Raw genomic sequence first — 56569 nt, 5'->3', positions numbered from 1 at the left:
ACAGCGTTAGGGTCGTGCAGGTAGAGCTCATAAAGCTCTTCCACATAGGCAGCGTTACCACCTGAAAGATAGCCGCTGTTCCACATGCGCTGCATCACGCTTTCTTGCATGCTTGGTCACCCTCGATTTGGGGACACCACCGGCGGAAACACCGAGTTTGCTTGCAAAAGGCCAAGTGCAGCGACCAAAACAAGCCACTTAGGATCACGCTGATAGTTCGGGTACCAACCCGAATGCCCCTGCTTGTCTCATTTCTTCAAAATAAGAGCCGCGGCTTTGTAAGTCGCTGCTCAAGTTAAAACTACGGCGCCGGTTGAAGCCTGCGCCGCAGCATTTACGGGCACAACGGTCCTGCTTTGTTACAACGTCAGTTACACGCCGCTTTGGAGCAGCATGTTACGGATGTGACCAATGGCCTTAGTCGGGTTCAGGCCTTTGGGACATACGTTGACGCAGTTCATGATCCCGCGGCAGCGGAATACGCTGAACGGGTCATCCAGCGAAGCCAGACGCTCGGATGTCTTGGTGTCACGGCTGTCTGCCAGGAAGCGATACGCTTGCAGCAGGGCAGCTGGACCCAGGAACTTGTCCGGGTTCCACCAGAAGGACGGGCACGAGGTCGAGCAGCAAGCGCACAGGATGCACTCGTACAGACCGTCGAGCTTTTCACGCTCTTCAGGGGACTGCAGACGCTCGATGGCCGGAGCCGGCGTGTCGTTCTGCAGGAACGGCTTAACTTTCTCGTATTGCTTGTAGAAGATGCTCATATCGACGACCAGGTCACGGATAACCGGCAAACCTGGTAGAGGACGAACGATCAGCTTGTTGCCTTTAACAACGGCGGACAGCGGCGTGATGCACGCTAGGCCATTTTTGCCGTTGATGTTCATGCCGTCGGAACCGCAAACACCTTCACGGCAAGAGCGACGATAGGAGAAACCCTCGTCCTGCTCTTTGATCAGTGCCAATACATCCAGCACCATCAGGTCTTTACCACCGGTATCGACCTGGAACTCCTGCATGAACGGCGCAGCGTCCTGATCAGGGTTGTAGCGATAAACACTGACTTTCAACATGGCAGCCACCCTTAGTAAGTCCGAATCTTCGGTTCAAACGTCGGAACCGTCTTCGGCGAGAAGTTCACGGCACGCTTGGTTACGCGCTTGTCACCCGGGAAGTACAGGGTGTGGCACAACCAGTTTTCGTCATCGCGGTCTTCAAAGTCTTCACGAGCGTGAGCACCACGGGATTCTTTACGAACCTCGGCGGCGATCGCAGTCGCTTCAGCCACTTCCAGCAGGTTTTGCAGTTCAAGGGCTTCGATACGAGCGGTGTTGAACGCCTGGCTCTTATCGTTGATCTTGACGTTGGCGATGCGCTTGCGCAGATCGGCCAGCTGGGCAATACCCTTCTGCATGTATTCGCCGGTACGGAATACGCCGAAGTAGTTCTGCATGCAGCTTTGCAGCTCACGACGCAGAGTTGCCACGTCTTCGCCATCAGTGCGCTCGTTCAGAGCGTTCAGGCGGGCCAAGGCAGCCTCGATGTTAGCGTCGGTAGCGTCATCGTATTCGATGCCGTCGGTCAGCGCTTTTTCCAGGTGCAGGCCGGCCGCGCGACCGAATACCACCAGGTCGAGCAGCGAGTTGCCGCCCAGACGGTTGGCACCGTGTACCGATACGCAAGCCACTTCGCCTACTGCGAACAGACCGTGGATGATCTCGTCAACGCCGTCGGCGTTCTGGGTGATCGCCTGGCCATGAATGTTGGTCGGAACACCGCCCATCATGTAGTGGCAGGTTGGAACAACCGGAACCGGAGCAACCACTGGGTCAACGTGGGCAAAGGTCTTGGACAGTTCACAGATACCTGGCAGGCGGCTGTGCAGTACTTCTTCACCCAGGTGATCGAGCTTCAGCAGAACGTGGTCGCCATTCGGACCACAGCCGTTACCGGCGATGATCTCTTTAACCATGGAGCGAGCTACAACGTCACGACCCGCGAGGTCTTTCGCGTTCGGAGCATAACGCTCCATGAAACGCTCGCCGTGCTTGTTGATCAGGTAACCACCTTCACCACGGCAACCTTCAGTCACCAGTACACCGGCGCCGGCGATGCCGGTCGGGTGGAACTGCCACATTTCGATGTCTTGCACCGGCACGCCAGCACGCAGTGCCATGCCAACGCCGTCACCGGTGTTGATCAGGGCATTAGTGGTCGACGCGTAGATACGGCCTGCACCGCCAGTTGCCAGAACAGTAGCCTTGGCACGGATGTAGGTGGTTTCACCGGTCTCGATGCAGATGGCGATAACACCAACAAATGCACCGTCGGCGTTCTTCACCAGATCAACCGCGTAGTACTCGTTCAGGAACGTGGTGCCAGCTTTCAGGTTGCCCTGATAAAGGGTGTGCAGCAGCGCATGACCGGTACGGTCGGACGCAGCGCAGGTACGGGCAGCTTGGCCACCTTTACCGTAATCCTTCGACTGACCGCCGAATGGACGTTGGTAGATACGACCTTGCTCGGTACGGGAGAACGGCAGGCCCATGTGGTCCAGCTCGAACACCGCAGCCGGACCTTCCTGACACATGTATTCGATAGCGTCCTGGTCACCGATGTAGTCGGAACCCTTGACGGTATCGTACATGTGCCAGCGCCAGTCATCGTTTGGATCGGCGGAAGCGATGGCGCAGGTGATGCCACCCTGGGCCGATACGGTGTGGGAGCGGGTCGGGAACACCTTGGTGATCACGGCAGTCTTGTGACCACCCTGGGCCAGCTGCAGCGCTGCGCGCATGCCAGCACCGCCGCCACCAATAATGATGGCGTCGAAGGAAATAGTTGGAATGTTAGCCATGAATCAGATACCCCAAAGAATCTGCACACCCCAGACGAAGTAAGCGAACATCGCAATGCCGCATACTGCCTGGAAGAGGAAACGGACTGCGGTTGCGGACTTGCCCAGCGCCATAGGCGTCAAGTAGTCAGTCGCAATGGTCCACATGCCAACCCAGGCGTGAGCGCCCAGGGCTACAAGGGCCAGCAGGCTGAAGATTCGCATCGCATTGTGGGAAAACAGGCCGTGCCATTGCTCATAGCCGATGCCCGGATTTGCGACGAGGTATCCGATCAGGAAAATGAAATAAGCCGCGAGAACGACCGCAGACACACGCTGTGCCATCCAGTCATAGAGGCCTGAACGCGAAAGGTTCGTAACGCTGGTTACCATATCCAAACTCCTGCCAGAACGATCAGCACCACGGAAATGGCGATGATGATTTTCGAGCCCAGGCGGCCGCCTTCCAGCGTCTCACCGATACCCGCATCCATGATCAAGTGGCGCACACCGGCTACCAGGTGATAAAGCAGAGCGGACAGGAGGCCCCATGCTACGAACTTGGCCAGCGGGCTGGTCAAGCATGCCTTCACCTCGGCGTAACCTTCCTCGGAACCCAGGGATTTGCTCAATGCATAAAGCATGATGCCCAAGCCCAGGAACAGGATGATGCCGGAAACACGGTGCAGGAACGACGTAACGCCGGTGATGGGGAGTTTGATGGTCCTTAGGTCTAGGTTTACAGGTCGTTGGCTATTCACGGCTTTTTTTCACACTGAAGAGCCCCTAACAATCAGGGCAAAGTTGTTGGGGAGTGCACTGGTCAGGTAAGCACCACCCAGGGAGTGCGACCCCCAATGAAAGCAAGCCCAAAAGCCCTTGGCGGTCGGTGGCCGAGTATAGACAGTTAGGTTACTAATGACAACGCGCGCTCCTCACCCTAATAGCGGATTGCGCTGGCGAGATAAAAGGCGTAAATGGCAGTCAATTTCGAGGAAAAAGTACGGTTAAAGCCTTCTGGAGCAAGACTTTAGGCAAATTGACATCTGAATTTATCTCACTATAGTGGTGCGGGCCCTGCGTGGGGGGTCTGTCTGATGATTTGAAGCATAAATAGGAGGCCACATGGCTGACAAAAAAGCGCAGTTGATCATCGAGGGCGCAGCCCCCGTCGAGCTGCCCATTTTAACCGGCACCGTTGGTCCCGATGTTATCGACGTACGGGGCCTGACGGCCACGGGCCGTTTCACTTTCGACCCAGGCTTCATGTCGACCGCCTCTTGCGAGTCGAAGATCACCTATATCGACGGCGACAATGGCATTCTGCTGCATCGGGGCTACCCGATCGAGCAACTGGCTGAAAAGTCGGACTACCTGGAAACCTGCTACCTGCTGCTAAATGGCGAACTGCCAACAGCCGAGCAAAAAGCCCAGTTCGTCAGCACTGTAAAGAACCACACCATGGTTCACGAGCAGTTGAAGACCTTCTTCAACGGCTTCCGTCGCGACGCCCATCCGATGGCCGTCATGTGCGGTGTGGTTGGCGCCCTGTCAGCCTTCTATCACGACTCCCTCGACATCAATAACCCGCAGCATCGCGAAATCTCCGCGATCCGCCTGGTTGCCAAGATGCCGACTCTGGCCGCAATGGTTTACAAGTACTCCATGGGTCAACCCATGATGTACCCGCGCAACGACCTGACGTACGCGGAAAACTTCCTGCACATGATGTTCAACACCCCGTGCGAGATCAAACCGATCAGCCCGGTACTCGCCAAGGCCATGGACCGGATCTTCATCCTCCACGCCGACCACGAGCAAAACGCCTCGACGTCCACCGTACGCCTGGCAGGCTCTTCGGGTGCCAACCCGTTCGCCTGTATCGCCGCCGGTATCGCCGCACTGTGGGGCCCTGCCCACGGCGGTGCGAACGAAGCCGTATTGACCATGCTCGATGAAATCGGCGATGTGTCCAACATCGACAAGTTCATCGCCAAGGCCAAAGACAAGAACGATCCGTTCAAGTTGATGGGCTTCGGTCACCGGGTCTACAAGAACCGCGACCCGCGCGCGACCGTGATGAAGCAGACCTGCGACGAAGTATTGAAGGAACTGGGCATCAAGAACGATCCGCAACTCGAACTGGCCATGCGCCTGGAAGAGATCGCCCTGACCGACCCATACTTCATCGAACGCTCGCTGTACCCGAACGTCGACTTCTACTCGGGGATCATCCTCAAGGCGATCGGCATTCCAACCAGCATGTTCACCGTAATCTTCGCCCTGGCCCGCACCGTGGGCTGGATCTCCCACTGGAAAGAAATGCTCTCCAGCCCGTACAAGATTGGCCGTCCGCGCCAGCTGTACACCGGCTACGAGTCGCGTGACATCTCCAAGCTGGAAGATCGCAAGTAAGCACCTTTTAGCAGCACCGAAAACGGCCTCCCTCAGTGGAGGCCGTTTTTATTTGTGTCGACTGATCTACCACCATCAGGGGCAAGCCACCTCCCACATTGAAGTGCATTCCAAATGATGCACTCGGTTAACTGCAGGAGGGGACTTGCCCCCGATGGCATTGGCACAAGCCCCTCATAAGCTTCAGGCAAAAAAAATGCCCCGGCCTTTCGACCGGGGCATTTCCTTATCCAGCTTCAACCTTAGTGGTTAACCGCCCCACTCGCCCCCAGGCCAGTCTGCGAACGCACAAACTGCGGGAAGTACAGCGCACGCTCTTTCTCTGCCGCCGCCGACTTGTCGGTGATGGAGAAGAACCAGATACCCACAAACGCGATGATCATCGAGAACAGCGCTGGGTATTCGTACGGGAAGATGGCTTTTTCATGATGCAGGATCGAGACCCAGATGGTCGGACCCAGCACCATCAGGCCAACGGCGCTGACCAAGCCCAACCAGCCACCGATCATGGCGCCACGGGTGGTGAGGTTTTTCCAGTACATGGAAAGCAGCAACACCGGGAAGTTACAGCTGGCCGCAATCGAGAACGCCAGGCCGACCATGAACGCAATGTTCTGGCTTTCGAACAGGATGCCCAGGCCGATCGCCAACACTGCGAGGGCGATGGTGGTGATCTTCGACACGCGAATCTCATCCTTTTCGTTGGCCTTGCCTTTCTTGATCACGCTGGCGTACAGGTCATGGGAAACCGCCGAAGCACCGGCCAGGGTCAAGCCGGCCACTACCGCGAGGATGGTGGCGAAGGCCACGGCCGAGATAAAGCCCAGGAAGATACTGCCGCCCACCGCGTTAGCCAGGTGCACCGCCGCCATGTTGTTACCGCCCAACAGAGCGCCTGCAGCATCCTTGAATGCCGGGTTAGTGCTGACCAGCAGGATCGCGCCGAAGCCGATGATAAAGGTCAGGATATAGAAGTAGCCGATGAAGCCAGTGGCATACAGCACGCTCTTACGCGCTTCCTTGGCGTCGCTTACGGTGAAGAAGCGCATCAGGATGTGTGGCAGGCCGGCGGTACCGAACATCAGTGCCAAGCCAAGGGAGAACGCGGAGATCGGGTCCTTCACTAGGCCGCCGGGGCTCATGATCGCTTCACCTTTAGGGTGAACCTTGATTGCCTCGGAGAACAGCATGTTGAAGTCGAAGTTGACGTGCTTCATCACCATCAGCGCCATGAACGAGGCACCGGACAGCAGCAGCACTGCCTTGATGATCTGTACCCAAGTCGTCGCCAACATACCGCCGAACAGTACGTACATGCACATCAGGATGCCGACCAGGATCACCGCGACGTGGTAGTCCAGACCGAACAGCAGTTGGATCAGCTTGCCCGCACCCACCATCTGAGCGATCAGGTAAAACGCCACCACCACCAGGGAGCCACAGGCCGACAGGCTGCGGATCTGGGTTTGGCCGAGGCGGTAGGACGCTACGTCAGCAAAGGTGTACTTGCCCAGGTTACGCAGGCGCTCGGCGATCAGGAACAGAATGATCGGCCAGCCCACCAGGAAGCCGATCGAGTAGATCAGGCCATCGTAGCCAGAGGTGAACACCAGCGCGGAAATACCCAGGAAGGACGCGGCCGACATATAGTCGCCGGCAATCGCCAAGCCATTCTGGAAACCGGTGATCTTGCCGCCGGCCGCGTAATAGTCGGCCGCCGAGTTGTTACGCTTGGACGCCCAGTAGGTGATGCACAACGTCGCGCCGACAAAGGCCACGAACATCAGGATCGCTGCGATATTCAGCGGTTGTTTGTGCACTTCACCAGTCAATGCATCCGCCGCCCACACAGCGGGCGCGAAGACCGAAGCGCCGAATACAGCCAATAGACGACGGATCATTGCGCAGCCTCCTTGAGAATCGCATTGTTCAGGTCGTCGAATTCGCCGTTGGCGCGTCGTACGTAGATGCCGGTGAGGACAAAGGCCGAGACAATCAGCCCGACCCCAATGGGGATACCCCACGTAATAGATGAACCAGGGCTCAGTTTGGCCCCTAGCACTTGTGGCCCGTAGGCGATCAACAGGATGAATCCGGAGTAAAGCCCTAGCATGATCGCCGAGAGAATCCAGGCGAACCTTTCCCTTTTTCTCACCAGCTCCTTGAAACGAGGGCTGTTTTGAATCGAGAGGTAAATGCTGTCGTTCATTGTTTTTATCCTCGCAGCACAGCTTTTTTATTATTGGAACATAGCCACTGTATGCGGCTGCGGAACAGGTTCCAGACGACCTTAGTATTAGAGGAAGTGTAGCGAGGGATTGGGAGGGCAAAGAAACATTTGCGGATGACGAAAATAATGTGGGAGAGGGCTCGCTCCCGATCGCGGTGAGCCAGTCAGATCATTGACGACTGACACACCGCAATCGGGAGCAAGCCCCCTCCCACAGGGGTTGTATCAAGGCATTGGGGGGGGGGTTATTTACCGGTCCACTCGGCTACACGCTCAGGGTGCTTGGCGACCCAGTCCTTGGCCGCTGCATCAGGCTTGGCACCTTCTTGGATAGCTAACATGACTTCGCCGATTTCGTCCTTGGAGGCCCACTGGAATTTCTTCAGGAAGGCCGCGACTTCCGGCGCTTTCTTCTCCAGGCCCTTGCTGCCGATGCTGTTGACGGTTTCAGCAGCACCATAAATCCCTTTTGGATCTTCCAGGAAACGCAGTTTCCACTTGGCGAACATCCAGTGTGGCACCCAACCGGTGACCGCAATGGATTCCTGTTTGTCTTCGGCACGGGTCAGTTCGGCGATCATTGCTGCGCCCGAGCTGGCCTGCAGTTTGTAGTCCAGACCGTAGGCCTTGATCGCTTCGTCGGTCTTGAGCATCACGCCTGAACCGGCGTCGATACCAACGATTTTGTTCTTGAAGGTGGTGTCGGTCTTGAGGTCTTCGATGGACTTGGCCTTGACGTACTCCGGCACGATCAGGCCGATTTTCGCATCCTTGAAGTTGGGGCCGTAATCGACCACCTTGTCCTTGTTCTTGGTCCAGTATTCACCGTGAGTCACGGGCAGCCAGGCGGAAAGCATGGCATCGAGTTTGCCGGTCGCCACGCCCTGCCACATGATGCCGGTGGCAACCGCCTGCAGTTTCACGTCATAACCGAGCTTTTGTTTGATCACTTCTGCCGCCACGTGGGTGGTGGCAACGCTGTCCGACCAACCATCAACGTAGCCGATGCTCAGGGTTTTGCTGTCGGCGCTGGCCAGTGTGGAGCTCATCGCAACTACCAGAGTGGCAGCTGCGCCCAAGAGTCGTCGCATCTTCATCGTACTTCCCCGAAAGTGCTGCGCCCGACGGATGCCGAGCGACGTCAACCTGTTGTTATGTAGTGCACCGCGCCCCGTTCACGCGCATCGATCCGGTGGCTGCGACATCAGTTGAGTACTGACACCCTGATCATCAACCCGCAGAAGCCGTCGACCTGCTCTGTCAGCGACCTTATGCAAGCAAGAAACGACATCACATCGCCAGCAGGACGTTTCCTGGAACATGGCGTCAATATTCCGCCCGAACTTTGCATGTCAAAATTATGCAGCCCCACTGGGAGAGGGCAAATCCGGGTAAGATGCGCGCCTTTGCTCCCCCAGATAAGCCGACCATGCCCGCGACCGCCCGCTTCCCTGCCCTGCCCTATTTATTCGCCCTGATCCTCGGCCTGCTGGCCCTGGTAGGCTATTGGTATGGCCTCGGCCGTCCGGTGGTGTTGCCGGATGTCGCCAGTGCCAGCCATAAACTGCAATGCGCGTCCTACACGCCGTTCGACAAAGACCAATCCCCGTTCGACCAGCCGTTCAAACTACGCCCCGAGCGGATGGACGCTGACCTGGCCCTACTGGCCACCCGATTCGAATGCATCCGCACTTACTCCATGACCGGCCTGGAAGCCCTGCCAGGCATGGCGCGCAAACATGGCCTCAAGGTGATGGCCGGCGCTTGGGTCAGCAGTGATCCGGTGGCCACCGAAAAAGAAATCGACGAGTTGATCGCAGCGGCAAACGCCAACCCGGACGTGGTGACCTCGGTAATCGTCGGCAACGAAGCGCTGTTGCGCAAGGAAGTCACCGCCGCGCAGTTGGTGAAGCTGATCCAGACAGTCAAAAGCCAGATCAAACAACCGGTGACTTACGCCGATGTCTGGGAGTTCTGGCTGCAACACCCGGAAATCGCCCCGGCGGTGGATTTCCTGACCATTCACCTACTGCCCTACTGGGAAGATGATCCTTCGAGCATCGACCAGGCCCTCAAGCACGTGGGCGATGTGCGTCAGACCTTCGGCAACAAGTTCGCGCCCAAGGACGTGCTGATCGGCGAAACCGGCTGGCCCAGCGAGGGTCGCCAGCGTGAAACAGCCGTGCCGAGCCGAGTCAATGAAGCCAAGTTCATGCGTGGTTTTGTGGCGATGGCCGAAGCCAATGGCTGGCGCTACAACCTGATCGAAGCGTTTGACCAGCCGTGGAAACGTGCCAGCGAAGGTGCGGTAGGCGGCTACTGGGGCTTGTTCGATGCTGATCGCCAGGAAAAGGGCATCCTCGCCGGGCCGGTGACTAACGTGCCGTACTGGCCGCTGTGGTTGGGGGTGGGTGGTGTCATCCTGCTCGGGACGTTGGTGCTCGGTGGTCGCGTTCGCAGCAGTCGCGCCGCCATGGCCCTGCCGCTGCTCGGCGCAGTGGCGGCCTGCTCTATCGGAACCTGGGCCGAACTGACCCGCGTGACTGCGCGATTTAATGATGAGTGGGTGTGGGCGGCGTTGTTGATGACGCTCAACTTGCTGGTATTGGCTCATGCAGCACTGGCATTGAGCACTCGGGAAGGTTGGCGCGAGCGGGCCTTCAATTGGCTGGAACAGCGTGCGGGCTGGCTGGTGGCAATCGCCGGCTTTGCCGGTGCGGTGATGATGCTGGCACTGGTGTTTGACCCACGCTACCGCAGTTTCCCGAGTGCGGCACTCCTGCTGCCGGCGTTGGTATATCTGGTTCGCCCGGTAACCGGGCCGCGTCGTGAGATTGCCTTGCTGACCTTTATCATCGGTGCCGGCATTGCGCCGCAGTTGTACCGTGAAGGATTGCTGAACCAGCAGGCGTGGGGTTGGGCGGTGGTCAGTGGGTTGATGGTTGTGGCTTTGTGGCGGTGCTTGCGGATGCGCAAGGCGTAACACCGCTATCGGGGGCAAGCCCCCTCCCACATGAGAACGCGTTCCAAAGGTGGGAGGGGGCTTGCCCCCGATTGGCCTTATCAGGCGCCCCGCGGCTGCCTGACCAACCGCAACCCCGCAATCACCAGTGCAAACACCGCAAACGTGGTGTTGTACAACGCCAGGGCCGGGAACCCGAACACCAGCCCCAGCACTGCCAATCCCCAGCCCACGCGACCCGGCACGAAAAACGCCAGCACCGAGGTCACCAGTGCGGCCCAGCCCAGCACCTTAAAGTGAATCATCAAGCCCAGGTTCGAACGCACCTGGCATTCCCAGCGGCTGGCCTCGTCGGCACAGATGCCGACCCACTGGCCATCTTCCATAAAGCCGTAACGTGCGCCATAACTGGCAGCCAGCCATAACGGCAGGGCAATAAGCAGCAGAATCAAGGGCAAGCGGCGGGACATGGAGCACTCCGATAGGCAAAAACGGCGCTCAGCTTAATGCGCCAGCGGTCGTTAGCAAGGTGCATACACACAATTAGTGTTCACTAATGCATGGCAAAGTGTATCGTCTCGCTACTATTACCCCGATTCCGACGTTATTTTCCGACTTTTCGTGCCGAGAGCTGGCACTTCGGTGGCAACGCGGTGGTCATAGCCTGCGAACTTCATTAAGCACGTTTCCTCTTAGGGATTAAGTCATGCTCCGTTCCTTGCGCTGTGCTGCCTTACTGGGCAGCCTTTTTTTGAGTGCGTCAGCACTGGCGGTCGATATCGACCAAGCCAGCTATGGCTACCCTTTGACCAACCCGTTCGAAGCGACCATCGCCACCACTCCGCCTGACCTTCGGCCGACATTGCCGAGTGATAGCGAAATTAACCAGTCCGACTACACCCTGAACATGCGCCCAGAGCGCGAGTTCAGCCTGCCGGATAACTTCTGGGCGGTGAAGAAGCTCACCTACCGCATCGCCAAGCAAGACCGCGCCGCGCCGCTGATCTTCCTGATCGCGGGCACCGGTGCGCGGTTCGATAGCAGCATCAACGAATACCTGAAAAAACTGTATTACCAAGCCGGCTATCACGTAGTGCAACTGTCGTCGCCTACCAGCTTTGACTTCATCAGTGCCGCCTCGCGCTTCGCCACCCCGGGGATCACCCAGGAAGACGCCGAAGACATGTACCGCGTGATGCAAGCCGTGCGTGCGCAAAACGCCTCGCTGCCAGTGACCGACTTTTACCTCACCGGCTACAGCCTCGGCGCACTGGATGCGGCGTTTGTCAGCAAACTGGACGAGACCCGCCGCAGCTTCAACTTCAAGAAAGTGCTGCTGCTCAACCCGCCGGTCAACCTCTATACCTCGATCACTAACCTCGACAAGCTGGTACAGACCGAGGTCAAGGGCATCAACAACACCACCACCTTCTATGAACTGGTGCTGAACAAGCTGACTCGCTACTTCCAGCAAAAGGGCTATATCGACCTCAACGACGCCCTGCTCTACGACTTCCAGCAATCCAAGCAGCACTTGACCAACGAACAGATGGCCATGCTGATTGGCACGTCGTTCCGCTTTTCGGCGGCCGACATTGCCTTTACCTCGGACCTGATTAACCGCCGCGGCCTGATCATCCCACCGAAGTACCCGATCACCGAAGGCACCAGCCTCACGCCGTTCCTCAAGCGTGCACTGCAATGCGATTTCGACTGCTACCTCACCGAACAGGTAATCCCGATGTGGCGCGCCCGTTCCGATGGCGGCAGCCTGTTGCAACTGGTTGACCAGGTCAGCCTGTACGCCCTCAAGGACTACCTGCACGCCAGCCCGAAAATCGCCGTCATGCACAACGCCGACGACGTAATCCTCGGCCCAGGCGACCTTGGCTTCCTGCGTAAAACCTTCGGCGATCGCTTGACCGTCTACCCACTGGGCGGCCACTGCGGCAACCTCAATTACCGCGTCAACGCCGACGCCATGCTGGAGTTCTTCCGTGGCTAAATATCTTCTGCTGCTCGCCGCCCTGATGTGCGCGGGCGTAGCCAATGCCGACAACAGCAAGGCTCACGCGCCGGTCGTGGTGGATTCCGACGGTTTCAAAGAGCCGTTAAGCAAACTTAAATTCAACCCGGGTCTGGACCAGCGCGAGTTTGAACGCTCGTCCGTCAACGCCCTCAACGTGTATGACCCGCTCGAATCGTGGAACCGCCGCGTGTACCACTTCAACTACCGCTTCGACCAATGGGTGTTCCTGCCCGTGGTCGACGGCTACAAATACGTGACCCCGAGCTTCCTGCGCACCGGCGTGAGCAACTTCTTCAACAACCTGGGCGACGTGCCCAACCTGTTGAACAGCTTGCTCCAACTCAAGGGGCACCGCTCCCTGGAGACCACTGGCCGCCTGCTGCTCAACACCACCGTCGGCATCGCCGGCCTGTGGGACCCGGCCACCGCCATGGGCCTACCGCGCCAGAGCGAAGACTTCGGCCAGACCCTGGGCTTCTACGGCGTCCCCGGCGGGGCGTATTTGGTACTGCCGATCTTCGGCCCATCGAACTTGCGCGACACCGGCGGCTTGCTGGTGGACTACACCGCGGAATCGCAGATCAACTTCCTGAACGTCTCGGAAGTCAGCTCCAACCACCCGGAAATCTGGGCCCTGCGCGCGGTGGACAAGCGTTATCAGACCAGCTTCCGTTATGGTCAGATGAACTCGCCGTTCGAGTATGAGAAGGTACGGTATATCTACACGGAATCGCGCAAGTTGCAGATTGCCGAGTAATCACGTCTAGCTTAATTAAAAGGCCATCCAGGCAATCTGGATGGCCTTTTTTTTCGCACAACAGACTCAAGCAACCTCCCACAGAGCACGCACACTTTGCCCGGGAACTATCCCTGGGGAAAAACTCAATACTAAGAGTGTGCCTCTCAGGTTCAGTTAACGCCTGAAGCAGCAGACGCCCCCAACCAAAGAACATCCCATCAGACGCTTTATTTTAAAGGCCGACACAGATGCTGTTATCCAGCGCTTCAGTAACACACTCAAACGTGGACAAGGTTCTGACGACTACCTCCACACACCAGAACGAAGTAAAGCACGCGCCGCCGACCCAAAATACCGGCCGGGACGAGGGTGACTATCGTAGCCATCACGACTTCTACGAGGATCCGCTTTTTGCTTCGGTTTTCGGCACTAGCACCAAGCCTTCTGTGCTCACTAAAACTCAACTCCAAGCCTTTTTCCTCAAAGTCGGCGGCGTTCCCCAGCATGAGTTGCATAAACTAACGCCCTACGACCGCGCGAACATCGCAGCCAATGCTCTTCGGGTACTTAAATACATTGATAGCACCCCACATGCCTTTTCGACGCCCAACAACGACCGCATAGACACTGGCTTTAAGAGCCCATCAGCGCACAACGCTTCAACTCCGAACAACGGCAAGATGCACCTTTGGAACTCCGAAGCGAGCATGCTTGTACGCTTCACGGAAGAAGGCTATCCAGGGCTGCAACCCGGTCCGAGATAAGCGGCACCACGATCAGACCGAACGCCCTTATAGCGCCCTGAACACAGATGCGTGACTGCGAACGTCACGCCTGACGTTTAGTGCGCTGCCATACCTTGCGAACCAGCGACACCATCATCAATACCAGCGCACCGGCGATAATCCCCGCCACCGCATTCAGCAAGGTCGGCATCAACCAAGCGATTGCGCCGGCGCTCTGACTCACCGATTCAATCCAGTGATGCACCACCGGTACGCCGTGGGTGAGGATGCCGCCACCGACCATAAACATCGCAGCCGTGCCGATCACCGACAGGCTTTTCATCATGTATGGCGCCGCACTCAGGATCCCACCACCGATGCTGCGCGCTACCTGACCGGGCTTCTGGGTGAGCCACAGACCCAAGTCGTCCAGCTTGACGATACCGGCCACCAGCCCATAGACGCCGATGGTCATGACAATGGCGATGCCCGACAGCACGATCACCTGCTGGGTCAACTGCGCGTCGGCCACAATACCGAGGGTAATGGCGATGATTTCGGCGGAGAGGATGAAGTCGGTGCGGATCGCGCCTTTGATCTTGTCTTTTTCGAACGCCACCAGGTCGGTCGCCGGGTCCGCTACGGCGTCGGCCAACTGCGCGTGCTCGGCCTGGTCTTCAGCTTTGCTGTGAAGGAATTTGTGCGCGACTTTCTCGAAGCCTTCAAAACACAGGTAGGCGCCGCCGAGCATCAACAGCGGCGTCACCGCCCACGGCGCAAAGGCGCTGATCAACAGTGCGGTGGGCACCAGGATCAGTTTATTGACGAACGAGCCCTTGGCCACCGCCCACACCACGGGAATTTCACGCTCGGCGCGCACACCGGAAACCTGCTGGGCGTTGAGCGCCAGGTCGTCACCCAGCACGCCGGAAGTCTTCTTCGCTGCCATTTTTGTCATCAAGGCAACGTCATCGAGTACCGCGGCGATGTCATCGATCAACACCAACAAGCTGCTTCCTGCCATGAATCGCACTTCCATAAGGGGGGATGGCGCGAGCATAACGCGGCGCAAGGCGTTGCGGGCACATTGTTGAGGCCCGCGGATAGCCGGTGCTACCATGCGCAACCGCCGGTATTGGCAAGGAAACTCCTGGTTTATGAGCACCATTCGCGAGCGCAACAAAGAAAAAATCCTGCGGGCGGCAAGCGAGGAGTTTGCCGACAAGGGCTTCGCCGCGACCAAAACCAGCGACATTGCCGCCAAGGCCGGCCTGCCCAAGCCCAACGTCTATTACTACTTCAAGTCCAAGGACAACCTCTACCGCGAGGTACTCGAAAGCATTATTGAGCCGATCCTGGCGGCTTCCACGCCGTTCAATCCGGACGGCGACCCCAAAGAAGTGTTGAGCAACTACATCCGCTCGAAAATCCGCATCTCCCGCGACTTGCCGTTTGCCTCCAAGGTGTTCGCCAGCGAGATCATGCACGGCGCCCCGCACCTGAGCAGCGATCAGGTCGAACAGCTCAACGCCCAGGCCAAGCACAATATCCAATGCATCCAGAGCTGGGTGGATCGTGGGTTGATTGCGGCGATCGACCCAAATCACCTGATGTTCAGCATATGGGCGGCGACGCAGACCTATGCGGATTTCGACTGGCAGATTTCGGCGGTGACCGGCAAGGCCAAGCTCGATGAAGCGGATTACGAAGCGGCGGCGCAGACCATTATTCGGTTGGTGCTCAAGGGCTGTGAACCCGACTGATACACCGAGGTGTGGGTGCCAATCGGGGGCAAGCCCCCTCCCACATGTTGAACTGCGAACGCGGTCAAAATTGTGCGAGGGGGCTTGCTCCCGATGAGGCCCTGACAGTCACCGACGATTAGGCTGACACCCCAGCATCCGCCCACAACCCCACCCCCTCGATCGCCGTGATCGCACACTGCTCATCAATATCCGACGTATCCCCACTGATACCAATTGCTCCCAGTACCGCCCCATCCTGATCCCGAATCAACACGCCTCCCGGTGCCGGCACGACGCTGCCCTGCCCCAGGCTATTCAACGCCGCAATAAACGCAGGCCGTTGCTGCGCATCCAGTGCCAGCAAGCGCGAGCCCTTGCCCAACGCAATCGCACCCCAGGCCTTGCCGATGGCGATTTGCGGGCGCAGCAGGCTCGCGCCGTCTTCGCGCTGCAGGGTGATCAAGTGGCCGCCGCTGTCGAGGACCGCGATGGTCAGCGGTGCCGCTGAAATCGTGCGGCCTGCGGTGAGGGCCTGGGTGGCCAGTTGGGTGGCAATCTTCAAGGTTAAAGCGCTCATGGTGCCGTCCTTCTTTTGTTATTGGGAAAGCGGTGGAGGTCTGTTTGATCAGATGCTCGATCAAACAAATAGAACACAATGACATTTGTTTTTGTATACAATATTTTCGCACAAAGGCTCCATACGTCGAAAAAAGCCGTTCCGACGAACGCAAAGACCAATCAATAAAATGGATTGACCTGCGCATCCCGCCGTGAATACACTTTGAACAGACACCACTTGTATACAATTACAAAACGCAAGAGGCACCAAAACATGAGCAAAATGAGAGCAATCGAAGCCGCCGTCCTCGTCATGCGCCGTGAAGGCGTGGACACCGCCTTCGGCATCCCAGGCGCCGCGATCAACCCGCTGTACTCAGCCTTGCAGAAGGTGGGTGGCATCGATCACGTCCTTGCTCGCCACGTTGAAGGCGCCTCGCACATGGCCGAGGGTTACACCCGCACCAAGGCCGGGAATATCGGCGTGTGCATCGGCACCTCGGGCCCAGCGGGCACCGACATGGTCACCGGCCTCTACAGCGCCTCGGCCGACTCGATCCCGATCCTGTGCATCACCGGCCAAGCCCCTCGTGCACGGATGCACAAGGAAGACTTCCAGGCCGTGGACATCACCAGCATCGTCAAGCCGGTGACCAAGTGGGCGACCACCGTCCTGGAACCGGGTCAGGTGCCCTACGCGTTCCAGAAAGCTTTCTATGAAATGCGCTCCGGCCGACCAGGCCCAGTGCTGATCGACCTGCCGTTCGACGTGCAGATGGCCGAAATCGAATTCGACATCGACGCCTATCAGCCACTGCCCCTGGCCAAACCACTGGCGACACGCATCCAGGTCGAAAAAGCCCTGGCCCTGCTCGACGCGGCCGAACGTCCGTTGCTGGTCAGCGGGGGGGGCGTGATCAACGCCGATGCCAGCGAGCTGCTGGTGGAATTCGCTGAACTCACCGGTATCCCGGTGATTCCGACCCTGATGGGCTGGGGCACCATCGCCGATGATCACCCGCTGATGGTGGGTATGGTCGGCCTGCAAACCTCCCACCGTTATGGCAACGCGACCATGCTCAAGTCGGACGTGGTGCTGGGCATCGGCAACCGCTGGGCCAACCGCCACACCGGTTCGGTAGAGGTCTACACCGAGGGCCGCAAGTTCATCCACGTCGATATTGAGCCGACCCAGATTGGTCGTGTTTTCACCCCGGACCTGGGTATCGTTTCCGACGCCGGTGCGGCGCTGACAATGTTTATCGAAGTGGCCCGCGAGTGGAAAGCCGCCGGCAAGCTCAAGGACCGCAGTGCCTGGCTGCATGACTGCCAGCAGCGCAAAGCCACCCTGCACCGCAAGACTCACTTCGACAACGTGCCGGTCAAGCCGCAGCGCGTGTACGAAGAGATGAACCAGGTGTTTGGCAAAGACACCTGCTACGTCAGCACCATCGGCCTTTCGCAGATTGCCGGCGCGCAGTTCCTGCACGTCTACAAGCCACGCCACTGGATCAACTGCGGCCAGGCCGGGCCGCTGGGCTGGACCATTCCCGCCGCACTCGGCGTGGTCAAGGCCGACCCGAGCCGCAAGGTGGTGGCGTTGTCCGGCGACTATGACTTCCAGTTCATGATCGAAGAACTGGCCGTGGGCGCGCAGTTCAAGCTGCCGTACATCCATGTAGTGGTGAACAATTCCTACCTGGGTTTGATCCGTCAGGCACAACGTGGCTTTGAAATGGACTACTGCGTGCAGCTGTCTTTCGACAACCTCAACGCCCCGGAACTCAATGGATATGGCGTGGACCACGTCGCCGTCGCCGAAGGCCTGGGTTGCAAGGCCCTGCGTGTATTCGAGCCAGGCCAGATCCAGCCGGCGCTGCGCAAGGCCCAGGAGATGATCGAAGAGTTCAAGGTGCCAGTGATCGTCGAAATCATTCTGGAGCGCGTGACCAATATTTCCATGGGCACCGAGATCAACGCCGTCAACGAATTCGAAGACTTGGCCCTGGTCGGCAACGATGCACCGACTGCCATTTCCCTGCTCGATTAAGGAGAACCTTATGCCGCGTTTCGCCGCCAACCTGTCCATGCTGTTTACCGAACAGGATTTCCTTGCCCGTTTCAAAGCGGCCGCCGATGCCGGTTTCGAAGGTGTCGAGTACCTGTTCCCGTATGAATTCAGCTCGGCTGACATCAAGGCACACCTCGACGCCAACGGCCTGACCCAGGTGCTGTTCAACCTGCCAGCCGGTGACTGGGCCAAAGGCGAACGCGGCCTGGCGTGCCACCCGGACCGGGTCGAGGAATTCCGCGCCGGGGTCAAGCTGGCCATCGCTTACGCCCAAGTGCTGGGCAATACCCAGATCAACTGCCTGGCGGGCATTCGGCCACAAGGCGTTGACGACGACACCCTGGAAAAAACCTTCGTCGCCAACCTCAAGTACGCCGCCGACAAGCTGCAAGCAGCGGGCATCAAGCTGGTGATGGAGATGATCAATACCCGCGACATCCCCGGCTTCTACCTGAACACCACAGCGCAAGCCCTGTCGATCCGCGAGCAGGTGGGAAGTGCCAACCTGTTTTTGCAGTACGACATCTACCACATGCAAATCATGGAAGGCGACCTTGCCCGGACCATGGCCACACACCTGGATGAGATCAACCACATCCAGCTGGCGGACAACCCTGGGCGCAATGAGCCGGGCACGGGCGAGATCAACTATCGCTTCCTGTTCGAGCATCTGGATCGGATTGGCTACTCGGGTTGGGTCGGCTGTGAGTACAAGCCGTTGACCACCACCGAAGCGGGCCTGGGTTGGCTTAAAACCCATAACGCCATCTGACAGACACCACACAAAACCCTGTGGGAGGGAGCTTGCCCCCGATAGCGGCGGGTCAGTCAGCAATGTTTTGCCTGACACACCGCCATCGGGGGCAAGCCCCCCTCCCACATAAGAAGAGGATTTCACCATGGCTAAAATCGGATTTATCGGCACCGGCATCATGGGCCAACCCATGGCTGCGAACCTGCAGAAAGCAGGTCACCAACTGTTTCTTTCCGAGCACCACGGCAAGGCGCCGGCCGAGCTGATCAACGCTGGCGCAGTGGCCCTGGCCAATCCGCAGCAAGTCGCCCAGGAAGCCGAATTCATCATCGTCATGGTGCCCGACACCCCGCAGGTCGATGACGTGCTGTTCCGCGCCGACGGCGTCGCCGCTGGCTTGTCGCCGAACAAGGTTGTGATCGACATGAGTTCGATCTCGCCCACTGCCACCAAGGCATTCGCAGCGAAAATCAACGAGACCGGTGCACAGTACCTCGATGCACCGGTGTCCGGCGGTGAGGTCGGCGCCAAGGCCGGCACCCTGAGCATCATGGTCGGCGGCGAGCCCCAGACCTTCGAACGTGCCCTGCCGCTGTTCCAGAGCATGGGCAAGAACATCACGCTGGTCGGCGGCAATGGCGATGGCCAGACGGCCAAAGTGGCCAATCAGATCATCGTTGCGCTGAACATCCAGGCGGTGGCCGAAGCGCTGCTGTTCGCCTCGAAAAACGGCGCCGACCCGGCCAAGGTGCGTGAAGCGCTGATGGGTGGGTTTGCCTCGTCGAAGATTCTGGAAGTGCACGGCGAACGCATGATCAAGGGCACCTTCGATCCTGGCTTCCGCATCAACCTGCACCAGAAAGACCTGAACCTGGCCCTGGCCGGAGCCAAGGAGTTGGGGATCAACCTGCCGAACACTGCCGGTACCCAGCAGGTGTTCAGTACGTGCACGGCAATTGGTGGCGGCAACTGGGATCACTCGGCGCTGATCAAGGGGCTGGAGCATATGGCGAATTTCTCGATTCGCGATAAGTAACCCGCCAGTGGATACACCTTGAATGTGGGAGGGGCTTGCCCCTGAGGACAGTGTTTCAGCCCAATCATCTACGCCTGACACACCGCTATCGGGGGCAAGCCCCCTCCCACACTTGATCGCATTCCAAATCTGAAATTGCTGCACCTCTAATAACAAAAATCCCCGGGAGCCCGCTTATGTCGGTCGATCCGCAACACCTGCTTCGCGAGCTGTTTGCCACAGCCATCGACGCCGCCCACCCCCGGCAAGTCCTTGAACCCTTTCTGCCCGCCGACCGCACCGGCCGCGTGATCGTGATCGGCGCCGGCAAGGCCGCCGCCGCCATGGCACTCGTCGTCGAGAACTGCTGGCACGGCGAGGTCACTGGCCTGGTGGTCACCCGCTACGGCCATGGCGCACCGTGCAAAAAAATCGAAGTGGTTGAAGCCGCCCACCCCGTCCCCGATGCTGCCGGCCTGGCCGTGGCCAAGCGCGTGCTGGAGTTGATCAGCAATCTCGGCGAAGACGACCGTGTGATTTTCCTGCTCTCCGGCGGCGGCTCTGCATTGCTGGCCCTGCCCGCCGAAGGCATCACCCTGGCGGACAAACAAACCATCAACAAGGCGTTGCTTAAATCCGGCGCGACCATTGGCGAGATGAACTGCGTGCGCAAGCACCTCTCAGCAATCAAAGGCGGTCGGTTGGCCAAGGCCGCATGGCCGGCAACGGTGTACACCTACGCCATCTCCGACGTGCCGGGCGACCAGGCCACGGTGATTGCCTCCGGCCCTACCGTCGGCGACCCGAGCACCTCGCAACAAGCCCTGGCGATTCTCAAGCGTTACGGGATCGACGCACCCGCCTCCGTGCGCAGCTGGCTGCAAAACCCGGCCTCGGAAACCGTCAAACCCGGCGATCCGATCCTCGCCCGCAGCCACTTCCAATTGATCGCCCGCCCCCAGCAATCCCTGGAAGCCGTGGCCGTAAAAGTACGCCAGGCCGGTTTCAGCCCGCTGATCCTCGGCGATCTGGAAGGTGAAGCGCGAGACGTGGCCAAAGTGCATGCGGGCATTGCCCGGCAGATCGTGCAGCACGGCCAACCGTTGGCAGCGCCGTGCGTGATCCTGTCCGGCGGTGAAACCACCGTCACGGTGCGCGGCAATGGCCGGGGCGGGCGCAATGCGGAATTTCTGCTGAGCCTGACCGACAGCCTCAAAGGCCTGCCCGGCGTGTACGCACTGGCCGGCGACACCGACGGCATCGACGGTTCGGAAGACAACGCCGGCGCAATCATGACGCCCTGCAGCTACCGCCGCGCCGAAGCCTTGGGCCTGAGCGCCAGCGATGAGTTGGATAACAACAACGGCTACGGCTATTTCGCGGCGCTCGACGACTTGATCGTCACCGAGCCAACCCGCACGAACGTCAACGACTTCCGCGCCATTCTGATCCTTGAGAGCACTGCCCATGACGCCTGACAAGAAGGTCAAGATCCTCGCCACCCTGGGCCCGGCCACCGACGGGATCGATGACATCCTCGAACTGGTAGAAGCCGGGGTGAATATCTTCCGCCTCAACTTCAGCCACGGTGACCACGCCGATCACGCCCAGCGCTACCAATGGATTCGCCAGGTGGAGCGCCAGCTCAACTACCCGCTGGGCATCCTGATGGACCTGCAAGGGCCGAAGCTGCGAGTCGGGCGTTTCGCCGAAGGCAAGGTGCAATTAGTGCGCGGCCAGGCCCTGCGCCTGGACCTGGATGAGACCCCGGGCGACCAACGCCGGGTCAACCTGCCCCACCCGGAAATCATTGCAGCGCTGGAGCCGGGCATGGACCTGCTGCTGGACGACGGCAAGCTGCGCCTGCGGGTGATCACCAAGCACACCGATGCCATTGATACCACCGTGCTCAATGGCGGTGAGCTTTCCGACCGCAAGGGCGTGAACGTGCCACAAGCGCTGTTGGAACTGAGCCCTCTGACCGCCAAGGACCGCCGCGACCTGAGCTTCGGCCTGGAGCTGGGCGTGGACTGGGTAGCGTTGTCGTTCGTGCAACGCCCGGAAGACATCCGCGAAGCCCGCGAGCTGATCGGTGACAAAGCTTTCCTGATGGCCAAGATCGAGAAGCCGTCGGCCGTGCAGCGCCTGCGGGAAATCGCCGAACTGAGCGACGCGATCATGGTGGCCAGAGGCGACCTGGGTGTGGAAGTACCGGCCGAGAGCGTGCCGCAGATCCAGAAGGACATCATCAGCACCTGCCGTCAGTTGGGTAAACCGGTGGTGGTCGCCACGCAGATGCTCGAATCCATGCGTTTCTCACCGGCGCCCACCCGTGCCGAAGTCACCGATGTGGCCAACGCCGTGGCCGAGGGCGCGGATGCGGTGATGCTGTCGGCAGAAACCGCATCGGGTGAGTACCCGCTGGAAGCCGTGCAGATGATGAGCAAGATCATCCGCCAAGTGGAAAACGGTCCGGATTACCAGGCGCAACTGGACGTCAGCCGGCCCAAAGCCGATGCCACCGTGTCGGACGCCATCAGCTGCGCGATCCGTCGTATCAGCAGCATCCTGCCGGTGGCGGTGCTGGTGAACTACAGCGAATCCGGCAGCTCCAGCCTGCGCGCTGCACGGGAACGGCCCGTGGCGCCGATTCTTAACCTCACGCCGAACCTGTCCACGGCGCGACGGCTGAGCGTGGCGTGGGGCGTGCACTCGGTGGTCAATGATCGGCTGCGCCAGGTGGATGAGGTGTGTTCCACGGCACTGGAGATTGCCCAGGCTCAGGGTATGGCGCAGCGCGGGGATACGTTGGTGATTACGGCGGGGGTGCCGTTCGGGCAGCTGGGGTCGACCAACTCTTTGCGTATAGAGACGCTGATCTAGCGCCTGTAGAGGCCCCATCGGGGGCAAGCCCCCTCCCACACTTGATTGGATTCACATCGTTAGATGTGTGAATGCAGTCCAATGTGGGAGGGGGCTGGCCCTCAATGGGGACAACTCAGTCTCACTGAATCCCCATCATGCACAACCAGACCTGCCCCGACTGGGCCGAAGCGCTGCTCAACGGCTTCAGCCAAATCTTCCTGCAACGCCAGCCGCTGTGCGGCTTGCTGTGCCTACTGGCCATCCTGATCGGCGCTCCGGCCTTGCTCGGCGGTGCACTGCTGGGTGGCGTGGCCGGGTTGCTCACGGCCCAGCGCCGGGGTTATCCCAAAGCTGAACGCCAAGCTGGCTTATATAGCTACAACGGCGTGTTGCTGGGCTTGTTGATCAGCGAGCATTTCGCGTGGTCTGCCTTGTTGCCGCCGCTGATCCTGGCGTGTGGCGGCTTGAGTGCGATTCTCACGCGGCAATGGCTCAAGCACGCGACGCAACCGGATGACTTGCCTGCCTACACCGCGCCGTTTGTCATGCTGGGTTGGCTGCTGCTGGGCACTGCGGCGCCAAACACCTTCGCCCTGGGCGCACCGGACGCCCTGGCTTTGTTCAGCGCGCCCTTCACTGGCCTGGCGCAAATCATGCTGCTGGATCAGCCCATGGCCGGCGCCTTGATTGCACTTGGCCTGTGGCTCGCCAACCGACGCGCGGCCATCTGGGCCTTGATCGGCGCCAGCGCCGGCGTGCTGATCGGCGTCATGCTGGAGGACAGCACCGGCGCCCTCCTCGGCCTGCACAGCTACAACCCGGCCCTCGCGGCCCTGGCCCTGAGCCAAGCGCGTCGCCAAGCCTGGCTGCCGCTGCTCGGCATCCTGCTGGCGATCCTTCTGACACCGGGCTTTGCCGCCCTGCACCTGCCCGCGCTCACCGCGCCGTTTATCCTCGCTTGCTGGCTGGTACGCGCCGGTCGCCGAATCGTGCAGAAACCGCGCATGGACAGCCCCTTCGAATCCCCCTAGGCTTGCTCGATCTTCGATTCGGGCGGGATTTATGGACAGCAACAACGACTGGCGCCAGCGGCTCTACGTCATGGTTTTTCAGAGCGACACCGTCGCCGGGCGGCGCTTTGACGGCATCTTGTTGCTGATCATCCTCGCCAGCCTGGTGATCGTGATGCTCGACAGCATCGACCAGATCCACCAGAACTACGCCAATGTGCTGGCGTATATCGAGTGGGGCTTCACCGTCATCTTCCTGATCGAGTACGGGCTGCGCCTGTACTGCTCGCCCAAGCCGTTGCGCTATGCCTTCAGTTTTTACGGGCTGGTGGATTTGCTCGCCATCGTGCCCGGCATCCTTGCGCTGTATTACAGCGATGCGCAGTACCTGCTGATCATCCGCATCATCCGCATGCTGCGGATTTTCCGCGTGCTCAAGCTCAGCCCGTACCTCAAGCAAGCCAACTACCTGATGGCGGCGTTGCGCGGCAGCAAGCAGAAAATCGTGGTGTTCCTGGTGAGCGTATGCACCCTGGTGACGGTGTTCGGCACCTTGATGTACGTGATCGAAGGCCCGGAACACGGGTTTACCAGCATTCCCAAAGGCATCTATTGGGCCATCGTCACCCTGACCACCGTGGGCTTTGGCGATATCGTGCCGAAGACGCCGCTGGGCCAAGTGATTTCGTCACTGGTGATGATCACCGGTTACTCGATCATCGCCGTGCCCACGGGCATTTTCACCGCCGAGTTGGCCAGTGCCATGCGCGGTGAACAGCTGCAAACCGACTGCCCGGTGTGCAAGAAAAACAGCCACGAGCCCAATGCGGCGTTCTGCTCGCGCTGCGGCAGTAATCTTTTCAAGAAAGTGGAATAAGCAAAGTTCTTTTTAATCTTTAAGCGACTATGGCGCCCCGGCTATAGTCGCTGGCAAATGGCCTTACCCCTTCTCCCGAACAACAAGGAATGAGCAGTGAAAAAACTCGTTAGCGCCTCTCTCCTGGCCGCCGGTCTTGCCCTGGCAGGCGCCGTGCACGCCGCACCGGTCACACTGCTCAACGTCTCCTATGACGTAATGCGCGATTTCTACAAGGACTACAACGCCGCCTTCCAGAAGCATTGGGAAGCCGAGCACCCGAACGACAAGCTGACCCTGCAAATGTCCTTCGGCGGTTCCAGCAAACAAGCGCGTTCGGTGATCGACGGTCTGCCAGCTGACGTGATCACCATGAACATGGCCACCGACATCAACGCCCTTGCCGACAACGGCAAACTGGTGCCAGACAACTGGGTCACGCGCCTGCCCAACAACAGCGCGCCGTTCACCTCCGCCACCGTGTTCATCGTGCGCAAGGGCAACCCCAAGGCGCTGAAAGACTGGCCGGACCTGCTCAAGGATGGCGTGCAAGTGATCGTGCCTAACCCGAAAACCTCGGGTAACGGCCGCTACACCTACCTGTCGGCCTGGGGTTATGTGCTCAAGAACGGCGGCGATGAAGAAAAGGCCAAGACCTTCGTCGGCAAGCTGTTCAAGCAAGCGCCTGTGCTCGACACCGGTGGCCGTGCAGCGACCACCACGTTCATGACCAACCAAATCGGCGACGTGCTGGTGACCTTTGAGAACGAAGCCGAAATGATCGCCCGTGAATTCGGCCGTGATCAGTTCGAAGTGATCTACCCAAGCGTTTCCGCTGAAGCCGAGCCGCCGGTGTCGGTGGTCGACAAAGTGGTCGAGAAGAAAGGCACCCGCGTGGCCGCCGAAGACTACCTGAAGTACCTGTGGTCGCCGGAAGGCCAGGAAATCGCCGCCAACAACTACCTGCGCCCGCGTGATCCAAAAGTCCTGGCCAAGTACACCGACCGCTTCCCGAAAGTCGACTTCCTGTCGGTGGAGAAGACCTTTGGTGACTGGCGCACCGTACAGAAGACCCACTTCAATGACGGTGGCATCTTCGACCAGATCTACTCCGGTCAATAACTAAGAAACGCGGTAAAAAATGTGGGAGGGGGCTCGCTCCCGATAGCAGTGTGTCAGCCACTACACCCAGTGACTGACACTCCGCCATCGGGGGCAAGCCCCCTCCCACATTTGGCTGTCTGTATGGCCGTTGCATCGGTAGTGTCACACCACCTTAGTTGTTTCTGAATGTATCATCAGCCAGCATAAGTGATATCACCACGAGCGCCCTACTCGTGCGTACGCCTTGGCTTTACTCTCGCTCGCCATCTTCCTCCGCTTTTATGAGAACACCATGAACGCTACTCCCCACACTACAAGCACCATGACCCGCGGGATGGTGATGCTGTTTGCGTTCTGCTGCGGCGCCATCGTGGCCAACATTTATTACGCGCAACCGATCATTGAACTGATCGCCCCGGACATCGGCCTTACGCCGGCCATGGCCAGCCTGATCGTGTCCCTGACGCAAATCGGTTATGCCCTGGGACTCTTCTTCCTGGTGCCGTTGGGCGACCTGCTGGAAAACCGCAAGCTGATGATCCTCACCACCGTGGTGGCCATCGCCAGCCTGCTGGGCGCAGCGTTCACCGCACAGCCGAACCTGTTCCTGCTGGTGTCGCTGCTGATCGGATTCAGTTCAGTATCGGTGCAGATCCTGATCCCGCTGGCCGCGCACCTGGCGCCTGCCGAGTCCCGTGGCCGTGTGGTCGGTAGCATCATGGGCGGTCTGTTGCTGGGTATCCTGCTGGCACGGCCGGTCTCCAGCGTGGTGGCGGACCACTTCGGCTGGCGTGCGATGTTCATGGCGGCGGCGGGGTTGATGGCGTTTATCAGCGTGGTGCTGATGCTGACCATCCCCAAGCGCCAACCCGACCACAGCGCCACATATGGCCAATTGCTGGGTTCGCTGGGCACCTTGTTGCGTCGCCAGCCAGTGTTGCGCCAGCGCGCGTTTTACCAGGGCTGCATGTTTGCCACCTTCAGCCTGTTCTGGACCGCCGCGCCACTGGAGCTGGCGCGTAATCACGGCCTGAGCCAGAGCGAAATCGCCCTGTTCGCCCTGGTCGGTGCCTTGGGCGCCATCGCCGCGCCCATCGCCGGGCGCCTGGCGGACGCCGGTCACACTCACCGCGCTTCGTTGCTGGCGATGCTGTTCGCCGCGCTGAGCTTCCTGCCGGCTTTCGTACATCCGCTGTACAGCGTGATCGGCCTGGCGGTAACCGGTGTGGTCCTGGACTTCTGCGTGCAGATGAACATGGTCCTGGGCCAACGCGCCATCTACGCCCTCGACGCCAACAGCCGCAGCCGTTTGAACGCGCTGTACATGACCAGCATCTTCATCGGCGGCGCCTTTGGCTCAGCGATTGCCAGCAGCGTGTATGAACACGGCGGCTGGCTCGGGGTGATGCTGGTCGGCAGCGCATTCCCGCTGGTGGCGTTGTTGCGGTTCCTGAGTGCGTCCCGGCGGGTGGCTGTCGCAACCGCTTAAGAGCGCACCAACTTCTTCAGAGCCGCGTCCGCCAGAAATGACGAGCGGCTTTTGACCTTGTGCTCACGCACATAACGGTCGACTCGCTGGATGACATAACCGGGCAAGGTCGCATTGACCTTCTCGGTCTTGCTCAGATAAGGCGAGATGTCCAACGCAAGCATCCCCCAGCCCATCCCCGCATAGTCCTCATGAGCGCGATGGTTCGCGACTGACGTTGGCATCGGAATCGTCCCGCCCTCTGCAACGATCTCCTGCAGCAGGATGTACGCGACTTACACGGCAGCGTTGCAAGCCTCTTCAAAGCTGTCCCCGGCGATGACAGCGCCTGGAATATCGGGGATTTGAATGCCAGTGGCGGTAAAGTCATCGCTCCATTCGATAAAAATATGATGACTGCCCGTCACACGATCCAGTACCCATCCAGCCTCTTGCAGCTCCTTGATCAATCACCTGCTTTGCACCCCAGCCTCCTTGGCTTGGCCTGAACAAAAACAACCCTAGAGTTTTCTTTGCTCAAGCACAGAACCTCTCAGCCTGACTGGCGGTGGTTTTACCGAATGTTGAGCGCTGCCGAGTGAAACCTCGGAATCCGCCCGTTGAGCGACGGCCAGTAACCGAATGACCCCGCGCCCGCCAGCAAGGCAGGCTGGCGACGGAGCAGCGCAAGGATGGTTTGGGACGCAATGATCAACGCCAGCCGCTGGCCAGGACATTGATGAGCGCCGAAACCAAAGCTGAAGCTGCGCCGCTGCGGGCGTTCAAGCACAAAACTATCGGGCATCGGGTTTGCCGCAGGGTCACGATTGGCGGACGCCAGCACCACCAGAAGGGTATCCCCGGCCTCCAGCACGCGGTCACCGATGACACACCGGTCGGCAACAAACCGCCGAGTGTTCTGCACTGGGGAATCGAAGCGCGCCACTTCTTCAACCAGCGCCATGACCTGGGCGGGCGCGTGCTGAACCTGCTCCAGCAGATCAGGCTGCCGGGCGAGCATCACCAATGTATTACCTATCAGGCCGGCCGTGGCTTCGCAGGTCTGTGACAGCAGCCCGATCAGGTTCGCGGTCAACACGTCAGTGTCCATCCAGTCGCCTGTGCGGATGTGCGTCATCAACGCCGAAGCTTCAAGTACGTCGCCGAACATTTGCGTCAACTGCGACGCTCCGATGTCGGCGTGACGCCGTTGGGCCTCGTTGCTCAGCGGCGAGAGGCAGGCGACGAAATCCCGTGTCAGCTCGGCAACCGCTGCTGTCTGCCCAGTTGGAAAACCCAGCAACGCCGCAACCGCCGAGACCGGCAAGGTGAACATCAACGCCTCCAGGTTATCCACGCGGTCGATAAGGCTGCCGACCACCTCCGCGACGGTCCCGACGCCTACGCCAGCCAATGCCGGTTCGACTGCTGTTCGCGGGCATCGATGGGCCGTCCCTTCATTCATCCGCATCAAGCGGGCAAATACCTGGCCTGCCGCGCCTTGCGCAATCGCAGCAGGCACCGGCTCGTGATGCGGGCGTACTCGACAATCCGGGTGAGCCAGAACAGCCGCAACCACCTCGGCTGTACTGGCGACCCACAGCCCAAGTTCAGCGTCGAACAGCAACCCGCCAGTACGTCTCAGGCGTGAGTAATAGTCATAAGGGTCAGCGTGGGTAGCGGCTTCAAGCGGTGTCATTCAGGACGTCCTGTTCACGAAGAACCGCTACTATCAGCCACCTCACCCGGTAACGATTCGCTCAGGAACGAAATATGAATGGCCAGGACGACGACGCCGCACTCTCACAGGTCGCCGGCGCAATTGCAGAACCTGCGCGCACGAAAATGCTCTGCGCGCTGATGGATGGGCATGCGCGTACCAGCACCGAAATGGCGGTGATTGCCGAGGTCAGCACCTCAACCGCCAGCGCGCACTTGGCCCGGCTCAAGGACGACGGCTTGATCATGTTGCACACGCAGGGGCGTCACCGGTACTACAGCCTCGCCGGTCCGTCGGTGGCCCAGGCGATTGAAGGGTTGATGGTGATCAGCCGCAACAGCGCCAAGGCGTTTGTGCCGAGCACGCCCACGCGTCTGCAGTTTGCGCGCACCTGCTACGACCACATGGCGGGTACGTTGGCGGTCACGCTGCACGACCATTTCATTGAGGCCGGCTGGTTGACCGGGAACGACAGCTACCAACTCAGCGCACACGGCGACAAGGCGATGGTTGAACTTGGGATCGATGTGACGGCGCTGCGCACGCAACGACGGCGATTCGCCTGCGCCTGCCTGGACTGGAGCATGCGCCGCCCGCACCTGGCGGGTGCTTTGGGCGCGGCGCTTTTGCAAAACGCTGTTCGCCGTGAATGGGTAACACAGGACCTGGATAGCCGCGCACTGAGTGTGACGCCAAAGGGCCGCAAAGCGCTCAAGGCCCGATTTGGAACAACGATCTGCGAGCCATGAAGATCACCAGCCAAACTCGCCGATGCGGAGCAGGATCAGGCGCATACCGAATGCCCAGCATCCAGGCAGTGCAGCAGGCGCTCGACCGTGTGCTCCAAGGGGCCGGAGTTATCCAGCACAAACAACCCTGAACCACTGCCGGCGATCAGCTCTTGAGTAAACCGCGCATTGCGCGCCAAGCGCTCCTCGATGTCGGCCGGCAACTCTCGTCCCCGCGCGATCAAGCGCTGGCGTAACACGCCTTGATCCACGGTCAGCAATAGCACCAGCATCTGCGGATAACGCGCGTGGGCCTGCGCCAGGTGTGCACGCGAGCCGTTGACCAGAACGTCATCCCCCGCCGCCAGCCAATCGTCGATTTCCCGTGGAATGCCATAGGACAAACCGTTGGCCTGCCAACTGAGGGCAAACGCCCCCTCGGTACGCATCACCGCAAACTGCTCCGCGCTCACACCGTGCGCCGCCTCGCCCACGGCCTCCGCCGAACGGGTGATGACGCGCCGCACGATGCGGCAGCCGCGCTCGGCCAACTGCGGACGGGCGGCATCCAGCAGGCTGTCCTTGCCCGAACCCGATGGCCCGATGAGATAGATCAACCTGCCCGCCATCAACACACCCTCTTCGCTTGTCGCCAGACTTATGCACCACAGGAAGCCCTTCGCGGCGCCTGGCTTGCATCAGCTCGGCCCGCTGGCCCGTACAAATGCCGCCTGCAACAGGCTGGGCGGATAGCGATCACTCAAAAGTATATCCAGCAATCCTTCGGCAGCCAGGCCGGCGGCGGCCACATTACCCGAGTGCGACCCGCCGCGCATCAGGTTCGGCACGACCACCAAGACGAGTGATGCCTCCCCGAACAATCCTACAGCCAGCACTACGGTGCTTATCTACGGTACAGGCTCCTATCCCTTCTCCCCTCAACGGAGACGAAACAGTGCCCGACTCAATCGCAGCGCAAGTACGTGAAACCGCTCAAACAGAACAGTCAAAAGAAGACATATTCTTTAGCCTTCTTTCCGGACTGGCAGGCCTTCACCCCATCATCACAACCATAGGCGCCGCCAGAAGTTATATGAAGGTCTGCGAAAAAAGCGGGTTGAAACTCAACCCGTACTTTGTCAAAAACGGCAATTGCGGACCCTCGCCCAAAACCCAAAAGATGCTTTCACACCGCAAATACAAAAGCTTGGGTGTTGGCGCAACCGGGGTGGGAGTGGCGGCGATAAGCCCGGCGATCTCGCCTATTCCCGCGCCCTTCTATGCGGCCAGGCATGCGTCTGCCACGACCTCTACGGCGATACATCTGCGTCGGCTGTCAAAAATGCTGGCGGCTTATCAACCCTTCGCCGCTGGTGATGAACAAGTCAGTGATGCGATTAAATGGCTGCAACTGGCCATCGAGGTAAAGTTCAAGAAGCTCGCATTTCGAGGCACAGAAATGGCCATCTCGACCACCTCGACCTTGCTTTCATTTACCGGCATCGGCCTGGTCGGGAAAATCCCGCTCATCATGGTCAGCTTCCAACTTGAACTGGCCAGGCTGATGGTCAGCGACCGTTACGCCGCCCTGTGCAAGGTGGCGGCGATGGAGTTGCAGTGGGCGGCCTTTCTTGAACAGAACCCCAACGTCGGCGATATGCCGCAAGCCAGCCTCGCCGGCTTATCCCGAGCAGATCAGATCAAGCAGCTTGAACAAAGAAAGATGATGCTCGGCGCCGCAATCACCACTCAAGTGCGAGGTCGTGCACTCGATGCCCGAACCGGCAATACCGGCTTGGGCCCTGCCACGATGATCATCAAGGAGATCATGGCTAAGCACACGTTTCAGGGGCAGTTCTTCGCGGGCCATGACTACTTGACCATGATCCATGAACCGGCTGGCTGGAATGCCATTGCGGCGAAACTGATGAACATATGAGAAGCGGCAACGTACCGGCGCCTCCGTGGCCTGAGGGCTGAGGAGATCCACTGTGGGACGGGGCTTGCTCCCGATGGCGATGCCACATTCAGCTAATCAGTGACTGACCTGGCGCTATCGGGAGCAAGCCCCCTCCCGTATTTGAACTTCAGTGCCTGGAAAGATGGATTTCACAGGCATGAAAAAGGCGACCCGAAGGTCGCCTTTTGTCATTGCGCGTACTGCTTGCTCAACCCCGGCGGCACACCTTGCACGTTGGTGTCTTCCCACGGCCCATTGGGGCTGATGGAGCGGCTCCAGCCGTTGCTCCAGCGGTAGTAGGTGCGCTGGCGGTAGAACGTGTCCGGTTGGTCATCAAGCACGTACACCTGCATCTTGCCGTCCCAATGGCTGGCGGCGCCCGGTGGTGGGGCGAAGGTCGGCGATTTAGTGGGCACAGGCTTCGGTGGCGGGGTGACCGGGCCGGAAGGCTTGGTGCTCGGCTGAGTCGAGGGGCCGGACGGCGGGATAGTCGGGCCGGTCGGGCCAGGTGGTGGCCGATGGACCGCACAGGCGCTCAGGCCCAGTACCAGGCTGAGCAAGGTGATGCGTGCGAATGCGGTCGTCATAGGCGTTTCCTCAAAATTACTTGTCCGGACTGTCGATGGTCAGCTGTTGCAGCGCAGTGGTGCTGCTGGCCAGGGGTTGGCTGCGGCCGATCCACTCGCCAGTGGTTGGTTGACCGGCCCGGGATATGCGCGCAACCAGTTGGACTTCGGGGAAGTTGGACAGTTTCAATTGCGGCATCATTGCATCGGCGTCACCCAGTTCGACGGTAACAGGCAATTCGGCGACGGTGACGCGTTTGACCGCCAGAGGTGCCGGCGGGCCACTGACGGCGCGGGCGAAGATGAACACGCTGTCGGTTGGCAAGGCCTTGGCCTTCACGTCGGCGGACAGGTCCACACGTACCTTCATCACAGCCTTTTGGGCGACGCTGCCCCCGCTCTCCTTCAGACTTTGCGCAGCCCGGTCGATGCCGCCTTGCAGGGCAGCACGGGAATTATCTTCCGGTGGCAGTTGGGCCAACAGACGGGTCCAGTAGTCGATGGCCTCTTGATAACGCTTGCCTTCAAATGCCGCAATGCCCAGCAAGCCCAGGCTGGTGACTTCCTTCGGGTCCAGCTTCAAGGCTTCATCAGTGAGCGCCTGCACCTTGGGCGACCACTGTTTGTTGTCGGCAAAGTACTGCGCCTGGGCCCACTGCCCCAGCAGCTCCGGCTGGCGCCCGGCCAGGGCCACGGTGCGCTCGAACACTTTCGCGGCGTCTGCGGAGCGGTCTTGGGCCATATAGGCGCGACCGAGGAAGTACAGGCCTTCGGCCGAATCCGGTTGGGCCGCAGCCGCGCGTTCCAGGCGGTGGGTCATGTCTTCCATGGACACCGGTGGCTGTGAGAATTCGCGGGTCAGCTCGACCTTGTCGCTGGCACCAAAGTGCATGTACAGGCCCAAGCCAAGGACGGGGACGAGGACGGCGGCGAGCAATGGCAGCGGTTTGCCCAGGCGCGATTCGCGGGGTTTTTCCACACCCTCGGTATCCGCCAGCAGTTCGCGGGCGGCTTCGGCGCGACCGGTGTCGAGTTGCGCGGCGTTGAGCACGCCTTCGTCCTGCTGCACTTGCAACTCGGCGACGCGTTCTTGATACAGCGCCACGTTCAGCGCGGTGCGATCCTCTTCGCGCTGGGCACGGCGGCCGCGCAACACAGGGATCAACAGGAAACTCAGGGCAATCAGAAGCAGCAAGCCGGCTGCGAGCCAGAAATCAATCATCAGTCTTGGTGTCCAGCAATTGGTCGAGGCGTTTACGCTCTTCGGGGGACAGCGCGTCGGAACCATCGGTCGGCGCTGCGCGGCGACGGCGCACGATCACCGCCATCACCACCACGCCGGCCAATAACAGCCCTGCAGGGCCGAACCAGAGCAGCGCGGTCTTGCCGGTGAGGGCCGGTTTGTAGCGCACGAAATCACCATAGCGATCGACCATGAAGTCGATGATCTGCTGGTTGTCCTTGCCCTCTCCCAGCATGCGGAAGATCTCTTTGCGCAGGTCGGCGGCGATGGGAGCGTTGGAGTCGGCGATGTCCTGGTTCTGACACTTGGGGCAGCGCAGTTCCTTGGTCAGTTCGCGGAAACGCTCGCGGTCACCGTCCTTGGCGAATTCGTACGTGTCGATGGCGGCGTGGGCCACACCCGCCAAACCCAGTGCCAGCACGGCAGCAACTAACAGACGCTTCATGGCTTGGCCTCATCGACCAGCGCCTGGTACTTGGCAGCCAGTTGCTCGCGCCAGACCACCTCGTCGATCACACCGACGTATTTGTCCCGGATCACACCCTTGGCATCAATGAAGAAGGTTTCCGGCGCGCCGTAAACGCCGAGGTTGAGCCCGAGATTGCCGTCTTCATCACGGATATCCAGTTGGTAAGGGTTGTGGAACTCGGCCAGCCACTTCAAGGCCGCCGCATTGTCGTCCTTGTAGTTAATGCCGTAGATCACCACGCCCTTCTCAGCCAACTTGTTCAGCACCGGGTGTTCGACGCGGCAGGAAATGCACCATGTGCCCCATACGTTGACCAGTGCCGGTTTGCCCAGCAAGTCGGCACGGGTCAGCGTCTTGTCTCCTTGCACGTTCGACAGCGAGAACTCGGGGAAAGGCTTGCCGATCATCGCCGAAGGCAACTCTGCCGGATCCAGGTAGAGGCCGCGATACAGGAACACCGCCACAACCAGGAACAACGCCAGCGGCAACACCATCAACCAACGCTTCATACCGCCGCTCCTTGCATACCCAATGCTTCACGCACTCGGCTCTTGACCTTGACCCGATAACGCCGGTCCAGGGCGGCCAGCAAACCACCAAACCCTGTGAGCAAACCGCCGAACCAGATCCAGCGCACAAACGGTTTCACATGCACGCGCACTGCCCAGGCGCCCTCGCCCAACGGTTCGCCCAGTGCCACATAGAGGTCACGGGTGAAACCCGCGTCGATACCGGCTTCGGTCATCATCGAGCTCTGCACGGTGTACAGGCGTTTTTCGGGGTGCAATACGGCGATTTCCTTACCGTTGCGGACTACCCGCACGGTGCCTTTGTCCGACGTGAAATTCGGCCCTTCAAAGTGCTTGGCGCCCTCGAAGATGAACTGGTACCCAGCAAGGTCCATGGACTCGCCCGGCGCCAGACGCAGATCGCGCTCGGCGCTGTTCTGGCTGGAAAGCACCACGCCCAGCGCACACACGGCGATGCCGATGTGGGCGATCTGCATGCCCCAGTAGCTGCGGGTCAGCGTCGGAAGGCCTTTGACCAGGCCTTTGTGGCGGGTCTTGTCGAAGATGTCGCGCACACCGGCCAGCAATACCCAGGCGGCGAGCAGGAAGGTGGCGAGCACCGCCCAGTTGAAGTCGCCATAGGCAATCCCGGCGACCACGGCCAGGGCCACGCTGCCGAGCAGCACCGGCATCAACATGCCGACCAGCCATTTGGCCGGGGTGTCCTTCCAGCGCACCAGCATGCCGACCGCCATCACCACCATCAACAGGCCCATCAACGGGATGAACAACGCGTTGAAGTACGGCGGGCCGACGGACAGTTTGGCGCCGCTCAGGGCATCCAACACCAGCGGGTACAGAGTGCCGAGCAGGATCATCGACGCGGCCACCACCAGCACCAGGTTATTGCCCAGCAGCAGGGTTTCCCGCGACCACAGATTGAAGCCGACCTGGCTTTTGACCACCGGCGCGCGCAGGGCGAACAGGGTCAGGGAGCCGCCAACCACAAACAGCAGGAAGATCAGGATGAACACGCCGCGCTCAGGGTCGGACGCAAAGGCGTGCACCGAGGTCAACACACCCGAACGCACGAGGAATGTGCCCAGCAGGCTGAGGGAAAATGCCGCGATGGCCAGCAACACGGTCCAGCTCTTGAACACGCCGCGCTTTTCGGTGACGGCCAACGAGTGAATCAGTGCAGTACCCACCAGCCACGGCATGAACGAGGCGTTTTCCACCGGGTCCCAGAACCACCACCCGCCCCAGCCGAGTTCGTAGTAGGCCCACCACGAGCCGAGGGTGATGCCGATACCCAGGAACGCCCAGGCGACGATGGTCCATGGCCGCGACCAGCGCGCCCACGCGGCATCCAGACGCCCGCCAAGCAAGGCGGCGATGGCGAAGGCGAAGGCCACGGAGAAACCGACGTAACCCATGTAGAGCATCGGCGGGTGCACGATCAGGCCAATGTCTTGCAGCAAGGGGTTGAGGTCATGCCCATCCGATGGAATCTGCGGCAGGATGCGGCTGAAAGGGTTGGAGGTCATGATCAGGAACAGCAAAAAACCAATGCTGATCATGCCCATCACCGCCAGCACCCGCGCCAGCATCACTTGCGGCAATTGGCGCGAGAACACCGATACAGCGAAGGTCCAGCCGCCGAGGATCAACGCCCACAGCAGCAACGAACCTTCGTGGGCGCCCCACACGGCGCTGAACTTGTAGTACCAAGGCAGCGCGGTGTTGGAGTTATTGGCGACATAGGCGACGGAAAAGTCGTCGGTCATAAAGGAGTAGGTCAGGCAGCCAAACGCGAACAGCAGAAAGGCAAACTGACCCCAGGCGGCCGGCTGCGCCAGGCTCATCCATAGGCGGTCGCCGCGCCAGGCACCGAGCAACGGCACCACGGCCTGCACGATGGCGAAGCACAAGGCGAGGATCATCGCCAATTGGCCCAACTCGGGAATAAACAGTGCGGACGTCATCACTTAGCCCTCCTTCGCTGGGGTTGGTGCCGATTGGCCGCTTTCTTTCAACGCCTTGGTGACTTCCGGCGGCATGTATTTTTCGTCGTGCTTGGCCAGCACTTCATCGGCCACCACCACGCCGTCAGCGTTGAGTTTGCCCAGGGCGACGATGCCCTGGCCTTCGCGGAACAGGTCCGGGAGGATGCCACGGTAGGTGATGGTCACGGCCTTATTGAAGTCGGTAACCACGAAGGTCACGTCGAGGGAATCGCCGGAACGTTTCAACGAGCCCTTCTCCACCATGCCACCGGCGCGGATGCGGGTATCAACCGGTGCTTCGCCATTGGCGATCTGGGTCGGGGTGTAGAACAGGTTGATGTTCTGTTGCAGCGCGCTCAAGGCCAGGGCCACGGCAATGCCGACGCCGGCCATGATGGCGAGGATGATCATCAGACGTTTTCTACGCAGCGGATTCACTTTTCGGTCTCCCGGCGCAGACGACGCGCCTCTTGTTGCAGGTAACGCTTGCGGGCCAGGATCGGCGCGGCGACGTTGAGGGCCAGCACCGCCAGGCAGATGCCATAGGCCGTCCAGACATAGAGGCCGTGGTGGCCCATGGCGAGAAAATCACTGAAAGAAGCAAAACTCATCCGCGCGCTCCCAGGCTGCTTTGCACTTCGGCCTTGACCCAACTGGCGCGGGCTTCACGCTTGAGCACTTCGAGGCGCATGCGCATCAGCAGCACGGCACCGAAGAAACAGTAGAAGCCCAGCACCATCAACAGCAGCGGTGCCCACATTTCCACGGGCATCGCCGGTTTTTCGGTGAGGGTGAAGGTGGCGCCCTGGTGCAGGGTGTTCCACCACTCCACCGAGTATTTGATGATCGGGATGTTGATCACGCCGACAATCGCCAGCACCGCGCAGGCCTTGGCGGCGCTGTCACGATTGCTGATCGCGTTGCCCAACGCAATCAGACCGAAGTACAGGAACAGCAGGATCAACATGGACGTTAGTCGCGCATCCCACACCCACCACGAGCCCCAGGTGGGTTTGCCCCAGATCGCGCCGGTGACCAGCGCCACGGCGGTCATCCACGCGCCGATGGGCGCGGCGCATTGCAGGGCAACGTCCGCGAGTTTCATCTTCCAGACCAGGCCGACGACACCGCATACCGCCAGCATCACGTAGCAGGACTGGGCCAGCATCGCGGCAGGCACGTGGATGTAGATGATGCGAAAGCTGTTGCCTTGCTGGTAGTCCGGCGGGGCGAAGGCCAGGCCCCAGACCAGGCCGATGCCGATCAGCAACACGGCGGCGATGCTGAACCAAGGCAGCAGTTTGCCACTGATGCCGTAGAACCATTTGGGCGAGCCGAGCTTGTGAAACCAGGTCCAGTTCATTGCTGTTTCTCACGGTTGCTTCTCGTCATTGCGAGAAACGTAGGGTCTTTCTTATGTTGAAGAGCTGACAATGTCGCTGGGTCAGACCTCATTATTCGCCGACGCTGATCTTCAGGCCGGCGGCTATAGCAAAGGGTGTCAGGGTTACCGCCAGGGCGGTCAGGCTACCAAGCCACAGGAGGTAACCGGTCGCCGGCATGCCCATGAGCGCAGCCTGCAAAGCGCCGCTGCCAAGGATCAGTACCGGGATGTACAACGGCAGAATCAACAGGGCCAGTAGCAGGCCACCACGCTTCAAACCGACGGTCAACGCTGCGCCCACGGCCCCTAACAGGCTGAGCACTGGCGTGCCGAGTAACAAGGACAAAAGCAATACCGGCAGGCACTCAACGGGCAAGCCCAGCATCATCGCCAACAGCGGCGAGAGCAAGACTAGCGCGAGGCCGGAAAAAGCCCAGTGTGCCAGCACCTTGGCCAGTACCAGAAGTGGCAGAGGGTGCGACGAAAGGACCCACTGTTCCAGGGAACCGTCTTCGAAATCACTGCGAAACAGCCCGTCCAGCGAGAGCAGAACCGATAAAAGCGCCGCCACCCACACCAGCCCCGGCGACAAGGTTTGCAACAGTTTAGTCTCGGGGCCGACCGCCAGCGGGAACAGCGCAATCACGATGGCAAAGAACACCAGCGGGTTGGCCAATTCAGCCGGGCGACGGCACAACAGCCGTGCTTCGCGGGCGACCAGCAGGGCGAAGACACTCATGCCGACCACCGGCCCAGATCAAGGTCGCGGTAACCGGCGGGCATGCGCGCCAGGGTGTGGTGGGTGGTGAGCAAGACGGTTCCGCCCTGCTCGCAATGCCGCGCCAAGTGCTCTTCCAACTGGGCGACGCCTTGTTTGTCGAGGGCGGTGAAGGGTTCGTCGAGAATCCACAGTGGCGGGCCCGGCAGGTACAGGCGCGCCAGGGCCACGCGGCGCTGTTGGCCGGCAGACAGGGTGTGACAGGGAACGTCTTCGAAACCCTTGAGGCCCACAGCGGCCAGGGCCTGCCAGATGGCATCGCGGGAAGCAGGATGGTGCAGGGCGCTGAGCCAGCTGAGGTTTTCTTCGGCAGTGAGCACGTCCTTGATGCCGGCCGCGTGGCCGATCCAGATCAAGTTGCGTGCAAGCTCGGTGCGCTGTTCGTTGAGGGGCTTGCCGTTAAGCCGCACTTCACCGGCCGTGGGCTGCATCAACCCGGCCAGCAGGCGCAGCAAACTGGTTTTGCCGCTGCCGTTGGGACCGCTGATCTGCACCATATCGCCACCCGCCACACGCAGGTCGAGGTGCTCGAACAGCAGGCGCAAGTCGCGTTCACAGGAGAGCGCTACGGCTTCAAGAAGAGGGCTGGTCAAGAGATCGCGGGCCTTTACGGTTCAAGTCGGCGGTGCAGCGGCCGTTATAGAAAGAAGCACCATAACGGCTTTGGCGACCGATTTTAGAGAGCTGGATCAAATAGTTGTGAGGTTTTTAGCGCTCTCTTTGCAGACGGGCGGCATTATACATGCGATGCCCTACGCTAAAGAGGGCAATTTCCCCAGAGACGATGCGCACGATGACCGGCGAGATCAACCTTCCTACGCTTCCTCCCACCCCGGCAGCCGGGCAAAGCTCCGCGCCTGCGCCTGGAGCACTGCTGAAACTGCTGGAGCCGCAGATTGGGCTGATCGACCCTGGGAAAACCGCGAATGCCGAAGTCATCGCCCTTAAACAAGGCGGTGAAGCCTTTCAGTTGCTGCTCAAGCTGACCTTGGACGGCGGCCGCCAGACGCTGGTGCAGGCCAGCAGCGCGCAGCCATTGCCCTTAGGCAGCAATGTGGCGGTGAGCCAGACGCCAGCGGGCAATCTGACCCTCAGCCTGCAACAGGCTTTGAGTGCCAACGTCGCCGCCCTCACCCGCATCGATACCGCCAAAGTCCCGGAAGGTACGCTGTTGCAAGCCAAGGTATTGACCACTCAGATGCTGCCCCAGGGCACGGCGCAACCGGCGATCTATCGTTCGTTGGTGACGGTGCTGAATAACGCCCTGGCCGGCGCGACACTGACGGTGGAAAGCCCACAGCCGTTGCGCTTAGGCAGCCTGCTCAGCGCCGTGGTGCAGAACGCGCAGACCTTGAATTTTGTGCCGCTGAGCGGGCTCAAGGATCAATTGGCGGTCACCCAGCAACTGTCGACCCAGCAAAGTCGCCAGGGCTCCCTGGATGCGGTGTTCACTGCCCTGCAAAACCTGCCCCGTGGCGATAGCACCTCCGCCGACCTGCGCGCCGCCGCCGACCGTTTGCTCGCGGCGCTGCCCGATCTGGCACAGGTCAGTAACCCCAAAGTCCTGGCCCAAGTGATTCAGAACAGCGGCGCCTTTCTGGAGGCCAAATTACTCGCAGGACAGAATCCCCAAATACCACCACTGGACATGAAGGGCGCACTGCTGCGCCTTGTCGCGGACCTATTGCCCGCCCTGCCCGCCAGTACCAACCTCAACGCCATTCTTGCGGCCAACACGCTGGCCCAGGTATTGCCCAATTTTGTGCGCAGCCCACTGAACACGCTGGGCCAAGTCAGCGCGCGGCAGGCACCGGTCAGCTTTCCACTGCCCGAGCGGCTGATGGCGAAGCTTGAAGGCGAAGGCGACCTGGAAAACCTGCTGCGTCTGGCAGCCGGGGCCATTTCCAGGTTACAGAGCCACCAACTGTCGAGTCTGGAACAGACCGGCACTACCGCCGATGGCCGCCTGCAAACCACCTGGCAGTTGGAAATCCCTATGCGCACGCTGCAGGACATCGTGCCGTTGCAGGTCAAGTTCCAGCGCGAAGAACCGGCGCCAGACAAAGACCAGCCCGAACGCAAAGACCGCAAGGACCCCAAGCAAATGCTATGGCGCGTCGAGCTGGCATTCGATATGGAGCCGCTGGGGCCGTTGCAGGTCCAGGCACAACTGACCCAGGGCAAACTGTCGAGCCAACTGTGGGCAACACGCCCGTTCACCGCCAGCCTGATCGAAAGCCATTTGGGCAACTTGCGCGAGCGGCTGGTGACTTCGGGCATCAACGTCGGCGACCTCGATTGCCATCTGGGTACGCCACCACGCGGGCCGAAAACCGGACTGGAGCAACGCTGGGTGGATGAAACCGCATGAAGAACTCCAACCCACCGCGCCAGGCGATTGCCCTCAAGTACGACGGCCAGCAAGCGCCGACCCTGACCGCCAAGGGCGACGATGCCCTGGCCGAAGCCATCCTCAAGTTGGCGCGGGAAAATGAAGTGCCGATCTATGAAAACGCCGAGCTGGTAAAGCTGCTGGCGCGCATGGAACTGGGCGACAGCATTCCGGAGGAGTTGTACCGCACCATCGCGGAGATCATTGCGTTTGCCTGGACCTTGAAGGGCAAGTTCCCGGTGGGCTATGACCCGGATGCGCGGCCTGTGGAGCGGGACGTCACGGAGCGTGGCGACGACTACTGAATAGCCACAGGCACACAAAGGTCCAAATGTGGGAGGGGGCTTGCCCCCGATGGCAGAGTGTCAGTCACCTGATGTGTGGCTGAAGCACCGCTATCGGGGGCAAGCCCCCTCTCCCATTTGGACTTGTGTTCAGTTCAGGACTTCGCTCAGCGGGATGAAATTAACCCGATCACCGAGTGCCAGCGTCGTCCCTTCCAACACCTCCACAAACCCCTCCGCCCACGCCGCGCTGCGCAGCACGCCAGAGCTTTGGTTACGGTAGATGATCGCCTTGCCCTGCTCGATGCGCCCGCGCAGATACTCGCGACGATTGCCCGGTTTCGGCCAGACGAATCCCACCGGGACTTCGAACCGCAACGGCTCCACGTCGGCCACACCTTGGCGACGCAGAATGTAGGGGCGCGCCAACAGTGCGAAAGTCACCAGGGTCGAGGCCGGGTTACCCGGCAGGCCGATCACCGGCACGCCACGGAAATGCCCGACCGTCAGTGGCTTGCCAGGTTTGATCGCGAGCTTCCACAGGGCCAGTTCGCCTTCTTCACGCAGGGCGATGCCAAGGAAGTCCGCTTCACCTACCGACACGCCACCGGTGGACAGGATCAGGTCGACACTGCCCAGGCCCGCCAATCGCGTGCGAGTCTGTTCCAAGTCATCCGGCAGGATCCCGGCGTCGATCACTTCACAGCCCATGCGTGAAAGCCAACTGCACAGTACGCGACGATTGCTGTTGTAGATCTGGCCGGGCCCCAGCGGCAAGCCGGGTTCGATCAACTCGTCGCCGGTGGACAGCACGGCCACGCGCGGGCAGCGCACTACATTCAGACGATCACAGCCGAGGGACGCAGCCAGGCCCAGCTCAATCGGGCCCAAGCGCGTCCCGGCTGACAAAACGAGTTCACCGACCGTGGTTTCCTGGCCTTGAGGGCGGATGTTCTGGTCGGCGTGCAGGGGCTCGGTAAAGCTCACGCGCTCATCGGCGTGAACCACGGCATTTTCCTGCATCTCCACGCAATCGGCGCCTTGCGGCACCGGTGCGCCGGTGAAGATGCGCGCGCAAGTGCCCGCGGCCAGAGGTTCAGGTGCCTGACCGGCAAAGATGCGCTGGCTCACCACCAGCGGCTCACCGGTCCAGTCCGCCAGGCGCAGCGCGTAACCGTCCATGGCACTGTTCGGCCACGGCGGCAGGTCAAGGGTGGAGACCAGATCCTGCGCCAATACCCGGCCATCACACTCGGCCAGGGGCAAGGCGTGCGGCTCGCGGATCGGCGTAGCTTCGGCCAGCGCCAACAGGTGCTGCAGCGCCTCTTCCACGGGCATCAGCGCGCCGGTCTTGCCAGGCTTACCCACGGGATTCACAAGGCGCGGCCTGTTTCAGGTGCGGGACGAAGTTGCAGGGGCGATGGCGGTTGTCCAACTGCTCGGCAAGAATGCCGTCCCAACCCGTGCGCACCGCATTGGTGGAACCCGGCAGGCAGCACACCAGGGTGCCATTGGCCAAGCCGGCCAGGGCACGGGATTGCACGGTGGAGGTGCCGATGTCGGCCACGGATATCTGGCGGAACAGTTCGCCAAAGCCGTCGACCTGCTTGTCGAGCAGGCAGCTCACGGCTTCGGGAGTGCTGTCACGGCCGGTGAAACCGGTGCCGCCGGTGATCAGCACCACTTGCACCACATCTTCGGCAATCCAATGGGCAACCTGGGCGCGGATCTTGTAGAGATCGTCCTTGAGCAGTACGCGCTCGGCCAGGTTGTGCCCGGCGGCGGTGAGGCGGTCGACGAAAACCTGGCCCGAGGTGTCGGTGTCCAGGGTGCGGGTGTCGCTGACGGTCAATACAGCGATATTCAGGGGTACGAAGGGCGCATCAGCCTTGGCTTTCATGGCACGGTCCGGTTGTCGGAGGAACAGCCCGGTGTTATATCACAGGCCCCTATTTACCTGCCGCAGCGGAACCTTTATGTCGTTAGATTCTTCGCCCCTTCCCTGCTCGATTTTGCTGTTATCCGGCGGGCGCGGCCAGCGCATGGGCGGCCAGGACAAAGGTCTGTTGGCATGGCGCGGCCAGCCATTGATCGCCCATCTACAGCGCTTGGTACGAGCGTTGACGGATGACCTGATCATCTCGTGCAATCGCAACCAGGACCTCTACGCGCCCTATGCCGACACGCTGGTGAGCGACGACAGCCCGGACTTTCCGGGCCCGCTCGCCGGTATCCGCGCCGGGCTGGCCGCAGCGCGCCATGAGCACCTGCTGATATTGCCGTGCGACGTGCCGGCTATCGACGCGATCCTACTGACCGACCTGCTTAAGACCGCGCGGCAAAACCCATTGGTGCCCGTGATGGTGCGCCACGGCGAATTCTGGGACCCCTTGATCTGCATCATCCCTATACACCTCAAAACCGAGGTAGAACAGGCCTGGCAAGCCGGTGAGCGAAGCCCGCGCAAGATATTCCTGCAATTGGGCGGCGTGGGGCTGGAGTGCCCGGCGGATGACCCACGGCTGGCCAACCTTAATACGCCGGAGCTGTTACAGCCGAGCTCTGACGTGTCAGAATGAACTTTCGCACAAGGAACTTTGGCGACGCCTTACGCGTCTCAAGGTCAGCAATTAAAAAGTATTCTCTCGGAGACAAACCCATGACTCAACGGACCATCGCCGCTCTCATGCTTGCACTGGGCATCGCCACCCTCGCCGGTTGCGCCTCGCCGACAGTGATCACCCTGAATGACGGTCGCGAAATCCAGGCCGTCGACACCCCTAAATTCGATAAGGATTCGGGCTTCTACGAGTTCGAACAACTGGACGGCAAGCAGACCCGTATCAATAAAGATCAGGTCCGCACCGTTAAAGACCTGTAAGTCTTAGCGTTTGCCTACAAGGCCCGCCTCGCGCGGGCCTTGTCGTTTCCGGGGGTTACCAATCGAGGGTGATCTGGCTGCGAAAACGACGCTCTTCGCCGGTGACCGGGTCGATAAACCGTACGCCCTGGGCCAGCAGCTTGAGCGGGTTGGCGTAATCGTCGACGGCATCCTTGAGCACGTCCGGGTAGAACGGGTCATTGCAGATGCTCGCCCCCAGCGCGGTCATGTGCACGCGCAGTTGGTGCTTCTTACCGGTCACGGGAAACAGGGCGTAGCGCCAGAGATCACCATTTTTTTCCCGCACCTCCACCGCCGTTTCGGTGTTGCTGGCGCCCTCGCCTTCCTGCATGCGGAAGAAGGGTTCGCCGTCCACAAGGCGACTTTTGTGCACCAACGGGAACGTCAAACCAGGTAAGGCCGGGGCAATGGCTTCGTAGAATTTATCGATCTGGCGCTTGGGGAACAGCTGCTGATAGGCCGAACGGCTGGCGGGGTTGGCGGAGAACAGCACCAGCCCGGCGGTGTGCCGGTCGATACGGTGCAGCGGCACCAGCGACGGATTATCCAGGCGGCGAATCAGGCGGCGCAGCAGGGTTTGCTCGACGTACTCTCCGGCCGGGGTCACGGGCAGGAAATGCGGTTTATCCGCCACCACCAAGTGCTCGTCGGCGTACAGGATAGTTTCCTGCACCGGAATCACCTTTTCGTTCGGCACTTCACGGAAGTAGTAAATGCACAGACCTTCCTTGTAGGCGAGGTCCAGCTGAATGGGGCTGCCGTTGATATCCAATACCCGTCCGCGGGCGATGCGGTCCAGCCAGTGCTCACGGCTTATCGCCGGGAAGTGCTCGCACAGGCAATCGAGCACGGTCGCCCAAGGGCCTGGCGGCAAGTAGAGAGTGCTGGCTTGGTGTTGGGACGCGGAAAAACCGGAAGTGGACATGCCGATGCTCGAAGCCTTGAAAAAACCGATGGGCATTATCCCGCACGACGCGGGATTGAGCCTAGGGCGGATCTCAGGCTTTGGCTAATTGCGTGCGCAGGATCGGCGACGCACTGGCCGCTTCGGTGAATTCCTTGAGCCAACGCAGCACATCCACCGCTTCCCAGCGACCGGGATCGTACAAGGCGTAGAGCAAGCCCTGATAACCCACCACATCCAGTTGCTTGTGGTAACCGGCGCGCTGGAACAACGCTTCGATCTCCGCGAAGCAGGTATTGAAATGCACTTTGTTAAAGGGCGTCTTGCCTTCCGTGACCAAGCCATCGAGGCGCAGCTCGTTCACCGCGTCGCGCACGACGTCGGCGGACATGCGATTGACGCTGCTTTTCAGTTGTTCAACATTCACCACGGGCGTTCCCTCCATTCAATCGCTGTACAAACATACAGTAACGTAATAATTGGAAACCCGCCATCGCATAAACGTCAGCGCAGGAAGGCAACGACCTGTTCAGCGTCAAAGGGCCAGTCCAATTCGGCGCCGGTATCCACCCGTCGAAGCACCGGAATCCGCAGCCCATAGACGTCGGTGAGATCTTGGGGATCGGTGATGTCAACCAGCTCCACCAACAGCCCGTGTTCGACGAGCGGCATGATTTCGGCTTCGGCAATCTCACAAAGATGGCAACCCAGGGTGCCGAACAACTGGCATTCAGGAAGCATGGCGAAAGGACCTGATCAGAAAACAGATCAACATTCTAGGCTTGCGTAAGACCCGTGGCGAGCCGATAAACCCTGACACAGATCAGCATGACGTATAACTGATTCAGCGATTCTCGCGGCTTTTTGCCCGCTCACCCTGCAACGGAGATGCTCGTGTTCGCCAACCTGCTGATCATTTTGGCCTCATCCCTTGTGGTGATTGCGCTGTTTCGCCGACTGCAACTGCCGCCCGTGCTGGGCTACCTGTGTGTGGGCCTCGCCGTGGGACCTACGGCGCTGGACTGGGTGAATGACAGCGAAGAGCTGCCCGACCTCGCCGAGCTTGGCGTGGTGTTCCTGTTGTTTTCCCTGGGCCTGGAGTTCTCCCTGACAAAGATGCTCGCCCTGCGCCGCGTGGTGTTTGGCCTGGGCAGTTTGCAGGTGCTGGGGTGCAGTGCGCTGCTTGGAGGCTTGTTGATGGCCTTTGGTGTGGCCCCCGGCATCGCGTTGCTGCTGGGTGCGGGCTTGGCATTGTCGTCCACGGCGATCGTCAGCAAAGAGCTGACCAGCCTCGGAGAAATCTTCAGCAGCCATGGCCAGAACGCGATTGGCGTGCTGCTGTTCCAGGACGTGGTAGCCGTATTGCTACTGACCTTGGTGCCCGTGTTTGCCGGCAGCAGCGATCAAGCCTGGTACTGGGCGCTGCCGCTGACGCTGGGTAAAACCGTGTTGCTGTTTGTTGGCCTGCTGCTGGCCAGTCGCTGGTTGTTGCCGCGCCTGTTCCATGAAGTCGCCGCGTCCCACTCGGCGGAGCTGTTTGTGTTGCTTGCACTGGTGATCGTGTTGCTGACCGCCTGGCTCACCCATTTGCTGGGTCTATCGCCGGCCCTCGGCGCCTTCCTGGCCGGCATGCTGCTGGGCGAAAGCCATTACCGCCATCAGATCGAAGCGGATATCCGACCGTTTCGCGACATCCTGCTGGGGCTGTTTTTCGTCAGTATCGGCATGTTGATCGACCTGCAATTGTTCATCAGCCACAGTCTGCTGATCCTCGGCCTGACCCTCGCGCTGATGCTGATCAAGGGGTGCGTGGTAGCGGTGCTGGTCAAGCTGCGGGGCAGCGACAGCGAAACCGCCTGGCGCAGCGGCTTGGCCCTCGCCCAGGGCGGTGAGTTCTGTTTTGCGTTGATGGCGCAAATGCAGCAAAGCCGGCTGATCCCGGATGAATTCAATGGCTTGCTGCTCGCCGCCACGTTCTGCTCGATGTTGCTGACGCCACTGCTGTTGCGCGCCGCCCCGGCGATTGCCCTGCGCCTGCACCGCAAACCCAACCAGCAAGTGCAGCTGGAGGAAATCACCGCGCTCAATGCCGAGTTACGCGGCCATGCAGTGATCTGTGGCTACGGCCGTGTGGGGCAGTCCATCGGGCGCTTTTTGCGGCGGGAACAACAAGCCTTTATCGCCCTGGATGACGACCCGGAACGGGTACAGGAAGCCGCCACCGAGGACAGCAGCGTGCATTACGGCGACTGCCGTCGCGGCGCCCTGCTCAGTGCGGTGGGCCTGGAACGGGCGCGGTTGGTGGTAATTGCCGTGGACAACAGCGATGTCGCCCTAGTGGTGTTGAAAGAGGCGCGCCGTATCAACCCCGAGGTGCCGATTCTGGTGCGCACTCGCGATGACAGCCAGTGGGCCGAACTGAAAGCTGCGGGCGCCAGCGAAGTGGTGCCCGAACTATTGGAGTCGAGCCTGATGCTCGCCTCCCACGCCTTGATCCTGCTGGGCCTTCCGGACCACCAGGTACAGGCGCGGGTCGATGAAGTGCGACACAACCGCTATCGCCTGCTGCACGGCTCTTTCACGCCGCCGAACAGCGACGATCAATCCTGACTGACCGCGCCGATCTTGTGGATCGACAGGTCCGCACCGTAATACTCCTGCTCCTGACTCAGGCGCAGGCCACCGACGCGTTTGATCACCCCATACACCAACAGGCCGCCGCCGAACGCGACTGCCACGCCGAGGCCGGTGCCGATCAACTGGCTGACCAGGCTCACGCCACCCAGGCCGCCCAGCGCGGTCTGGCCAAAGATGCCGCAGGCAACCCCACCCCACACACCGCACAGGCCATGCAATGGCCACACGCCCAGCACGTCATCGATTTTCCAGCGATCCTGGGCGGCGATAAAGCACCAGACAAACAGCCCACCGGCGACTACACCGGTGACCAGCGCGCCTACCGGATGCATCAGGTCGGAACCGGCGCAGATCGCCACCAGCCCGGCGAGCGGGCCGTTATGCAGAAAGCCTGGGTCGTTACGGCCGATCACCAGCGCAGCAACGGTGCCGCCGACCATCGCCATCAACGAGTTGACCGCCACCAGGCCACTGACGCCGTTGAGGGTTTGCGCGCTCATCACGTTAAAGCCGAACCAGCCGACGATGAGAATCCACGAACCCAGCGCCAGAAACGGAATGCTCGATGGCGCAAAGGCGACCAAGCGTCCTTCCCGATAACGTCCGTTACGCGGGCCCAACAGCAACACCGCCGCCAGCGCCAGCCAGCCGCCCATGGCGTGCACCACGACAGAACCGGCGAAGTCATGAAAGCTGGCGCCAAAGGTGGCGAGCAACCAGGCTTGCAGGCCGAAATTGCCATTCCAGACCATGCCTTCGAAAAACGGGTAGATAAACGCCACGATCAACGCAGTAGCGCACAACTGCGGAGCAAACTTCGCGCGCTCGGCAATGCCGCCGGAGATGATCGCGGGGATCGCTGCCGCAAACGTCAGCAGGAAGAAGAATTTCACCAAGCCATAGCCATGGTCCGCGCTGATCACTGCCGCCGGTTGCATGAAGCTCACGCCGTAGGAGATCCAATAGCCTATAAAGAAATAGGCCAATGTAGAGATGGCGAAGTCGCTGAGGATCTTCGACAGCGCGTTGACCTGATTTTTTTGGCGAACGGTGCCGACTTCCAGGAATGCGAAGCCGGCGTGCATCGCCAGTACCATGACCGCGCCGATCAGGATAAACAGGGTGTTTGAACTGTGGACCAGAGTGTCCACCGCACTTTGCAAATTTTCCATGAAGGTTGGCAGGCCTGCATTAAAGGCAAAAAGCACCAAAGCGGTTCAAGCCACGGTTGCGCGCACTAAATTGGCACCGCCGGTACCGCCCCTCTTCACAGGGCGTGAACCGCTTTAGCGCAGCGATCAACACAACAGGCTGTTGCCGACAGGGTTTTTCCGCGAGTTTCAGTTATTTAAGGTAAGGTTTTTGATGGCTTGAGGCCTTACCGCCCAGATTCAGCGCAGGCACCCGTGCATGCGCACCAAGGCAAAGCAAAAGCTGTACCACGCAATTGCAGTGAACCTTCACCGACGCCGGTGACTCGAAACCACACGTACCGATCAGCCAATCACGGAGATAACCATGGCCAGAAAAACAGCACAGACAGCCCAAGAGATACTGATGGCGGATTTTCAAACCCTGGTCAGTGATACCGAAAAGCTACTGGATGACACCGCGATCCTGGCGGGTGACCAGGCCGACGAGCTGCGCAGCAAGATTCATGAAAGCTTGCTCAAGGCCCGTGAAACCCTGCAACTGACCGAAGACTCCCTGCGCGAGCGCGGCCAAGCTGCGGTCACCGCTACTGAAGACTACGTACAGGCCAACCCCTGGCAGTCGGTGGGTATTGCCGCTGGCGTGGGCTTTCTGATCGGCCTATTGGCTACAAGGCGCTAACATTATGTCTATCGGCGAAAGCGGCTCGGCCACGGGCGCAAGTTCTACCTCAAGACGCCTGGGCGCGGCCGTTCTAGGCTTGCTGCACAGCCACGTCGAACTGTTCGGCATCGAATTGCAGGAGCAGAAAGCACGCACCGTCAGCCTGCTGCTGTTTGCCGGCTTGGCCTTGGTGTTTGCCCTGTTATTGCTGGTCGGGTTGTCGACGCTGGTGATGATCCTGGTCTGGGACACCGGCTACCGTCTCACCGGGATCATCTGCCTCTGCTTGTTCTACAGCCTGGCCGCCGCGTTCTGCGGGGTGCGCTTGAAAGCAGCAGTATTCGATGAGTCCACGCCCTTCCACGCCACGCTTGAAGAGCTGGCCAATGATCGGGAGCGCCTGCTGCCATGAGCATGACTGAGATCCCGCACAACACATCCCGTCGAGAAATGCGCAAGGCACTGATCCGCCTGCGCATGGAAATGCACCGCCAGGAAATCCGTCATGAGTCCCAACAATTGATGGCTCCGCTGCACAAAGTGCGCGACATGCGCCACAACTGGCAGGACAGCCTGGGCATCAAGCACGCGCCGCTGTGGGGCGTGGCGGCAGTGACGCTGATGGGCTTCTTTACCGGGAAGGGTGCCAAGGGCGGCAGTATCAGCAGCGTGACCCGGCTGGTGCGGCTGGGCGCAGGTTTGATCCCGCTGATCAAATTAGCGATGGCAGGTACTTCCCGAAAAGGATGAGCCCTGCTGGCTGCATTCTTGCAAACAGAATCGGCCCGGCCTTCGTCATTGAAGGCCGGGCCTCTTTTTTTCGCTACCTCTCATAAGGAGGTCCTGTGATTGACGGGCAACCGCTCGCCTGCTTCCAGCCGTTTATTGACACTGCCACCGGACGCATTGCCGGCGTCGAGGCCTTGGGTCGCCTGCGCCAGGCTGACGGCAGCTTGCAGTCTGTGGGCCCGTTGTTCGCGGACCCGCGCACGCCAGGCACGACGTTGCGACGCCTCGACCGTCAGATCCGCGACAATGCCTTGAGCCGCCTGCATGAAGCCCCCGACGATTGGTTTCTAAGCCTGAACATCTCGCCCCGCTGGATCAACCGGTTGCGTCCGGGCCAGGCCCTGCCGAGCTTGAAACAAATCCACACCCACGGCGTTGACCCGCAGCGCGTTGTGTTCGAGATCACCGAACTGGGTGGCGATATCCAGCGCTTGGCCGATGTGGTCGCGCGTTATCGCGAGGCCGGTGCGCGTATTGCCATTGATGACTTCGGTGCCGGCTATTCCCAGCTTGACCGGGTGCTGGCGTTGCAGCCGGATATCCTCAAGTTGGACATGCGCCTTTTCCAGGAAGCCGCCAAGGGCGGGCCAAGCAGTGACGTCGTGCGGGCGCTGGCGCAGATGGCGGAGAAAACCGGCTGTTGGATCATTGCCGAAGGCGTGGAAACTGAAGCGCAACTGAGCTTTGCCCTGGAATGCGGCTCGCGCTATGTACAGGGCTATCTGTTCGCGCAGGCACAGCTGGATTGGTTTGCCACCGACGCCTTCGTGCCACGCTTTGCCCAACTGCGCGCAGCGTACGTCCAGCAGAAGCTGGCAGAGCGTGGACGCATCATGGACCTGCGCCAACAGTTGGCCGAGCTGATGAAAATCCTCCAAAGCTGGGCCCTGGGCCAGGCACCGCTTAGCCAGTTACCACAATTGCAGGATTTCCCATGGCTGCTGCGCTTTTATCAGTGCGACCGACATGGCACGCAACTCACGCCGAACTTCGAATGGCGCCAGGACGCCTGGCAGGCCGACACGCGTTACCTGGGCCACAACTGGTCATGGCGCCCGTATTTCTATCACCTGCTGGCCGAAGGTTGGGACGAGCGGCGCCTGACCTTGTCGTCGACGTATCGCGACGCCACCACCAACCAGTATTGCCTCACTGCCGGACAATTCTTCGATAACGGTCAGCGCTTGCTGTTAATTGATATCGACGCCGCCGGGTTGTAGATTTTCGCTTGCCCCGCCAAGGTGGAACCGGGAAGCTGGGAGGGTCATTCACCGCACGGAGAGTACCCGCCTTGGATTGGCCTACCCTGCTTACCCGCGAACGGCTTGGAAAGCCCCTGCACAGCCCGGAAGAACTCGGCCGCAGCCCTTTTCACAAAGACCATGACCGCATTATTTTCTCCGGCGCATTTCGCCGCCTGGGCCGCAAGACCCAGGTGCACCCGGTGTCCAGCAACGACCATATCCACACCCGCCTGACCCACTCCCTGGAAGTCAGTTGCGTGGGCCGCTCACTCGGCATGCGCGTCGGTGAAACCCTGCGCAGTGCACTGCCCGACTGGTGCGAACCGAGTGATCTGGGCATGGTGGTGCAATCAGCCTGCCTGGCCCATGACATTGGCAACCCGCCGTTCGGGCATTCGGGCGAAGACGCCATCCGGCACTGGTTCCAACAGGCCGCCGGGCGTGGCTGGCTGGACGACATGAGCAGCGCCGAGCGCAACGACTTCCTCAATTTCGAAGGCAATGCCCAAGGCTTTCGGGTACTGACCCAGCTCGAATACCATCAGTTCGACGGCGGTACACGACTGACCTACGCGACCCTGGGCACGTACCTGAAATACCCCTGGACCGCTCGCCACGCCGACGCCCTGGGCTACAAGAAACACAAGTTCGGCTGCTACCAGAGCGAACTGCCGATCCTCGAACAGATCGCCCACAAGCTCGGTCTGCCGCAACTGGAAGAACAACGCTGGGCCCGTCACCCATTGGTCTATCTGATGGAAGCCGCAGATGACATCTGCTATGCCCTGATCGACCTGGAAGACGGCCTGGAAATGGAGTTGCTGGAATACGCCGAAGTCGAGTCGCTGCTGCTCGACCTGGTAGGCGACGACCTGCCGCAGACCTATCGGCAATTGGGATCTCAGGACTCGCGCAGACGCAAGCTGGCGATCCTGCGCGGCAAAGCCATCGAGCATTTGACCAACGCGGCGGCGCGAGCCTTCGTCGAACAGCAGGATGCCTTGCTGGCCGGCACCCTGCCCGGCGACTTGGTGGAGCATATGCACGGGCCGGCCAAACGCTGCGTGCTGGATGCCAAAGACATGGCACGCAAGAAAATCTTCCAGGACAAACGCAAGACCTTGCATGAAATTGGCGCCTATACCACGTTGGAAATACTGCTGAACGCTTTTTGCGGCGCGGCATTGGAGCAGCATGGCGGACGAACGCCCTCCTTCAAGAACCGGCGTATTCTCGACCTGCTGGGTAACAATGCACCGAACCCGGCTTGGCCGTTGCACGCCTCGTTCCTGCGCATGATCGACTTTATCGCTGGCATGACCGACAGCTATGCCACCGAGATGGCGCGGGAAATGACCGGGCGTTCGAGCCCTCAGTAACGTCATTTATCAAGTTGCCTGTTCCCTGAAGAGAATCGCCCTACGACGGGAACAGAGCGGCCTGATCGAATTCGCACAAACTCCCGAGGAATAATCGCTCACGCTCCGGGCAAATCTGGCGAACAGTTCCTACATGCCCTCCATCGACGCTTCACTCACCGTGTGCCCTCTATGCCCAATTACCCCCTTCGAATCCTGTTGGTGGAGGACCATCCCTTTCAACTGCTCGCCACCCAGTGCCTGCTCAAGAGCTTTGGTTTTGAGCAACTGACCCCGGCGGAAAACGCCGGACAGGCAATCCGTTTGATGACGCAGGCCCAAGCGCCCTTCGACATCCTCCTGTGCGACCAGTGTCTGCCCGATCTGCCCGGGCTCGAGTTGATTGAAATCGCCAGTCGCCAATGCTTTATAAAGGCCGCCATCTTGCTCAGCGGGCTTCCCGAGGCAGAACTGTCGGCGCTGCATAACCAAGCCCTTGAACGTGACCTGCCATTGCTCGGCTATTTGCAAAAGCCGTTGAATAAAGATGAACTTGCAGGCTTGATCCATATATTACTCACGCTATAAGTGTAGGAACTTAAACAAACTAGGCCGTCGAAAAGTTTACGTATAAGTGTCGCAAACTCCTTGCAATCACACGCTAACCCATCCCCTTGGGAAACCCTGGCCGCTCGTCTCGCGACGCCTTCACGCCCGGTAGGGCTTTACCTTTTTTAATGTAGGAACTTTCCTGTTTTATACCTGCACCCCCTCAAGTTCATGCTTACCCCTCACCTTCTGAGCTAATGTGCCCGCTTTATTTGCACTTGCATGGAATATGATCATGAACACAGTTTTTATTATTGATGACCACCCCGTTATAAGACTGGCCATACGCATGTTGTTGGAGCACGAGGAAAACTTCAAAGTAGTCGGCGAAACGGATAATGGATGCGACGCGATACAAATGGTCCGCGAATGCATGCCGGACCTGATCATCCTGGACATCAGCATTCCTAAACTCGATGGACTCGAAGTGCTTTGCCGGTTCAACGCCATGAGCGCTTCGATGAAAACCCTGGTTTTAACGGCTCAATCCCCCACTCTCTTTGCCACACGCTGCATGCGTTCGGGGGCCGATGGTTATGTATGCAAGGAAGGCGATCTGAGTGAACTGATGAGCGCCATCCGTGCCGTACTGTCCGGCTACAACTATTTCCCCAGCCAGGCCTTGAACGCCAACGATGAGAGCTGCAAGGAACTTGAACTGTTCAAGGCCGTTAATGATAGAGAGTTGATGGTATTGCAACTTTTTGCACAAGGCCGAACCAACAAGGAAATCGCAAAAGGCATGTTCCTGAGTAACAAAACCGTAAGCACATATAAAAAGAGGCTGATGCAAAAACTTCAAGCCAAGTCCTTGGTAGAACTTATCGAGCTGGCAAAACGAAACGCGCTAGTGTGAGAAACCGGATGCCCAGGCGTATAAAGGACTATTTGATTATATTGAGTGCCGGCTTGTGCTTCAGCACCGCTGTGCCTGCGACACCTCCAGCGAGCACGGAACATTTCAACCTATTGAGTCGAGCAAGCTCCGTACAGCTGGAAACCCACTTGGACAAGGGCCAGCGCCAATGGCTCCAGAACAAACGCGAACTGGTGCTGGGCACTGCGTTCCCTGACTACCCACCTTTTGACCTCACCTCCAGCGGGCGCGACTATGAGGGACTCACCGCTGATTACGCTGGCTTGCTGGCCATGGCACTGGCCTTGCCGGTGAAAGTGATGCGCTACCCCTCCCGAGAAGCCGCCATTCGTGCCCTCGAAGCAGGGGATATCGACTTACTGGGCTCTTCCAACAGCTTTGAAGCGGCAAAACCTAACCTGATCCTGTCGGAGCCCTATGCCGTGGATCGACCCGTCCTGGTGACCCGCGAAGGCGAAACCCGCAGTCTGAGCGAGGGGTTGGCCGGGATGCGCCTGGCACTGGTCTACCACTATCTACCACTGGCCGAGGTGGAAAAGCTGTACCCCAAAGCCGTCATCCGCGCCTACCCCTCTTACCAAAACGCTTTGAATGCAGTGGCTTTCGACCAGGCAGACGTCTTTCTCGGCGATACCATTTCCACCCACTACATGATCAACAAGGGCTACCTGAAAAACATCCGCATGGCCAACTTCGGCAAACATGAAGCCTATGGGTTCAGCTTCGCAATGCTCCAGGACCAGCAAACACTGTTGAGCATCGTCGACGCGGCACTGAGGGCCGTGCCGACCACCGAACGGGAGGCGATCGCCAAGCGCTGGAGTGCCGGCAGTGACATTCTGCTGACCGACCAAAAGTTGCAATTGACCCTGCGCGAAGAACGTTGGCTAAAGGATAACCCGGTGGTCAAGGTGATCGTGAACCCCACCTTTGCGCCGCTGACGTTCTTCGACAACGATGGCAACTTTCGCGGAATCACCGCTGACCTCCTGGAACTGATTCGCCTGCGCACCGGGTTGCGCTTCGACATCCAGCGCGCGCGTGATGTGGACACGATGATCGAACAGGTCGAGGCCGGCAAAGCAGACATCATTGGCGCTATCGCCCCCAGCGTCGAGCGGGAAGCCCAACTGAACTTCAGTCGCCCCTACCTGGAAAACTCCTACGTAATGTTGACGCGTAAGGACGGCCAGGCACCTACAAGCCTGGAGGAAATGTCGGGCAAACGACTGGCGATCACTCAAGGCAGCCCACTGAAGAAACTCCTGATTGAGCAGTTCCCAAAGATTCAATTAGTAGAAACGGGTGACACCTTCAAATCAGCCGAACTCCTCGTACAAGGCAATGTTGAGGGGGCCGTGAATACTCTGGTAGTCGCCAACTACTTCCTGACCTCGCAGATGTTCCAAGACAAGATTCAAATCAGCTTCAGCATTGGCACAATGCCCGCCACCTTTGGATTGGCAACATCACGCAGCGCCACCGAACTCAGTTCGATCCTCGACAAGGCCTTGCTCAGCGTCGCCCCTGACGAGTTGGGTGTGATCAATAGCCGTTGGCGCGGCTATTCCGCAGCCTCCGACAGCTACTGGCGTGACTATCACCAACTGATTGCGCGCATCATCATCGGCACCGGGTTGTTGTTGCTGATTTCACTGAGTTGGAACGCTTACATGCGCCGCCAAATCAGGCACCGGAAAATGGCCGAGCGCGCCCTCAATGACCAGTTCGAGTTCATGCGCGCACTGGTCAATGAAACCCCGCATCCGATCTACGTGCGTGATAACAAGGGACTGTTGCAGACCTGCAACGATAGTTACCTGCAGGTGTTCGACGTCAAGCGCGAAGACGTGATCGGTAAAAGCGCAGTTCAGATCAGTACAGCTCTCGCGGCAGAAGCGGCGCAATATCATGCCGACTATCAACGTGTGGTGGCCGAAGGCAGGCCAATGATCGTGGACCGCACCCTGCATATTCGTGGACAGAAACTGACGATCTACCACTGGATCC

General features: G+C 60.0%; 59 protein-coding genes and 3 pseudogenes (2 of these 62 cut by a window edge). 30 read left to right on the top strand and 32 right to left on the bottom strand.

Features of this window, described 5'->3' with window-relative positions:
* The 5 genes from BW43_RS08030 to sdhC form a co-directional block, all read right to left on the bottom strand.
* On the bottom strand, positions 1–110 hold the 5' portion of the coding sequence (locus tag BW43_RS08030) for a 2-oxoglutarate dehydrogenase E1 component (RefSeq protein ID WP_032889159.1). The gene continues 2722 nt to the left of window position 1, outside the view; only the first 110 of its 2832 coding nucleotides appear in the window; the start codon lies at positions 108–110; the stop codon falls past the left edge of the window.
* Positions 111–371: 261 nt separating this feature from the next.
* Positions 372–1076, bottom strand: a complete 705-nt coding sequence (locus BW43_RS08035; protein ID WP_003172807.1) for a succinate dehydrogenase iron-sulfur subunit — start codon at positions 1074–1076, stop codon at positions 372–374.
* Positions 1077–1087: 11 nt separating this feature from the next.
* Entirely contained in the window at positions 1088–2860 is a 1773-nt protein-coding gene (gene sdhA / locus BW43_RS08040; RefSeq protein ID WP_032889157.1) for a succinate dehydrogenase flavoprotein subunit, read from the bottom strand.
* Positions 2861–2863: 3 nt separating this feature from the next.
* Positions 2864–3232, bottom strand: a complete 369-nt coding sequence (gene sdhD, locus BW43_RS08045; protein ID WP_032889156.1) for a succinate dehydrogenase, hydrophobic membrane anchor protein — start codon at positions 3230–3232, stop codon at positions 2864–2866.
* Positions 3226–3600 (bottom strand): succinate dehydrogenase, cytochrome b556 subunit, encoded by a 375-nt coding sequence (sdhC, locus tag BW43_RS08050; protein WP_016979564.1) that lies wholly within the window; start codon positions 3598–3600, stop codon positions 3226–3228. The genes sdhD and sdhC overlap by 7 nt, the downstream gene beginning before the upstream one ends.
* A 364-nt stretch (positions 3601–3964) precedes the next feature.
* Here sdhC and gltA point away from each other — a divergent pair, with 364 nt between their 5' ends.
* The gene (gene gltA / locus BW43_RS08055; RefSeq protein ID WP_032889154.1) at positions 3965–5254 is read left to right on the top strand and encodes a citrate synthase; all 1290 of its coding nucleotides are present in this window, start codon (positions 3965–3967) and stop codon (positions 5252–5254) included.
* A gap of 242 nt (positions 5255–5496) precedes the next feature.
* On the opposite strand, the gene BW43_RS08060 is transcribed toward gltA, so the two are convergent.
* The 3 genes from BW43_RS08060 to BW43_RS08070 form a co-directional block, all read right to left on the bottom strand.
* On the bottom strand, positions 5497–7155 hold the full coding sequence (locus BW43_RS08060; RefSeq protein ID WP_032889152.1) for a cation acetate symporter: 1659 nt from the start codon (positions 7153–7155) through the stop codon (positions 5497–5499).
* Positions 7152–7463, bottom strand: coding sequence for a DUF485 domain-containing protein (locus BW43_RS08065; RefSeq protein WP_027607054.1), 312 nt, complete (start codon positions 7461–7463; stop codon positions 7152–7154). The genes BW43_RS08060 and BW43_RS08065 overlap by 4 nt, the downstream gene beginning before the upstream one ends.
* Before the next feature lie 266 nt (positions 7464–7729).
* Positions 7730–8581: a glycine betaine ABC transporter substrate-binding protein gene (locus BW43_RS08070; protein ID WP_032889150.1), complete on the bottom strand. Its 852-nt coding sequence runs from the start codon at positions 8579–8581 to the stop codon at positions 7730–7732.
* Between the two features lie 332 nt (positions 8582–8913).
* Here BW43_RS08070 and BW43_RS08075 point away from each other — a divergent pair, with 332 nt between their 5' ends.
* A complete protein-coding gene (locus BW43_RS08075; protein WP_032889148.1) occupies positions 8914–10467 on the top strand; it encodes a glycosyl hydrolase family 17 protein in 1554 nt (517 codons plus the stop codon).
* 80 nt (positions 10468–10547) lie between these two features.
* Here the strand turns inward: BW43_RS08075 and BW43_RS08080 are convergent, their stop codons facing one another.
* On the bottom strand, positions 10548–10916 hold the full coding sequence (locus BW43_RS08080; RefSeq protein ID WP_032889146.1) for a hypothetical protein: 369 nt from the start codon (positions 10914–10916) through the stop codon (positions 10548–10550).
* 236 nt (positions 10917–11152) lie between these two features.
* Between BW43_RS08080 and BW43_RS08085 the strand changes: the two genes are divergently transcribed.
* From BW43_RS08085 to BW43_RS27975, 3 genes are all read left to right on the top strand, one after another.
* Positions 11153–12451, top strand: a complete 1299-nt coding sequence (locus tag BW43_RS08085; protein WP_032889143.1) for a serine/threonine protein kinase — start codon at positions 11153–11155, stop codon at positions 12449–12451.
* Positions 12444–13232 carry a VacJ family lipoprotein gene (locus BW43_RS08090; RefSeq protein ID WP_032889141.1) on the top strand — a complete coding sequence of 263 codons (789 nt, stop codon included), beginning with the start codon at positions 12444–12446 and terminating at the stop codon, positions 13230–13232. The genes BW43_RS08085 and BW43_RS08090 overlap by 8 nt, the downstream gene beginning before the upstream one ends.
* A gap of 230 nt (positions 13233–13462) precedes the next feature.
* Positions 13463–13978: a hypothetical protein gene (locus BW43_RS27975; protein ID WP_050442854.1), complete on the top strand. Its 516-nt coding sequence runs from the start codon at positions 13463–13465 to the stop codon at positions 13976–13978.
* 64 nt (positions 13979–14042) lie between these two features.
* Here the strand turns inward: BW43_RS27975 and BW43_RS08095 are convergent, their stop codons facing one another.
* Complete coding sequence (locus BW43_RS08095; protein ID WP_032889139.1) at positions 14043–14963, bottom strand: DUF808 domain-containing protein; 921 nt, start codon at positions 14961–14963, stop codon at positions 14043–14045.
* Between the two features lie 133 nt (positions 14964–15096).
* Here BW43_RS08095 and BW43_RS08100 point away from each other — a divergent pair, with 133 nt between their 5' ends.
* Positions 15097–15702 (top strand): TetR/AcrR family transcriptional regulator, encoded by a 606-nt coding sequence (locus tag BW43_RS08100; protein WP_032889137.1) that lies wholly within the window; start codon positions 15097–15099, stop codon positions 15700–15702.
* A gap of 118 nt (positions 15703–15820) precedes the next feature.
* Here the strand turns inward: BW43_RS08100 and BW43_RS08105 are convergent, their stop codons facing one another.
* Complete coding sequence (locus tag BW43_RS08105) at positions 15821–16261, bottom strand: heme-binding protein (RefSeq protein WP_032889135.1); 441 nt, start codon at positions 16259–16261, stop codon at positions 15821–15823.
* A 255-nt stretch (positions 16262–16516) separates the two neighbouring features.
* On the opposite strand from BW43_RS08105, the gene gcl reads away from it, so the two are divergent.
* From gcl to BW43_RS08150, 9 genes are all read left to right on the top strand, one after another.
* Positions 16517–18292, top strand: a complete 1776-nt coding sequence (gene gcl, locus BW43_RS08110; protein WP_032889133.1) for a glyoxylate carboligase — start codon at positions 16517–16519, stop codon at positions 18290–18292.
* A 10-nt stretch (positions 18293–18302) separates the two neighbouring features.
* On the top strand, positions 18303–19085 hold the full coding sequence (gene hyi / locus BW43_RS08115; RefSeq protein ID WP_032889131.1) for a hydroxypyruvate isomerase: 783 nt from the start codon (positions 18303–18305) through the stop codon (positions 19083–19085).
* A gap of 127 nt (positions 19086–19212) precedes the next feature.
* The gene (locus BW43_RS08120; protein ID WP_032889129.1) at positions 19213–20103 is read left to right on the top strand and encodes a 2-hydroxy-3-oxopropionate reductase; all 891 of its coding nucleotides are present in this window, start codon (positions 19213–19215) and stop codon (positions 20101–20103) included.
* 176 nt (positions 20104–20279) lie between these two features.
* A complete protein-coding gene (locus BW43_RS08125) occupies positions 20280–21560 on the top strand; it encodes a glycerate kinase (protein ID WP_032889128.1) in 1281 nt (426 codons plus the stop codon).
* Positions 21550–22965 carry a pyruvate kinase gene (gene pyk / locus BW43_RS08130; protein WP_032889126.1) on the top strand — a complete coding sequence of 472 codons (1416 nt, stop codon included), beginning with the start codon at positions 21550–21552 and terminating at the stop codon, positions 22963–22965. The genes BW43_RS08125 and pyk overlap by 11 nt, the downstream gene beginning before the upstream one ends.
* Positions 22966–23102: 137 nt before the next feature.
* Positions 23103–23978, top strand: coding sequence for an urea transporter (locus BW43_RS08135; protein WP_032889124.1), 876 nt, complete (start codon positions 23103–23105; stop codon positions 23976–23978).
* Between the two features lie 31 nt (positions 23979–24009).
* Positions 24010–24834, top strand: a complete 825-nt coding sequence (locus BW43_RS08140) for an ion transporter (RefSeq protein WP_032889122.1) — start codon at positions 24010–24012, stop codon at positions 24832–24834.
* A gap of 96 nt (positions 24835–24930) precedes the next feature.
* Positions 24931–25935, top strand: a complete 1005-nt coding sequence (locus tag BW43_RS08145; RefSeq protein WP_032889121.1) for a sulfate ABC transporter substrate-binding protein — start codon at positions 24931–24933, stop codon at positions 25933–25935.
* A 274-nt stretch (positions 25936–26209) separates the two neighbouring features.
* The gene (locus tag BW43_RS08150) at positions 26210–27406 is read left to right on the top strand and encodes an MFS transporter (RefSeq protein ID WP_081797774.1); all 1197 of its coding nucleotides are present in this window, start codon (positions 26210–26212) and stop codon (positions 27404–27406) included.
* Here BW43_RS08150 and BW43_RS29130 read toward each other — a convergent pair.
* The 3 genes and pseudogenes from BW43_RS29130 to BW43_RS08155 all read right to left on the bottom strand — a co-directional run bounded on the left by BW43_RS29130 (position 27403) and on the right by BW43_RS08155 (position 29084).
* Positions 27403–27789 (bottom strand): annotated as a pseudogene (locus tag BW43_RS29130) (type II toxin-antitoxin system HicB family antitoxin). The gene BW43_RS08150 and the pseudogene BW43_RS29130 overlap by 4 nt on opposite strands.
* Positions 27766–27855, bottom strand: a pseudogene (locus BW43_RS29030) (type II toxin-antitoxin system HicA family toxin); the annotation flags it as partial. The pseudogenes BW43_RS29030 and BW43_RS29130, both read right to left, overlap by 24 nt.
* Before the next feature lie 104 nt (positions 27856–27959).
* Entirely contained in the window at positions 27960–29084 is a 1125-nt protein-coding gene (locus tag BW43_RS08155) for a cytochrome P450 (protein ID WP_032889117.1), read from the bottom strand.
* Between the two features lie 74 nt (positions 29085–29158).
* On the opposite strand from BW43_RS08155, the gene BW43_RS08160 reads away from it, so the two are divergent.
* A complete protein-coding gene (locus tag BW43_RS08160) occupies positions 29159–29854 on the top strand; it encodes a helix-turn-helix transcriptional regulator (RefSeq protein WP_032889115.1) in 696 nt (231 codons plus the stop codon).
* Between the two features lie 35 nt (positions 29855–29889).
* On the opposite strand, the gene phnN is transcribed toward BW43_RS08160, so the two are convergent.
* A complete protein-coding gene (gene phnN, locus BW43_RS08165; RefSeq protein ID WP_032889113.1) occupies positions 29890–30462 on the bottom strand; it encodes a phosphonate metabolism protein/1,5-bisphosphokinase (PRPP-forming) PhnN in 573 nt (190 codons plus the stop codon).
* Positions 30462–30693 (bottom strand): annotated as a pseudogene (locus BW43_RS28485) (alpha-D-ribose 1-methylphosphonate 5-triphosphate diphosphatase); the annotation flags it as partial. The pseudogene BW43_RS28485 and the gene phnN, both read right to left, overlap by 1 nt.
* 95 nt (positions 30694–30788) lie before the next feature.
* On the opposite strand from BW43_RS28485, the gene BW43_RS29025 reads away from it, so the two are divergent.
* Positions 30789–31772: a hypothetical protein gene (locus tag BW43_RS29025; RefSeq protein WP_177326449.1), complete on the top strand. Its 984-nt coding sequence runs from the start codon at positions 30789–30791 to the stop codon at positions 31770–31772.
* A gap of 209 nt (positions 31773–31981) precedes the next feature.
* On the opposite strand, the gene BW43_RS08170 is transcribed toward BW43_RS29025, so the two are convergent.
* The 10 genes from BW43_RS08170 to ccmA form a co-directional block, all read right to left on the bottom strand.
* On the bottom strand, positions 31982–32380 hold the full coding sequence (locus tag BW43_RS08170) for a hypothetical protein (RefSeq protein ID WP_032889109.1): 399 nt from the start codon (positions 32378–32380) through the stop codon (positions 31982–31984).
* 16 nt (positions 32381–32396) lie between these two features.
* Positions 32397–33581, bottom strand: coding sequence for a c-type cytochrome biogenesis protein CcmI (gene ccmI, locus BW43_RS08175; protein WP_032889107.1), 1185 nt, complete (start codon positions 33579–33581; stop codon positions 32397–32399).
* Positions 33574–34047 carry a cytochrome c-type biogenesis protein gene (locus BW43_RS08180; protein ID WP_032889105.1) on the bottom strand — a complete coding sequence of 158 codons (474 nt, stop codon included), beginning with the start codon at positions 34045–34047 and terminating at the stop codon, positions 33574–33576. The genes ccmI and BW43_RS08180 overlap by 8 nt, the downstream gene beginning before the upstream one ends.
* Positions 34044–34580 carry a DsbE family thiol:disulfide interchange protein gene (locus BW43_RS08185; RefSeq protein ID WP_032889103.1) on the bottom strand — a complete coding sequence of 179 codons (537 nt, stop codon included), beginning with the start codon at positions 34578–34580 and terminating at the stop codon, positions 34044–34046. The genes BW43_RS08180 and BW43_RS08185 overlap by 4 nt, the downstream gene beginning before the upstream one ends.
* Positions 34577–36565, bottom strand: a complete 1989-nt coding sequence (locus tag BW43_RS08190) for a heme lyase CcmF/NrfE family subunit (RefSeq protein WP_032889102.1) — start codon at positions 36563–36565, stop codon at positions 34577–34579. The genes BW43_RS08185 and BW43_RS08190 overlap by 4 nt, the downstream gene beginning before the upstream one ends.
* 3 nt (positions 36566–36568) lie before the next feature.
* The gene (ccmE, locus tag BW43_RS08195) at positions 36569–37024 is read right to left on the bottom strand and encodes a cytochrome c maturation protein CcmE (protein WP_032889100.1); all 456 of its coding nucleotides are present in this window, start codon (positions 37022–37024) and stop codon (positions 36569–36571) included.
* Complete coding sequence (gene ccmD, locus BW43_RS08200) at positions 37021–37197, bottom strand: heme exporter protein CcmD (RefSeq protein WP_003172771.1); 177 nt, start codon at positions 37195–37197, stop codon at positions 37021–37023. Before ccmD ends, ccmE begins: the two co-directional genes overlap by 4 nt.
* Positions 37194–37949: a heme ABC transporter permease gene (locus BW43_RS08205; RefSeq protein WP_032889098.1), complete on the bottom strand. Its 756-nt coding sequence runs from the start codon at positions 37947–37949 to the stop codon at positions 37194–37196. The genes ccmD and BW43_RS08205 overlap by 4 nt, the downstream gene beginning before the upstream one ends.
* Positions 37950–38040: 91 nt before the next feature.
* Positions 38041–38709, bottom strand: a complete 669-nt coding sequence (gene ccmB / locus BW43_RS08210) for a heme exporter protein CcmB (protein ID WP_003189951.1) — start codon at positions 38707–38709, stop codon at positions 38041–38043.
* Complete coding sequence (gene ccmA / locus BW43_RS08215) at positions 38706–39341, bottom strand: cytochrome c biogenesis heme-transporting ATPase CcmA (RefSeq protein WP_032889096.1); 636 nt, start codon at positions 39339–39341, stop codon at positions 38706–38708. The genes ccmB and ccmA overlap by 4 nt, the downstream gene beginning before the upstream one ends.
* 200 nt (positions 39342–39541) lie before the next feature.
* Between ccmA and BW43_RS08220 the strand changes: the two genes are divergently transcribed.
* Positions 39542–41119 (top strand): flagellar hook-length control protein FliK, encoded by a 1578-nt coding sequence (locus BW43_RS08220; protein WP_032889304.1) that lies wholly within the window; start codon positions 39542–39544, stop codon positions 41117–41119.
* A complete protein-coding gene (locus BW43_RS08225; protein WP_032889094.1) occupies positions 41116–41445 on the top strand; it encodes an EscU/YscU/HrcU family type III secretion system export apparatus switch protein in 330 nt (109 codons plus the stop codon). The genes BW43_RS08220 and BW43_RS08225 overlap by 4 nt, the downstream gene beginning before the upstream one ends.
* Positions 41446–41574: 129 nt before the next feature.
* On the opposite strand, the gene glp is transcribed toward BW43_RS08225, so the two are convergent.
* A complete protein-coding gene (glp, locus tag BW43_RS08230) occupies positions 41575–42801 on the bottom strand; it encodes a gephyrin-like molybdotransferase Glp (RefSeq protein WP_032889092.1) in 1227 nt (408 codons plus the stop codon).
* Positions 42785–43324 carry a molybdenum cofactor biosynthesis protein B gene (gene moaB, locus BW43_RS08235; protein WP_032889090.1) on the bottom strand — a complete coding sequence of 180 codons (540 nt, stop codon included), beginning with the start codon at positions 43322–43324 and terminating at the stop codon, positions 42785–42787. Before moaB ends, glp begins: the two co-directional genes overlap by 17 nt.
* Positions 43325–43400: 76 nt before the next feature.
* Here moaB and mobA point away from each other — a divergent pair, with 76 nt between their 5' ends.
* Complete coding sequence (mobA, locus tag BW43_RS08240) at positions 43401–44003, top strand: molybdenum cofactor guanylyltransferase MobA (RefSeq protein WP_032889088.1); 603 nt, start codon at positions 43401–43403, stop codon at positions 44001–44003.
* 80 nt (positions 44004–44083) lie between these two features.
* Entirely contained in the window at positions 44084–44305 is a 222-nt protein-coding gene (locus tag BW43_RS08245) for a YgdI/YgdR family lipoprotein (protein ID WP_032889086.1), read from the top strand.
* A 55-nt stretch (positions 44306–44360) separates the two neighbouring features.
* Here the strand turns inward: BW43_RS08245 and BW43_RS08250 are convergent, their stop codons facing one another.
* The 3 genes from BW43_RS08250 to BW43_RS08260 form a co-directional block, all read right to left on the bottom strand.
* Entirely contained in the window at positions 44361–45251 is an 891-nt protein-coding gene (locus tag BW43_RS08250; protein ID WP_032889302.1) for a pseudouridine synthase, read from the bottom strand.
* Positions 45252–45324: 73 nt separating this feature from the next.
* A complete protein-coding gene (locus BW43_RS08255; protein ID WP_032889084.1) occupies positions 45325–45660 on the bottom strand; it encodes a hypothetical protein in 336 nt (111 codons plus the stop codon).
* Positions 45661–45734: 74 nt separating this feature from the next.
* On the bottom strand, positions 45735–45971 hold the full coding sequence (locus tag BW43_RS08260) for a glutaredoxin family protein (RefSeq protein ID WP_032889083.1): 237 nt from the start codon (positions 45969–45971) through the stop codon (positions 45735–45737).
* Positions 45972–46118: 147 nt separating this feature from the next.
* Between BW43_RS08260 and BW43_RS08265 the strand changes: the two genes are divergently transcribed.
* Complete coding sequence (locus BW43_RS08265; protein WP_032889081.1) at positions 46119–47840, top strand: monovalent cation:proton antiporter-2 (CPA2) family protein; 1722 nt, start codon at positions 46119–46121, stop codon at positions 47838–47840.
* Here the strand turns inward: BW43_RS08265 and BW43_RS08270 are convergent.
* On the bottom strand, positions 47831–49039 hold the full coding sequence (locus BW43_RS08270) for an ammonium transporter (RefSeq protein WP_032889301.1): 1209 nt from the start codon (positions 49037–49039) through the stop codon (positions 47831–47833). The genes BW43_RS08265 and BW43_RS08270 overlap by 10 nt on opposite strands.
* Before the next feature lie 346 nt (positions 49040–49385).
* On the opposite strand from BW43_RS08270, the gene BW43_RS08275 reads away from it, so the two are divergent.
* The 8 genes from BW43_RS08275 to BW43_RS08305 form a co-directional block, all read left to right on the top strand.
* On the top strand, positions 49386–49700 hold the full coding sequence (locus tag BW43_RS08275) for a YqjD family protein (RefSeq protein WP_032889079.1): 315 nt from the start codon (positions 49386–49388) through the stop codon (positions 49698–49700).
* Positions 49701–49704: 4 nt separating this feature from the next.
* Positions 49705–50094 carry a phage holin family protein gene (locus tag BW43_RS08280; RefSeq protein ID WP_032889077.1) on the top strand — a complete coding sequence of 130 codons (390 nt, stop codon included), beginning with the start codon at positions 49705–49707 and terminating at the stop codon, positions 50092–50094.
* The gene (locus tag BW43_RS08285; protein ID WP_032889075.1) at positions 50091–50432 is read left to right on the top strand and encodes a hypothetical protein; all 342 of its coding nucleotides are present in this window, start codon (positions 50091–50093) and stop codon (positions 50430–50432) included. Before BW43_RS08280 ends, BW43_RS08285 begins: the two co-directional genes overlap by 4 nt.
* 95 nt (positions 50433–50527) lie before the next feature.
* A complete protein-coding gene (locus BW43_RS08290) occupies positions 50528–51691 on the top strand; it encodes an EAL domain-containing protein (RefSeq protein WP_032889073.1) in 1164 nt (387 codons plus the stop codon).
* 71 nt (positions 51692–51762) lie between these two features.
* Complete coding sequence (locus BW43_RS08295; RefSeq protein WP_032889071.1) at positions 51763–53094, top strand: deoxyguanosinetriphosphate triphosphohydrolase; 1332 nt, start codon at positions 51763–51765, stop codon at positions 53092–53094.
* Positions 53095–53265: 171 nt separating this feature from the next.
* Positions 53266–53661 (top strand): response regulator, encoded by a 396-nt coding sequence (locus BW43_RS28480; RefSeq protein WP_081797772.1) that lies wholly within the window; start codon positions 53266–53268, stop codon positions 53659–53661.
* Between the two features lie 256 nt (positions 53662–53917).
* Positions 53918–54538 carry a response regulator transcription factor gene (locus BW43_RS08300; RefSeq protein ID WP_032889068.1) on the top strand — a complete coding sequence of 207 codons (621 nt, stop codon included), beginning with the start codon at positions 53918–53920 and terminating at the stop codon, positions 54536–54538.
* Positions 54539–54546: 8 nt separating this feature from the next.
* Positions 54547–56569: the 5' portion of a transporter substrate-binding domain-containing protein gene (locus BW43_RS08305; RefSeq protein ID WP_081797770.1), read on the top strand. The gene runs 1613 nt beyond the window's last position; 2023 of the gene's 3636 nt are visible here — the first part of the coding sequence; its start codon is at positions 54547–54549; the stop codon falls past the right edge of the window.

The organism is Pseudomonas sp. RIT357 (assembly GCF_000632245.1).
GTDB lineage: Bacteria > Pseudomonadota > Gammaproteobacteria > Pseudomonadales > Pseudomonadaceae > Aquipseudomonas > Aquipseudomonas sivasensis.
The sequence above is the reverse complement of the archived record's forward strand: the minus strand, read 5'-3'. Positions and strand labels throughout refer to the sequence as shown.

Bases quoted from the DNA above. Each gene is read 5' to 3' on its own strand.
- moaB (WP_032889090.1), bottom strand. From the start codon at position 43,324: ATGAAAGCCAAGGCTGATGCGCCCTTCGTACCCCTGAATATCGCTGTA.
- BW43_RS27975 (WP_050442854.1), top strand. From the start codon at position 13,463: ATGCTGTTATCCAGCGCTTCAGTAACACACTCAAACGTGGACAAGGTT.
- phnN (WP_032889113.1), bottom strand. From the start codon at position 30,462: ATGGCGGGCAGGTTGATCTATCTCATCGGGCCATCGGGTTCGGGCAAG.
- mobA (WP_032889088.1), top strand. From the start codon at position 43,401: ATGTCGTTAGATTCTTCGCCCCTTCCCTGCTCGATTTTGCTGTTATCC.
- BW43_RS08065 (WP_027607054.1), bottom strand. From the start codon at position 7,463: ATGAACGACAGCATTTACCTCTCGATTCAAAACAGCCCTCGTTTCAAG.
- BW43_RS08075 (WP_032889148.1), top strand. From the start codon at position 8,914: ATGCCCGCGACCGCCCGCTTCCCTGCCCTGCCCTATTTATTCGCCCTG.
- BW43_RS08160 (WP_032889115.1), top strand. From the start codon at position 29,159: ATGAATGGCCAGGACGACGACGCCGCACTCTCACAGGTCGCCGGCGCA.
- BW43_RS08150 (WP_081797774.1), top strand. From the start codon at position 26,210: ATGAACGCTACTCCCCACACTACAAGCACCATGACCCGCGGGATGGTG.
- ccmI (WP_032889107.1), bottom strand. From the start codon at position 33,581: ATGATTGATTTCTGGCTCGCAGCCGGCTTGCTGCTTCTGATTGCCCTG.
- sdhA (WP_032889157.1), bottom strand. From the start codon at position 2,860: ATGGCTAACATTCCAACTATTTCCTTCGACGCCATCATTATTGGTGGC.
- BW43_RS08275 (WP_032889079.1), top strand. From the start codon at position 49,386: ATGGCCAGAAAAACAGCACAGACAGCCCAAGAGATACTGATGGCGGAT.
- BW43_RS08060 (WP_032889152.1), bottom strand. From the start codon at position 7,155: ATGATCCGTCGTCTATTGGCTGTATTCGGCGCTTCGGTCTTCGCGCCC.
- BW43_RS08285 (WP_032889075.1), top strand. From the start codon at position 50,091: ATGAGCATGACTGAGATCCCGCACAACACATCCCGTCGAGAAATGCGC.
- BW43_RS08245 (WP_032889086.1), top strand. From the start codon at position 44,084: ATGACTCAACGGACCATCGCCGCTCTCATGCTTGCACTGGGCATCGCC.
- BW43_RS08180 (WP_032889105.1), bottom strand. From the start codon at position 34,047: ATGAAGCGTCTGTTAGTTGCTGCCGTGCTGGCACTGGGTTTGGCGGGT.
- BW43_RS08100 (WP_032889137.1), top strand. From the start codon at position 15,097: ATGAGCACCATTCGCGAGCGCAACAAAGAAAAAATCCTGCGGGCGGCA.
- BW43_RS08225 (WP_032889094.1), top strand. From the start codon at position 41,116: ATGAAGAACTCCAACCCACCGCGCCAGGCGATTGCCCTCAAGTACGAC.
- BW43_RS08105 (WP_032889135.1), bottom strand. From the start codon at position 16,261: ATGAGCGCTTTAACCTTGAAGATTGCCACCCAACTGGCCACCCAGGCC.
- BW43_RS08155 (WP_032889117.1), bottom strand. From the start codon at position 29,084: ATGACACCGCTTGAAGCCGCTACCCACGCTGACCCTTATGACTATTAC.
- BW43_RS08085 (WP_032889143.1), top strand. From the start codon at position 11,153: ATGCTCCGTTCCTTGCGCTGTGCTGCCTTACTGGGCAGCCTTTTTTTG.
- hyi (WP_032889131.1), top strand. From the start codon at position 18,303: ATGCCGCGTTTCGCCGCCAACCTGTCCATGCTGTTTACCGAACAGGAT.
- BW43_RS08120 (WP_032889129.1), top strand. From the start codon at position 19,213: ATGGCTAAAATCGGATTTATCGGCACCGGCATCATGGGCCAACCCATG.
- BW43_RS08280 (WP_032889077.1), top strand. From the start codon at position 49,705: ATGTCTATCGGCGAAAGCGGCTCGGCCACGGGCGCAAGTTCTACCTCA.
- gltA (WP_032889154.1), top strand. From the start codon at position 3,965: ATGGCTGACAAAAAAGCGCAGTTGATCATCGAGGGCGCAGCCCCCGTC.
- BW43_RS08190 (WP_032889102.1), bottom strand. From the start codon at position 36,565: ATGACGTCCGCACTGTTTATTCCCGAGTTGGGCCAATTGGCGATGATC.
- BW43_RS08095 (WP_032889139.1), bottom strand. From the start codon at position 14,963: ATGGCAGGAAGCAGCTTGTTGGTGTTGATCGATGACATCGCCGCGGTA.
- BW43_RS08260 (WP_032889083.1), bottom strand. From the start codon at position 45,971: ATGCTTCCTGAATGCCAGTTGTTCGGCACCCTGGGTTGCCATCTTTGT.
- BW43_RS08270 (WP_032889301.1), bottom strand. From the start codon at position 49,039: ATGGAAAATTTGCAAAGTGCGGTGGACACTCTGGTCCACAGTTCAAAC.
- BW43_RS08125 (WP_032889128.1), top strand. From the start codon at position 20,280: ATGTCGGTCGATCCGCAACACCTGCTTCGCGAGCTGTTTGCCACAGCC.
- BW43_RS08080 (WP_032889146.1), bottom strand. From the start codon at position 10,916: ATGTCCCGCCGCTTGCCCTTGATTCTGCTGCTTATTGCCCTGCCGTTA.
- BW43_RS08220 (WP_032889304.1), top strand. From the start codon at position 39,542: ATGACCGGCGAGATCAACCTTCCTACGCTTCCTCCCACCCCGGCAGCC.
- ccmB (WP_003189951.1), bottom strand. From the start codon at position 38,709: ATGAGTGTCTTCGCCCTGCTGGTCGCCCGCGAAGCACGGCTGTTGTGC.
- sdhD (WP_032889156.1), bottom strand. From the start codon at position 3,232: ATGGTAACCAGCGTTACGAACCTTTCGCGTTCAGGCCTCTATGACTGG.
- BW43_RS08300 (WP_032889068.1), top strand. From the start codon at position 53,918: ATGAACACAGTTTTTATTATTGATGACCACCCCGTTATAAGACTGGCC.
- BW43_RS08170 (WP_032889109.1), bottom strand. From the start codon at position 32,380: ATGACGACCGCATTCGCACGCATCACCTTGCTCAGCCTGGTACTGGGC.
- pyk (WP_032889126.1), top strand. From the start codon at position 21,550: ATGACGCCTGACAAGAAGGTCAAGATCCTCGCCACCCTGGGCCCGGCC.
- BW43_RS08265 (WP_032889081.1), top strand. From the start codon at position 46,119: ATGCTCGTGTTCGCCAACCTGCTGATCATTTTGGCCTCATCCCTTGTG.
- gcl (WP_032889133.1), top strand. From the start codon at position 16,517: ATGAGCAAAATGAGAGCAATCGAAGCCGCCGTCCTCGTCATGCGCCGT.
- BW43_RS08140 (WP_032889122.1), top strand. From the start codon at position 24,010: ATGGACAGCAACAACGACTGGCGCCAGCGGCTCTACGTCATGGTTTTT.
- BW43_RS08250 (WP_032889302.1), bottom strand. From the start codon at position 45,251: ATGTCCACTTCCGGTTTTTCCGCGTCCCAACACCAAGCCAGCACTCTC.
- BW43_RS08135 (WP_032889124.1), top strand. From the start codon at position 23,103: ATGCACAACCAGACCTGCCCCGACTGGGCCGAAGCGCTGCTCAACGGC.
- BW43_RS28480 (WP_081797772.1), top strand. From the start codon at position 53,266: ATGCCCAATTACCCCCTTCGAATCCTGTTGGTGGAGGACCATCCCTTT.
- ccmD (WP_003172771.1), bottom strand. From the start codon at position 37,197: ATGAGTTTTGCTTCTTTCAGTGATTTTCTCGCCATGGGCCACCACGGC.
- BW43_RS08035 (WP_003172807.1), bottom strand. From the start codon at position 1,076: ATGTTGAAAGTCAGTGTTTATCGCTACAACCCTGATCAGGACGCTGCG.
- BW43_RS08205 (WP_032889098.1), bottom strand. From the start codon at position 37,949: ATGAACTGGACCTGGTTTCACAAGCTCGGCTCGCCCAAATGGTTCTAC.
- BW43_RS08070 (WP_032889150.1), bottom strand. From the start codon at position 8,581: ATGAAGATGCGACGACTCTTGGGCGCAGCTGCCACTCTGGTAGTTGCG.
- BW43_RS08185 (WP_032889103.1), bottom strand. From the start codon at position 34,580: ATGAAGCGTTGGTTGATGGTGTTGCCGCTGGCGTTGTTCCTGGTTGTG.